The 52,389-nt window shown below is 67.7% G+C and carries 49 protein-coding genes, 1 tRNA gene and 1 pseudogene (1 of these 51 cut by a window edge); 23 read left to right on the plus strand and 28 right to left on the minus strand.

Features of this window, described 5'->3' with window-relative positions; genetic code table 11:
- The 5 genes from PWS46_RS01235 to PWS46_RS01255 all read right to left on the minus strand — a co-directional run.
- Positions 1 to 564, minus strand: the 5' portion of a protein-coding gene (locus PWS46_RS01235; protein WP_434617000.1) for a hypothetical protein. The gene continues 33 nt to the left of window position 1, outside the view; the window shows 564 of its 597 coding nt (coding positions 1-564); the start codon lies at positions 562 to 564; its stop codon lies off the left edge, out of view.
- A gap of 114 nt (positions 565 to 678) precedes the next feature.
- Positions 679 to 1,620, minus strand: coding sequence for an Hsp33 family molecular chaperone (locus PWS46_RS01240; protein ID WP_434617003.1), 942 nt, complete (start codon positions 1,618 to 1,620; stop codon positions 679 to 681).
- Positions 1,621 to 1,866: 246 nt separating this feature from the next.
- On the minus strand, positions 1,867 to 2,808 hold the full coding sequence (gene argF / locus PWS46_RS01245) for an ornithine carbamoyltransferase (RefSeq protein WP_434617006.1): 942 nt from the start codon (positions 2,806 to 2,808) through the stop codon (positions 1,867 to 1,869).
- The gene (locus tag PWS46_RS01250) at positions 2,805 to 3,977 is read right to left on the minus strand and encodes an aspartate aminotransferase family protein (RefSeq protein WP_434617008.1); all 1,173 of its coding nucleotides are present in this window, start codon (positions 3,975 to 3,977) and stop codon (positions 2,805 to 2,807) included. Before PWS46_RS01250 ends, argF begins: the two co-directional genes overlap by 4 nt.
- A 124-nt stretch (positions 3,978 to 4,101) precedes the next feature.
- The gene (locus tag PWS46_RS01255; RefSeq protein WP_085087799.1) at positions 4,102 to 4,905 is read right to left on the minus strand and encodes an ABC transporter permease; all 804 of its coding nucleotides are present in this window, start codon (positions 4,903 to 4,905) and stop codon (positions 4,102 to 4,104) included.
- Positions 4,906 to 5,022: 117 nt separating this feature from the next.
- On the opposite strand from PWS46_RS01255, the gene PWS46_RS01260 reads away from it, so the two are divergent.
- Positions 5,023 to 5,616, plus strand: coding sequence for a regulatory protein RecX (locus PWS46_RS01260; protein WP_434617011.1), 594 nt, complete (start codon positions 5,023 to 5,025; stop codon positions 5,614 to 5,616).
- A gap of 178 nt (positions 5,617 to 5,794) precedes the next feature.
- On the opposite strand, the gene rpmB is transcribed toward PWS46_RS01260, so the two are convergent.
- The 10 genes from rpmB to hisN form a co-directional block, all read right to left on the minus strand.
- The gene (gene rpmB / locus PWS46_RS01265; protein WP_434617014.1) at positions 5,795 to 6,094 is read right to left on the minus strand and encodes a 50S ribosomal protein L28; all 300 of its coding nucleotides are present in this window, start codon (positions 6,092 to 6,094) and stop codon (positions 5,795 to 5,797) included.
- 242 nt (positions 6,095 to 6,336) lie between these two features.
- A complete protein-coding gene (locus PWS46_RS01270; protein ID WP_434617017.1) occupies positions 6,337 to 7,023 on the minus strand; it encodes a hypothetical protein in 687 nt (228 codons plus the stop codon).
- Positions 7,024 to 7,236: 213 nt separating this feature from the next.
- Complete coding sequence (gene meaB / locus PWS46_RS01275) at positions 7,237 to 8,247, minus strand: methylmalonyl Co-A mutase-associated GTPase MeaB (RefSeq protein ID WP_434617020.1); 1,011 nt, start codon at positions 8,245 to 8,247, stop codon at positions 7,237 to 7,239.
- An 84-nt stretch (positions 8,248 to 8,331) separates the two neighbouring features.
- Positions 8,332 to 9,972, minus strand: coding sequence for an ABC transporter ATP-binding protein (locus PWS46_RS01280; RefSeq protein ID WP_434617023.1), 1,641 nt, complete (start codon positions 9,970 to 9,972; stop codon positions 8,332 to 8,334).
- A gap of 190 nt (positions 9,973 to 10,162) precedes the next feature.
- Positions 10,163 to 11,248, minus strand: coding sequence for an ABC transporter permease (locus tag PWS46_RS01285; protein WP_434617026.1), 1,086 nt, complete (start codon positions 11,246 to 11,248; stop codon positions 10,163 to 10,165).
- A complete protein-coding gene (locus tag PWS46_RS01290; RefSeq protein ID WP_295834698.1) occupies positions 11,248 to 12,357 on the minus strand; it encodes a microcin C ABC transporter permease YejB in 1,110 nt (369 codons plus the stop codon). The genes PWS46_RS01285 and PWS46_RS01290 overlap by 1 nt, the downstream gene beginning before the upstream one ends.
- Positions 12,358 to 12,431: 74 nt before the next feature.
- Entirely contained in the window at positions 12,432 to 14,282 is a 1,851-nt protein-coding gene (locus PWS46_RS01295; protein ID WP_434617031.1) for an extracellular solute-binding protein, read from the minus strand.
- A 74-nt stretch (positions 14,283 to 14,356) separates the two neighbouring features.
- The gene (locus PWS46_RS01300; RefSeq protein ID WP_434617034.1) at positions 14,357 to 16,207 is read right to left on the minus strand and encodes an extracellular solute-binding protein; all 1,851 of its coding nucleotides are present in this window, start codon (positions 16,205 to 16,207) and stop codon (positions 14,357 to 14,359) included.
- Between the two features lie 74 nt (positions 16,208 to 16,281).
- Positions 16,282 to 16,803, minus strand: coding sequence for a hypothetical protein (locus tag PWS46_RS01305; RefSeq protein WP_434617037.1), 522 nt, complete (start codon positions 16,801 to 16,803; stop codon positions 16,282 to 16,284).
- 10 nt (positions 16,804 to 16,813) lie between these two features.
- Positions 16,814 to 17,596, minus strand: coding sequence for a histidinol-phosphatase (hisN, locus tag PWS46_RS01310; protein WP_434617040.1), 783 nt, complete (start codon positions 17,594 to 17,596; stop codon positions 16,814 to 16,816).
- A gap of 188 nt (positions 17,597 to 17,784) precedes the next feature.
- Here hisN and nudC point away from each other — a divergent pair, with 188 nt between their 5' ends.
- Entirely contained in the window at positions 17,785 to 18,693 is a 909-nt protein-coding gene (gene nudC, locus PWS46_RS01315) for an NAD(+) diphosphatase (protein ID WP_434617043.1), read from the plus strand.
- A gap of 119 nt (positions 18,694 to 18,812) precedes the next feature.
- On the opposite strand, the gene PWS46_RS01320 is transcribed toward nudC, so the two are convergent.
- The 4 genes from PWS46_RS01320 to PWS46_RS01335 form a co-directional block, all read right to left on the minus strand.
- Positions 18,813 to 19,331 (minus strand): DUF29 domain-containing protein, encoded by a 519-nt coding sequence (locus PWS46_RS01320; RefSeq protein WP_434617045.1) that lies wholly within the window; start codon positions 19,329 to 19,331, stop codon positions 18,813 to 18,815.
- Positions 19,332 to 19,448: 117 nt separating this feature from the next.
- Positions 19,449 to 19,757 (minus strand): hypothetical protein, encoded by a 309-nt coding sequence (locus PWS46_RS01325; protein ID WP_085090585.1) that lies wholly within the window; start codon positions 19,755 to 19,757, stop codon positions 19,449 to 19,451.
- A 253-nt stretch (positions 19,758 to 20,010) separates the two neighbouring features.
- Complete coding sequence (locus PWS46_RS01330; RefSeq protein ID WP_434617048.1) at positions 20,011 to 20,877, minus strand: prephenate dehydratase; 867 nt, start codon at positions 20,875 to 20,877, stop codon at positions 20,011 to 20,013.
- A 79-nt stretch (positions 20,878 to 20,956) separates the two neighbouring features.
- Complete coding sequence (locus tag PWS46_RS01335) at positions 20,957 to 21,730, minus strand: 3-deoxy-manno-octulosonate cytidylyltransferase (protein ID WP_434617051.1); 774 nt, start codon at positions 21,728 to 21,730, stop codon at positions 20,957 to 20,959.
- A gap of 310 nt (positions 21,731 to 22,040) precedes the next feature.
- Here PWS46_RS01335 and PWS46_RS01340 point away from each other — a divergent pair, with 310 nt between their 5' ends.
- The gene (locus tag PWS46_RS01340; protein WP_434617054.1) at positions 22,041 to 22,580 is read left to right on the plus strand and encodes a c-type cytochrome; all 540 of its coding nucleotides are present in this window, start codon (positions 22,041 to 22,043) and stop codon (positions 22,578 to 22,580) included.
- A 91-nt stretch (positions 22,581 to 22,671) separates the two neighbouring features.
- Here PWS46_RS01340 and PWS46_RS01345 read toward each other — a convergent pair whose 3' ends face one another.
- Positions 22,672 to 23,538 carry a DUF4743 domain-containing protein gene (locus PWS46_RS01345; protein ID WP_434617057.1) on the minus strand — a complete coding sequence of 289 codons (867 nt, stop codon included), beginning with the start codon at positions 23,536 to 23,538 and terminating at the stop codon, positions 22,672 to 22,674.
- A gap of 174 nt (positions 23,539 to 23,712) precedes the next feature.
- Between PWS46_RS01345 and PWS46_RS01350 the strand changes: the two genes are divergently transcribed.
- The 5 genes from PWS46_RS01350 to PWS46_RS01370 all read left to right on the plus strand — a co-directional run bounded on the left by PWS46_RS01350 (position 23,713) and on the right by PWS46_RS01370 (position 31,037).
- On the plus strand, positions 23,713 to 24,168 hold the full coding sequence (locus PWS46_RS01350) for a response regulator (protein ID WP_434617060.1): 456 nt from the start codon (positions 23,713 to 23,715) through the stop codon (positions 24,166 to 24,168).
- 932 nt (positions 24,169 to 25,100) lie between these two features.
- Complete coding sequence (locus tag PWS46_RS01355; protein WP_434617063.1) at positions 25,101 to 27,047, plus strand: PrkA family serine protein kinase; 1,947 nt, start codon at positions 25,101 to 25,103, stop codon at positions 27,045 to 27,047.
- Between the two features lie 135 nt (positions 27,048 to 27,182).
- Entirely contained in the window at positions 27,183 to 28,475 is a 1,293-nt protein-coding gene (locus PWS46_RS01360) for a YeaH/YhbH family protein (RefSeq protein WP_434620039.1), read from the plus strand.
- Between the two features lie 68 nt (positions 28,476 to 28,543).
- Entirely contained in the window at positions 28,544 to 30,097 is a 1,554-nt protein-coding gene (locus PWS46_RS01365) for a SpoVR family protein (protein ID WP_434617066.1), read from the plus strand.
- Between the two features lie 52 nt (positions 30,098 to 30,149).
- Positions 30,150 to 31,037 (plus strand): FkbM family methyltransferase, encoded by an 888-nt coding sequence (locus tag PWS46_RS01370; RefSeq protein ID WP_434617069.1) that lies wholly within the window; start codon positions 30,150 to 30,152, stop codon positions 31,035 to 31,037.
- Between the two features lie 6 nt (positions 31,038 to 31,043).
- On the opposite strand, the gene PWS46_RS01375 is transcribed toward PWS46_RS01370, so the two are convergent.
- Positions 31,044 to 31,895 (minus strand): hypothetical protein, encoded by an 852-nt coding sequence (locus PWS46_RS01375; RefSeq protein WP_434617072.1) that lies wholly within the window; start codon positions 31,893 to 31,895, stop codon positions 31,044 to 31,046.
- 187 nt (positions 31,896 to 32,082) lie between these two features.
- On the opposite strand from PWS46_RS01375, the gene PWS46_RS01380 reads away from it, so the two are divergent.
- From PWS46_RS01380 to PWS46_RS01400, 5 genes are all read left to right on the plus strand, one after another.
- The gene (locus PWS46_RS01380; protein ID WP_434617075.1) at positions 32,083 to 33,177 is read left to right on the plus strand and encodes a serine hydrolase domain-containing protein; all 1,095 of its coding nucleotides are present in this window, start codon (positions 32,083 to 32,085) and stop codon (positions 33,175 to 33,177) included.
- 171 nt (positions 33,178 to 33,348) lie between these two features.
- Positions 33,349 to 35,097, plus strand: a complete 1,749-nt coding sequence (locus PWS46_RS01385; RefSeq protein ID WP_434617078.1) for a long-chain-fatty-acid--CoA ligase — start codon at positions 33,349 to 33,351, stop codon at positions 35,095 to 35,097.
- The gene (locus PWS46_RS01390; protein ID WP_434617081.1) at positions 35,094 to 35,396 is read left to right on the plus strand and encodes an acylphosphatase; all 303 of its coding nucleotides are present in this window, start codon (positions 35,094 to 35,096) and stop codon (positions 35,394 to 35,396) included. The genes PWS46_RS01385 and PWS46_RS01390 overlap by 4 nt, the downstream gene beginning before the upstream one ends.
- A gap of 105 nt (positions 35,397 to 35,501) precedes the next feature.
- Positions 35,502 to 36,347 (plus strand): hypothetical protein, encoded by an 846-nt coding sequence (locus PWS46_RS01395; RefSeq protein WP_434617084.1) that lies wholly within the window; start codon positions 35,502 to 35,504, stop codon positions 36,345 to 36,347.
- A complete protein-coding gene (locus PWS46_RS01400; RefSeq protein ID WP_434617087.1) occupies positions 36,334 to 36,846 on the plus strand; it encodes a hypothetical protein in 513 nt (170 codons plus the stop codon). Before PWS46_RS01395 ends, PWS46_RS01400 begins: the two co-directional genes overlap by 14 nt.
- Here PWS46_RS01400 and lipB read toward each other — a convergent pair.
- On the minus strand, positions 36,843 to 37,586 hold the full coding sequence (gene lipB / locus PWS46_RS01405) for a lipoyl(octanoyl) transferase LipB (protein WP_434617090.1): 744 nt from the start codon (positions 37,584 to 37,586) through the stop codon (positions 36,843 to 36,845). The two genes, PWS46_RS01400 and lipB, sit on opposite strands and share 4 nt — an antisense overlap.
- 187 nt (positions 37,587 to 37,773) lie before the next feature.
- Between lipB and PWS46_RS01410 the strand changes: the two genes are divergently transcribed.
- A tRNA-Leu gene (locus PWS46_RS01410) sits at positions 37,774 to 37,858 on the plus strand.
- Positions 37,859 to 38,551: 693 nt separating this feature from the next.
- On the plus strand, positions 38,552 to 38,983 hold the full coding sequence (locus PWS46_RS01415; RefSeq protein ID WP_434617093.1) for a hypothetical protein: 432 nt from the start codon (positions 38,552 to 38,554) through the stop codon (positions 38,981 to 38,983).
- A gap of 127 nt (positions 38,984 to 39,110) precedes the next feature.
- Here PWS46_RS01415 and PWS46_RS01420 read toward each other — a convergent pair whose 3' ends face one another.
- Both PWS46_RS01420 and PWS46_RS01425 read right to left on the minus strand, forming a co-directional pair.
- A complete protein-coding gene (locus PWS46_RS01420; RefSeq protein WP_434617096.1) occupies positions 39,111 to 39,824 on the minus strand; it encodes a phosphatase PAP2 family protein in 714 nt (237 codons plus the stop codon).
- Between the two features lie 139 nt (positions 39,825 to 39,963).
- Complete coding sequence (locus PWS46_RS01425; RefSeq protein ID WP_434617099.1) at positions 39,964 to 40,266, minus strand: STAS domain-containing protein; 303 nt, start codon at positions 40,264 to 40,266, stop codon at positions 39,964 to 39,966.
- Positions 40,267 to 40,641: 375 nt separating this feature from the next.
- On the opposite strand from PWS46_RS01425, the gene mgtE reads away from it, so the two are divergent.
- Positions 40,642 to 42,072, plus strand: coding sequence for a magnesium transporter (gene mgtE, locus PWS46_RS01430; protein ID WP_434617102.1), 1,431 nt, complete (start codon positions 40,642 to 40,644; stop codon positions 42,070 to 42,072).
- Between the two features lie 133 nt (positions 42,073 to 42,205).
- Here the strand turns inward: mgtE and PWS46_RS01435 are convergent.
- Positions 42,206 to 44,173 (minus strand): annotated as a pseudogene (locus tag PWS46_RS01435) (methyl-accepting chemotaxis protein); the annotation flags it as partial.
- Between the two features lie 340 nt (positions 44,174 to 44,513).
- Here PWS46_RS01435 and thiO point away from each other — a divergent pair.
- The 5 genes from thiO (at position 44,514) to PWS46_RS01460 (ending at position 47,920) form a co-directional block, all read left to right on the plus strand.
- A complete protein-coding gene (thiO, locus tag PWS46_RS01440; RefSeq protein ID WP_434617105.1) occupies positions 44,514 to 45,695 on the plus strand; it encodes a glycine oxidase ThiO in 1,182 nt (393 codons plus the stop codon).
- Positions 45,692 to 45,901 carry a sulfur carrier protein ThiS gene (gene thiS, locus PWS46_RS01445; protein WP_434617108.1) on the plus strand — a complete coding sequence of 70 codons (210 nt, stop codon included), beginning with the start codon at positions 45,692 to 45,694 and terminating at the stop codon, positions 45,899 to 45,901. Before thiO ends, thiS begins: the two co-directional genes overlap by 4 nt.
- A 187-nt stretch (positions 45,902 to 46,088) precedes the next feature.
- Entirely contained in the window at positions 46,089 to 46,889 is an 801-nt protein-coding gene (locus tag PWS46_RS01450) for a thiazole synthase (RefSeq protein ID WP_434617111.1), read from the plus strand.
- A gap of 93 nt (positions 46,890 to 46,982) precedes the next feature.
- Positions 46,983 to 47,426: a PaaI family thioesterase gene (locus PWS46_RS01455; protein WP_434617114.1), complete on the plus strand. Its 444-nt coding sequence runs from the start codon at positions 46,983 to 46,985 to the stop codon at positions 47,424 to 47,426.
- 53 nt (positions 47,427 to 47,479) lie between these two features.
- A complete protein-coding gene (locus PWS46_RS01460) occupies positions 47,480 to 47,920 on the plus strand; it encodes a hypothetical protein (protein ID WP_434617116.1) in 441 nt (146 codons plus the stop codon).
- Positions 47,921 to 47,976: 56 nt separating this feature from the next.
- Here the strand turns inward: PWS46_RS01460 and PWS46_RS01465 are convergent, their stop codons facing one another.
- From PWS46_RS01465 to PWS46_RS01475, 3 genes are all read right to left on the minus strand, one after another.
- On the minus strand, positions 47,977 to 50,115 hold the full coding sequence (locus PWS46_RS01465; RefSeq protein WP_434617119.1) for a hypothetical protein: 2,139 nt from the start codon (positions 50,113 to 50,115) through the stop codon (positions 47,977 to 47,979).
- 102 nt (positions 50,116 to 50,217) lie between these two features.
- A complete protein-coding gene (locus tag PWS46_RS01470; protein ID WP_434617122.1) occupies positions 50,218 to 50,439 on the minus strand; it encodes a hypothetical protein in 222 nt (73 codons plus the stop codon).
- 23 nt (positions 50,440 to 50,462) lie between these two features.
- Positions 50,463 to 50,648, minus strand: coding sequence for a hypothetical protein (locus tag PWS46_RS01475; protein WP_109151646.1), 186 nt, complete (start codon positions 50,646 to 50,648; stop codon positions 50,463 to 50,465).
- A 267-nt stretch (positions 50,649 to 50,915) separates the two neighbouring features.
- Here PWS46_RS01475 and PWS46_RS01480 point away from each other — a divergent pair, with 267 nt between their 5' ends.
- Both PWS46_RS01480 and PWS46_RS01485 read left to right on the plus strand, forming a co-directional pair.
- Positions 50,916 to 51,629, plus strand: a complete 714-nt coding sequence (locus PWS46_RS01480) for a response regulator (protein ID WP_434617125.1) — start codon at positions 50,916 to 50,918, stop codon at positions 51,627 to 51,629.
- Between the two features lie 117 nt (positions 51,630 to 51,746).
- Positions 51,747 to 52,361, plus strand: coding sequence for a 2-hydroxychromene-2-carboxylate isomerase (locus PWS46_RS01485; protein ID WP_434617128.1), 615 nt, complete (start codon positions 51,747 to 51,749; stop codon positions 52,359 to 52,361).
- Positions 52,362 to 52,389 lie beyond the last annotated feature (28 nt).

Raw genomic sequence — 52,389 nt, forward strand, 5'->3', positions numbered from 1 at the left:
GATGCCGGCGTCCAGGCGGGCGTTCAGGTCCTCCATCATCCGGCGGGTGATGTCGAGGAAGGTGGCTTCGCGGTCGGCCAGCGAGATGTTCTCCGGCACGGTGGTGGAGTGGGTGACGGTGGAGCGGGTCACGCCGCGGAAGCCGCCGTTGCCGGTGTCCGGCACCTCGCCGGTGATCTCCACCTCGATCCGGCCGTCATAGCGCTGGGCCTGGTCGTTGGTGAAATAGCCGGTGATGCCCTTCTTGGTCGGCAGCGGCACCTCGACGATGCTGGCATCCCGGATGGTGACGCGCACGCGGCCCGGCCCGCCGGCCGCCTGCAGCCGCTCCGCCGCCCAGCGCCGCACCGCCTCGGCCGGCGGAACGGCGGAGCGGTTCTCCACATGCTTGCCGCCCACCGGCCGATAGGCGTCGACCACGTCGATGGTGCCGGCATTCAGCACGATCGGCCCGAAATTGGAGAAATCGACCGGCCGCGGCGCCGGCCGCGGCGGTGCGCTCTGGCAGGCGGCGAGCAGGAGGGTGGCCATTCCGGCGGCAAGGGCAAAGCGGCGCGACAGCATGGGGGCTCCGGTTCTTGGGCTGCGTTCGGCAACCTGGGTTTCTGAACAAAGGAAAAGGGCGCGGCGCGGACGCCGCGCCCCTATGAACGCGCTGATGTCTGACCCTATTCCTCGTTAGGACGCGGGGCCATACACGCGGTCGAGATCAGCGTCGGTAAAGTGGTAGTCGGTCGAGCAGAACTGGCAGGTCACCTCGACCCGGCCGTCGTCGATCTTCAGTTCCTGCACCTCTGTGCGCGGCAGGCTGCGCAGCATGTTTTCCACCCGCTCGCGCGAGCAGCGGCAGCCGAAGCGGAGCGCATGGCCGTCATAGACCCGCACGCCGTCCTCGTGGAACAGGCGGTAGAGCAGGTCGGCGGCCGGCAACTCGGTCGACAGCAGCTCGTCGCCGGAGACGCTGGCCATCAGCGCCATGGCGCGGCGCCAGTCGTCCTCGCTGTCCGACGCGGTCAGACCCTGTTCCTGCGGCAGGCGCTGGACCATGATGCCGCCGGTGCGCCAGGGACCGAAGGAGCCGTCCGGCAGCACCGCGCGGTCGACCGAGACGGTCAGGCCGGTGTCGATCTGCTCCGACTGGCGGAAGTAATGCTGGACGCAGTCGGTCAGCGTCTTGCCATACAGCTCGACGATGCCCTGATAGCGGTCGGTGTCCTGACCCTGGTCCACAGTGAAGGCGATGTAGCCCTTGCCGAGCAGCGCCGCGGCCGGGGCGATGTCGACGTCCCGCTCGGCCTTGGCCAGGGCTTCCGGATCGAACTGGGCATAGGCGCGCACGTCGCCGACCGAGGTGACGTCGGCCACCATCAGGCGGATCGGCCCGTCGCCCTTGGTCTGCAGCGTGAAGATACCCTCGTACTTCAGCATGCTGGCGAGCAGCACGGCCAGCGTCGCCGTCTCCGCCAGGAAGCGGGCGACGGTGGGCGGATAGTCGTGGCGGGTCAGGATCTCGTCGATCGCCGGCCCCAGCTTGACGATGCGGCCGCGCAGGCGCGACGCCTCGATCTGGAACGGCAGGACGAAATCATCGGTGAGCGGGCGGACGGACGGATCGTCCATAGGGCGCATTCCTTAAGACAGAGACCGGTTATGCAGGCGTAGGGCCGAAGATCGGGGCGGCGAGCGGCCGAATCAAGATCGGCAGGGCACCCATGCATGGGGGTGGCCTGTGGGCGTGGGGAGGTTGGCCCCCTCCCCGACCCTCCCCCGCTGGGCGGGGGAGGGGACAAGTGCTAATGCGGGAGAGTGGCGGCAGTCCCTCCCCCGCCCAGCGGGGGAGGTTAGGTGGGGGGCTAACTCGCCCCCTTAGTCCAGCACGCCCATGCACCAGCCGAGGATGGCCTTCTGGGCGTGCAGGCGGTTTTCCGCCTCGTCCCAGACCACCGAATGGCGGCCGTCGATCACGCCGTCGGTCACTTCCTCGTTCCGGTGGGCCGGCAGGCAGTGCATGAACAGCGCATCCGGGTGGGCGTGCGCCATCAGCGCCTCGTTCACCTGATAGGGGGTGAGGATCGCCGCGCGCTCGTCCACGTCGGTGTTGTGCATCGAGGCCCAGGCGTCGGTGATGACGCACTCCACCCCGCGCACCGCCTCTTCCGGCGATTCGGTGACGACCAGGCGGCCGGTGCCCTCGCGCTCCGCCCAGGCCAGCAGCTCCGGCGACGGGCCGTAGACGGTCGGGCAGGCCAGACGCAGCTCGAAGCCGAAGCGGACGGCGGCGTGCGCCCAGCTGACCGCGACGTTGTTGCAGTCGCCGAGCCATGCGACCGTCCGGCCGTTGATCGGACCGCGATGCTCCTCGAAGGTCATCAGGTCGGCCATGATCTGGCAGGGGTGGGTCTGGTCGGTCAGGCCGTTGATGATCGGGATGCTGGCATGGGCCGCCAGCTCATGCACCCGCTCCTCGCCGGTGGTGCGGACCATCACCGCGTCGACGAAGCGCGACAGCACGCGGGCGGTGTCGCCGATGGTCTCGCCACGGCCCAGCTGCATGTCGTCGGGCTTCAGCACCACGACGCTGCCGCCGAACTGCTGCATGCCGACCTCGAACGACACGCGGGTGCGGGTCGAGGGCTTTTCGAAGATCAGCGCCAGCGAGCGGCCGGCCAGCAGGGTGGAGTGGGCCAACCGGTCCTTCTTCAGGTCGGCCTTGATGCGCACGGCATGGTCGAGCAGGCGGCGCAGGGTGGCGCCGTCCAGCCGGTCGATGTCGAGAAAGTGCCGAACGCTGTTATTGTCGCCGCTCATCCCACGCACTCCTGCGCCGTCCGGTCGAGAATCGCGACGGCTTCGTTCACTTCGGCTTCGCCGATGTTCAGGGGCGGCAGCAGCCGCACCACATTGTCGCCGGCCGGAACCGACAGCAGGCCGTTGGCGCGCAGCTTCGCCACCACCTCGCCGACCGGCTGGCCCAGCTTCAGGCCCAGCATCAGGCCCTGGCCGCGCAGTTCCAGGAACAGCGACGGGTACTTGGCGACCAGTTCCTCCAGGCGGGCGCGCATGGTGGCGGACGTCTGCTGGACGGTGTCCAGGAAGCCCGGCGCCAGAACGACGTCCAGCACGGCGTTGCCGACGGCGGTCGCCAGCGGGTTGCCGCCATAGGTCGAGCCGTGGGTGCCGGCGGTCATGCCCGACGCCGCACGCTCGGTGGCAAGGCAGGCGCCGAGCGGGAAGCCGCCGCCGATGCCCTTGGCGACGCACATGACGTCCGGCGTGATGCCGGCCCATTCATGGGCGAACAGCTTGCCGGTGCGACCCATGCCGCACTGGATCTCGTCCAGGAACAGCAGCAGGCCATGCTCGTCGCACAGCGCGCGCAGGCCGCGCAGGAACTCCACCGAGCCGGCGCGGATGCCGCCCTCGCCCTGGATCGGCTCGACGCAGATGCCGCCGGTCGCGGGCGTGATGGCGGCGCGCACGGCGTCGAGGTCGCCGAACGGGACCTGATCGAAGCCGTCCAGCAGCGGGTCGAAGCCGTGCACCAGCTTCTCCTGCTTGGCGGCCGAAATGGCGCCTAGCGTGCGGCCGTGGAAGGCCTGCTCGAAGGTGATGATGCGGTTCTTCTGCGGGTTGCCGCTGTCATAGTGGTACTTGCGGACGGCCTTGGCGCCGCATTCCCACGCTTCCGCACCGGAGTTCGTGAAGAACACGGTGTCGGCGAAGGTCGCCTCGGTCAGGCGCTTGCCAAGGCTCTCCTGCCCGGCGACCCGGAACAGGTTGGAGGTGTGCCACAGCTTCTTCGCCTGCTCGGTCAGCTTTTCGACCAGATAGGGATGCGCGTGACCCAGCGCGTTCACCGCGACGCCGGCGGCGAAGTCGAGGAATCGTCGCCCGTCGGTCGCGTAGAGATACGGACCTTCACCGCGCTCGAACACGATGTCGGCGCGGGCGTATGTGGGCATAACGACGGGGATCACGGCGTTGGACTCCAAAAATGGAAAATCCGGCGGCCATGCCTGACCGCCGGGAACGGCAAATATCCGGAGATTGATGGGTTCTGTCAACGGATAGGGGCGGAAAAGCGCGGCGAACGCGACGTCTTTACGCCTTGAGCTTGTAGCCGGTCTTGAACATGCGCCAGGCGAGCCACCACAGGCCGGCATTCACCCCCAGCATCACCGCGACGCCCAGCCAGCGCGCCCCGTCGGACACCCCGATGAAGCCGTAGCGGAAGCCGTCGATCATGTAGAAGAAGGGATCGAAATGGGCGACCCACCAGAAGACCGGCGGCAGGGTGTCGACCGAATAGAAGGTGCCGGACAGGAAGGACAGCGGCGTCACCACGAAGTTGGTGACCGCGGCGATGTTGTCGAACTTCTCCGACCAGACGCCGCCGACCAGACCCAGCAGCGACAGCAGCATCGACGCCATCACCGCGTGGAACAGCACGAAGCCGGGATGCGGCATGTGCATCGGGATCACCGCCCAGATGGCGAGCCCCGTCACCAAGCCGACCACGACGCCGCGGGTGATGCCGCCGAAGACGAAGCCGCTGACCAGTTCCATCGGCGACAGCGGCGGCATCAGGATGTCGACGATGTTGCCCTGGACCTTGGCGATGACGACGGAGGAGGAGGTGTTGGCGAAGGCGTTCTGCACCATCGCCATCATGATCAGGCCGGGCGCCAGGAACTGCAGATAGGGCGTTTCCCCCACCATCCGCACCGCCGACCCCAGCGACAGGGCGAACACCGCGTAATAGAGCAGGGTCGTCACCACCGGCGCCCAGACGGTCTGCTGGTGGACCTTGACGAAGCGCCGTACCTCGCGTGCGTAGAGCGTCCACAGGCCGATCCAGTTGACGGAACCGACATTGCGCGGCATGGGAGGAAGGGGAAGGGTCATCGCGTCACGATCTGCCTGTTGGGAACCGGCCGGTATAAGGCCACGGACTGCCGAGAAGGCCACGGACTGTACGTGCGGCCTGTTCATCCGGCAACCGCCGCCGCCGAAGGGACTGCCATGAACACCGACGACAAGCACCCTTCGAACAAGATGGCCGGTCCTGCGGCCAGAAAGCCGCCGAAGCGGGTCACGCCGCAGTATCTGGAGAATGCGGCGCTGCATTACCTGGAGCGCTTCGCCAGTTCGACGGCCAACCTGCGCCGGGTGCTGATGCGCAAGGTCGATCTGTCGGCCAAGGCCCACGGCACCGACCGCGAGGAGGGCGCGCGCTGGATCGACGAGCTGCTGGCCCGCTATGTCCGCAGCGGCCTGCTGAACGACGAGACCTATGCCCGCATGCGGACGGAGAGCCTGCACCGGCGCGGCGCCTCCACCCGGCTGATCGCCCAGAAGCTGGCCGGCAAGGGCATCGGCCGCGACGAGGCCGACAAGGCGCTGGACAGTCTGCGCGAGGATGTCGGGCCCGATCTGGACCTGACCGCGGCGCTGGCGCTGGCCAAGCGGCGGCGGCTGGGGCCGTACCGCCGGCCGGAACAGCGCGCGGCGCACCGCGACAAGGACATGGCGGCGCTGGGGCGGGCCGGATTCGGATACGAGATCGCCCGGCGGGTGGTGGATGCGGAGGACCCGGACGAGGTGTTGGGGGGCTAACGCCGCGAAGCCGAAGCACCCCCCGGAAACGACGAAACGCGCGGCACCCTTTCGGATGTCGCGCGCCGCTCTCTTACCGGGAGTCGGAATCGTCCTGTACGCGTCCTAATTCTTGTCGGCGGAGCGGCAAGCGCCCCGCCTCAGCACACCAAACGCGCCCCAGATGCCGGGGAAGCTATCAGGCCGCGGCCTGCAGCTTCTCCTGGGCCTTGGCGATCCGGCGCTTGATGCGACGGGCGTCGAGGCTCAGGACGGCATCCTTCGCATCGAGCAGGAAGGCGTCGAGGCCGCCCTTGTGCTCGATCGAGCGGATTGCGTTCACCGAGAGGCGCAGACGCACCAGCTGCCCCAGGCTGTCGCTCAGCAGCGACGTTTCCTGGAGGTTCGGCTGGAAGCGGCGGCGATTCTTGTTGTTGGCGTGGCTGACGTTGTTGCCAAACTGCGTGCCCTTGCCGGTCACGGAGCACCGACGTGCCATCGGACTGATCCTTTATTTTAGCAAATGAAACCCGGTAACGGACGGCCTGCCGCCCGAAGGAGGCCGCTATATAGTCGAACAAAAGCGCCGCCGTCAAGCCTGTCTTCAAGCCCGTCATCAAGCCGGGACCCGCGATGAAACCGTCAAAAGCCGAGTCGTCGCGGAAAGCTGGAGAGTCGAAGCGCGGCGGCCTCTTCGATCAGGCGAAGAGACGCGCCGCGCCAGTCTTGCCGTGATCGCTGTCAGTTCACGGTGGGGGAGGTCTTCGACGCCGGCTTGGCGGCAATCGGCTTGGCGGCGCGGCGCGGCGCCGGCTTGGCCGCAGCCTTCACCTCCTCGGCGACGGCGGCGGCCGGAGCGGCCTGCTCCGCCTTCACCGTCTCGACCAGTTCCTTCACCGGAACCTCGGCCGGCTCGGCGGCGGCGGTGGCGGCGACCGGGGCGATGTCGGCAGCCTGGGCCGGAACCGGGGCCGGAGTCGAAGCGGCTTCCGGAGCCTCGACGGCCGGGACCGGAGCGGGGGCCGGGGCTTCGACCTTTGCCTCGACCTTCGGCGCCTCGACCTTCGGGGCCGGCGCGGCCACGGGGGCGGCAACCGGAGCGGCATCTGCGGCCGGAGCCGGCAGGGTGGTGATCTCGGCGGCGATCTTGCTGGAGACGTCCAGGAAGCCCTGCACGCTCTCGCTCACGCGGGCCTGGGTGGTGGACAGCCAATCGCGCTGCAGCGCCGCCAGATCGGCGGGGGTGCGGGCCTTGCCCAGCCCGGCGGCCAGACGGCTGGCGTCGTTCACCGAGGCGGTCACGCCGTCGAACCAGCGGCGATAGCCGTCCTGCACCAGCGTGGCGACGCGGGCGGACTTGGCCGCGGTGGTTTGGGCGTTGGTCTTGAACAGGTTCAGGACGTTGGCGGGGGTCGGCTGAGCGGTCATGGCGTTGTCTCCCGTAGAAAAGGCGGATTGGCGGAAACGGAAAGGCCGCTCCGGCGTAACCCCAGGAGACCGCGGGCACCCCGGCCCAAGCGACATGAAGCAATCGACAAAGGCCGAATCGACACACGTCGCCCCTTTCCCGCCCGGCGCAGAATAGCCCTACGGTTGGTGCGGTGCAACGAATTTGTTGCGGTGCAGCATAAGCTGAACGGATTATGCAGCGTCCGGTTTGTCGAGGAAGCGCCCCAGCAGGATATGGGCGGCGGCGGCCGGGATGGTGGTTCCGGCGGTCACCTCCGCCTCGAGTCGCGCCAGATCGGCCCGCACGGCGGGGTGGGCGCGGAAGCGGTCGATCAGCGTCTCGCGGATCTCGCTCCACAGCCAGGCGCGGGCCTGCTCCGCCCGACGGCTGGCGCGGGCGCCGTTGGCCTCGGTCAGCGCCTTGTGCTCGCCGATGGTCTGCCACACCGTGTCGATGCCGGTCTTCCGGAAGGCGGAGCAACTGAGCACCGGCACCCGCCAGTCGCCATGGCGCAGCAGGGCCAGCGCGTGGCGGTAGTCGGCGACGGTGTGGCGGGCGGTGGCGGCAAGGTCGCCGTCGGCCTTGTTGACGACCACGAGGTCGGCCAGTTCGACGATGCCCTTCTTGATGCCCTGCAACTCGTCGCCGCCGGCCGGCAGCAGAAGCAGCATGAACAGGTCGACCATGTCGGCGACCGCGGTTTCCGACTGGCCGACGCCGACCGTCTCCACCACGATCACGTCGAAGCCGGCGGCCTCGCAGATCAACATCGCCTCGCGCGTGCGCCGTGCCACGCCGCCCAGCGTCGCACCCGCCGGGGAGGGGCGGATGAAAGCGTTGGGTTCCCGCGACAGATCGACCATGCGGGTCTTGTCGCCCAGGATCGAACCGCCGGTGCGCTGCGACGACGGATCGACCGCCAGCACCGCGACCTTGTGCCCCAACCCGATCACATGCAGCCCGAACGCCTCGATGAAGGTGGATTTCCCCACCCCCGGCACGCCGGAGATGCCGAGTCGCACCGAGTTGCCGGTGTGCGGCAGCAGTGCCGCCAGCAGTGCTTCGGCGGTTTCGCGATGGTCGGCGCGCGTCGATTCGATCAGCGTGATCGCCCGGGCCAGCGCCCGCCGGTCCCCCGACCGGACGGCCCCCGCGAGTTGGCTTGCGAGGCGGGCGGCGTCTTGCGGGGCGGTGTCGGTCATGGTGGCGGCGTCGGTCTGTGCGAGGGGAGGGCTACCCTACCCGCGGAGCGGCTCGGGATAAAGTCTCCGCCTCACGCCAATGGATCAGGTCCGCACCGCCGGCGACTCCACCGCCTCCAGGTTCAGCGCGGCGGCGAGCAGGGCGCGGGTGTACTCCTCGCGCGGGTCCTCGAAGATGCGTTGGGTCGGGCCCTGTTCGACCACCTTGCCGTCCTTCATCACCATGACGTGGCTGGACAGCGCCCGCACCACCCGCAGATCGTGGCTGATGAACAGGTAGGCGAGGTTGTGGCGGGCCTGGATGTCGCGCAGCAAATCGACGATCTGCGCCTGCACCGACATGTCCAATGCCGAGGTCGGCTCGTCCAGCACCACGAATTTCGGCTTCAGCACCAGGGCGCGGGCGATGGCGATGCGCTGGCGCTGGCCGCCGGAGAACTCGTGCGGGTAGCGGTTGCGCGCCTCAGGCGGCAGGCCGACCTCCTCCAGCGCACGGGCGACCATCGCTTCGCGCTCCTTGGCATCGCCGATGCCGTGGATGCCCAACCCCTCGCCGATGATCTGGCCGACCGACAGGCGGGGCGACAGGCTGCCATAGGGGTCCTGGAAGACGATCTGCATCTCGCGTCGCAGGCCGCGCAGGCGCTTCGGCTGCCAGCCCTGGATGTCGGTGCCGTCGAAGCGGATGGCGCCCTCGCTGGCGTGCAGCCGCAGCAGAGCGAGGCCCAGCGTGGTCTTGCCCGATCCCGATTCGCCGACGACGCCGACGGTGTGGCCGCGGCGGACTGCGACGTCGACGCCGTCCACCGCCTTGATATGGCCGACGGTGCGGCGCAGCAGCCCCTTCTTGATCGGGAAATGGACCTTCAGCCGGTCGGCGGCCATCACCTCCGCCGCGTCGTCGGGCGGGTTCAGCGGATTGCCGCGCGGCTCGGCCGACAGCAGCTTCTGCGTGTAGGGATGGCGCGGGCGAATGAACAGGTCGTCGACCTTGGCCTGCTCGACGATCTCGCCCTGGTTCATCACGCAGACGCGGTCGGCCATCTTGCGCACCACGCCGAGATCGTGGGTGATCAGCAGCAGCGCCATGCCGAAGCGGCTCTGCAGATCCTTCAGCAGCGCCAGGATCTGCGCCTGGATGGTGACGTCGAGCGCCGTGGTCGGCTCGTCGGCGATCAGCAGGTCGGGTTCGTTGGCCAGCGCCATGGCGATCATCACGCGCTGGCGTTGGCCGCCCGACAGTTCGTGCGGGTAGGCGGTCAGCCGCTTTTCCGGGTCGGGCAGGCCGACGAGGCGGAGCAGCTCCAGCGTGCGGGCACGGGCGGCGCCGGTCGACAGGCGCTTGTGCAGGACCAGGGTCTCGTTGATCTGCCGCTCGATGCTGTGCAGCGGGTTCAGCGAGGTCATCGGCTCCTGAAAGATCATGGCGATGCGGTTGCCGCGCACCTGCCGCAGGGTGCGCTCGTCGGCGCCCAGCAGCTCGGTGTCGCGGAAGCGGATCGAGCCGGCGGGATGGTGCGCCATCGGGTAGGGCAGCAGCTGCAGGATCGACAGAGCCGTGACCGACTTGCCGGAGCCCGATTCGCCGACGAGCGCCAGCGTCTCGCCCTTCTGGATGTCGAAGGACACGCCCTTGACGGCCTGAGTCGCGCCGCCGCCCGAGCGGAAATCGACGCGCAGGCCCCGCACGGACAGCAGGTCGGGGTTGGGGGGCATGATGGTCATGTCGGCGACCGTCCGCTAAATCCCCCTCTCCCCCCCGGGGAGAGGGTCGGGGTGAGGGGGGAGCACCGCGTGGATTCATGGGGCGACGAGAGACTTCGCGCTTCTTGCAAAGCGACGCAGTGCATCCCCCTCACCCTAACCCTCTCCCCGGGGGGGAGAGGGGACAGGCGGTCGTGGTCAGTGCATGCCATCACTCCGCCGCCTCCTTGCGCGCCGCCGCCGCGGCGGCCTCGTCGCTCGGCGTCGCGGTGGACATCTGGGCGATGGTCTTGCGCGGGTCGAAGGCGTCGCGCACCGCCTCGCCGATGAAGATCAGCAGGCTCAGCATGATCGCCAGCACGAAGAAGGCGGTCAGGCCCAGCCAGGGCGCCTGCAGGTTGGCCTTGCCCTGGGCCAGCAGCTCGCCCAGCGACGGCGAGCCGGGCGGCAGGCCGAATCCCAGGAAGTCCAGCGCGGTCAGGGTGGTGATCGAGCCGTTCAGGATGAAGGGCATGAAGGTCAGCGTCGCCACCATGGCGTTGGGCAGCACATGGCGCACCATGATGGTGACGTCGCCGGCGCCCAGCGCCTTGGCGGCGCGCACATAATCGAGGTTGCGCGCCCGCAGGAACTCCGCCCGCACCACATGGACCAGCGCCGTCCAGGAGAACAGCAGCAGCAGGCCCAGCAGCCACCAGAAGGTCGGCGTCACCACGCTGGCCAGGATGATGAGGAGGAACAGGGTGGGCAGCCCCTGCCAGATCTCGATGAAGCGCTGGAACAGCAGGTCGGTCAGGCCGCCGAAGTACCCCTGCACCGCACCGGCCGCCACGCCGATGACCGACGAGAAGACGGTCAGCACCAGACCGAACAGCACCGAGATGCGGAAGCCGTAGATCAGCCGCGCCACCACGTCGCGCCCCTGGTCGTCGGTGCCCAGCCAGTTGTCGGCAGACGGCGGCGCCGGGGCTGGGACCGGCAGATTGTAGTTGATGGTGCGGTAGCTGTAGGGAATCAGCGGCCAAACCATCCAGCCCTTGGCATTGATCAGGTCGCGGACAAAGGGGTCGCGGTAATCGGTCTCCGTCTCGAACTCCCCGCCGAAGGTGGTCTCGGGGTAGGCGTTGAAGACGGGCCAGTAATAGTGGTTCTCGTACTCGACCACCAAAGGCTTGTCGTTGGCGATGAACTCCGCCCCCAGCGAGACGAAGAACAGCACCAGGAAGATCCAGAAGGACCAGAAGCCGCGGCGGTTCGCCTTGAAATTGGCCAGCCGGCGCCGGGTCAGCGGAGTCATCACACCCTCCGCGATTCGAAGTCGATGCGGGGATCGACCATCACATAGGTGATGTCGCCGACCAGATTCATGATCAGCCCCAGCAGCGTGAAGAAGTACAGCGTGCCGAACATCACCGGATAGTCGCGGTTGATCGCCGCCTCGAAGCCCAGCAGTCCCAGCCCGTCGAGCGAGAAGATCACCTCGATCAGCAGCGCGCCGGTGAACAGGATGCCGATGAAGGCGCCGGGGAAGCCGGCGATGACGATCAGCATGGCGTTGCGGAAGACATGGCCGTACAGCACCCGGTTTTCCGTCAGGCCCTTGGCGCGGGCGGTGATGACGTACTGCTTGCCGATCTCCTCCATGAAGGAGTTCTTGGTCAGCATGGTCAGGCCGGCGAAGCCGCCGATCACCATCGACAGCACCGGCAGCGCCATGTGCCAGAAATAGTCGAGCACCTGTTTGTACCAGGGCAGGTCGCCCCAATTATCCGACACCAGCCCGCGCAAGGGGAACCAGTCGAGATAGCGCCCGCCGGCGAACAGCACGATCAGCAGCACGGCGAACAGGAAGCTGGGGATCGCATAGCCGACGATGACGACGCCGGAGGTCCAGACGTCGAAGGGCTGGCCGTCGCGCACCGCCTTGGCGATACCCAAGGGGATGGAGACCAGATAGACGATCAGCGTCGTCCAGATGCCGAGAGAGATCGACACCGGCATCTTTTCCAGCACCAGATCGACCACCCGGCGGTCGCGGAAGTAGCTGGTGCCGAAATCGAACACGATGTAGTTCGACATCATGTGGATGAAGCGTTCGTGCAGCGGCTTGTCGAAGCCGAATTCCTTCTCCAGCTGCTTGATGAAGGCGGGATCCAGGCCCTGGGCGCCGCGGTACTTGCTGCCGCTGTCGCCGCCGGCCTGGGTCTGGCGCTGGGCGGTGTTGGCGTCGCCGCCGGCCGAGCCGCCGATGCGCGAGGTCGCCTCCACCGCCGTGCCCTGGACACGGGCGATCATCTGCTCGATCGGGCCGCCGGGGGCGATCTGCACGATCAGGAAATTGATCACCATGATCCCGAACAGGGTGGGGATGATCAGCAACAGGCGGCGGATGATGTAAGCCAGCATCGCGGGTGTCCCGACCCTCCCCAATCCTCAAGGAAACGACAGCTTAGACCAGACCGTATTACATGTCAGACCGTTCAGGGTTCCGTGCGGCGTGGGCTGTTGGCCAGCTTCGCGTTCTTTTCCGGATCGACCCACCAGGTGTCCTGGAAGCCCAGGCCGTATTTGGGGGCAACCGCCGGATGGGAGAAACGGTTCCAGTAGGCGACGCGGTACACCGTGTCGTGCCAGTGCGGGATGACGTACCAGTTCCACAGCAGCACGCGGTCGAGCGCGCGGGTGGCGGCGATCAGCGACTCGCGGTCGGGGGCGGCGATCAGCGTCTCCACCAGCTTGTCGACCACCGGGTTCTTGATGCCGATGGCGTTGCGGCTGCCCGGCTGGTCGGCACGCGAGGATTCCCAGTAGTCGCGCTGTTCGTTGCCGGGCGACAACGACTGCGCGAACCGCTCGATGATCATATCGTAATCGAAATTATCGGTGCGGTTCTGGTACTGCGCGCTGTCGACCACGCGGATTTGCGCCTCGATGCCGGCGCGCTCCAGATTGCGGACGAAAGGCTGGACGATGCGTTCCATGTCGGCCTGCACCAGCAGGATCTCGAAGCGGAAGGGCTGGCCCTGGGCGTTGACCAGCTTGCCGTTCTTCAACTCCCAGCCGGCTTCCTTCAGCAGGCCCAGCGCCGTGCGCAGGTTGCCGCGGATGTTGCCGCTGGCGTCGGTCTTCGGCGGCTCGTACGGCTTGGTGAACACCTCGTCCGGGATCTGGCCGCGGAAGGGCTCCAGCAGCTTCAGCTCGGCGGGGGAGGGCAGGCCGGTGGCCGCCAGTTCGGTGTTGGCGAAATAGCTCTTGGTGCGCTGATAGAGGCCGTAGGACAGGTTGGCCCGCGTCCATTCATAGTCGAACAGGTAATTCAGCGCCTCGCGCACCCGGCGGTCCTCGAAGATCGGCCGGCGGATGTTGAACACGAAGGCCTGCATGCCCTGCGGGTCCTGGTGCTTGATCTCCTCCTTGATGATCTGGCCGTTCTGCACCGCCGGAACATTGTAGCCGGTGGTCCAGTTCTTCGACGAGTTCTCCAGCCGGAAATCATAGGCGCCGGCCTTGAACGCCTCGAACGCCACGTCGAGGTCGCGGTAATAGTCGTAGCGGATGCGGTCGAAATTGTAGCGGCCGCGGTTGATCGGCAGGTCCTTCGCCCACCAGTCCTTCACCCGCTCGTAGGTGATGGAGCGGCCGGGCTGCACGTCGACGACCTTGTAGGGGCCGCTGCCGACCAGCGGCTCCAGCGTCGTAGTGGCGAAATCGCGGTTGGCGAAGGCGTGCTTGGGCAGCACTGGCAGCTGACCCATGATGACCGGCAGCTCAGGATTGTTGCCATCCCGGAACGAGAATTTGACCGTGCGCTCGCCTGTCTTCTCCGCCTTCGTTACGTCAGCGTAATAGGTGCGGTAGAGCGGGTGGCCCTTTTCGCGGAGCGTGTCGAAGCTCCAGATCACGTCGTCCACCGTGACCGGCTTGCCGTCCTGGAAACGGGCCTCCGGCCGCAGGGTGAAGGCGACCCAGGTCCGGTCGGGCGCGACCTCGATGCTTTCGGCCAGCAGGCCGTATTCGGTGATCGCCTCGTCGCCGTTGCTGGTGGTCAGCGTCTGGAATGCCAGCCCGGAGCCGGCGGCGGGTTGTCCGCGCAGGATGAAGGGGTTGAGGTTGTCGAAGCCGCCGAAGGCCATCAGCTTGACCTCGCCACCCTTCGGCGCGTCGGGGTTGACGTAGTCGAGATGCTGGAAATCCGGCCCGTATTTCGGCTTGCCGTGCAGGGCCAGGGCGTGGCTGCCCTTATCCTGCGCCACAGCCGGAGTCGCCAGCAGCAGAATCCCCGTCATCGCCGCCGCCATACCGGTGCCCAGCCACCGCATCCGACCCGTCATACCCGATCCCCTCCCTCGCTTGTTTTCGCGAAAACCGTTCAGATGTACGGAGTTAGCCCCGCAATGGGGCGCCATCAAGGCTGCGCCGCCTTACCGGCCGCATCGACCCACCAGGTCGCCGGGAAATTGGTGCTGCGATAATCCTGGTCGTATTTCGGCCAGACCGTGGGATGGGCCAGCCACGCCTTGTGGGCGATCCAGCTTTCCGGGTTGTACCATTGCGGCACCATGTAGAAGCCCCACAGCAGAACGCGGTCGAGCGCGCGGGTGGCGGCCTGGACGCTGTCCAGATCCTTGGCGGCCAGCGCCTTTTCGATCAGCGCGTCGGCCACCGGGTCGTGGATGCCGGAATAATTGGCCGAGCCCTTGGTGCCGGCGGCGGCCGAGCCGAAATAGCCGCGCAGCTCGGTGCCCGGCGGGGTGAAGAAGGCGAGGTTGACGATGATGGCGTCGAAATCGAACTCGTCCAGCCGCGCCTGATACTGCGCGGTGTCGACAAGGCGCAAGGACGCGTCGATGCCGACGCGGCGCAGCGTCTCGACATAGGGCTGGATGACGCGGGTCAGCGCCCCGGTGCCGTCGAGGAACTCGATCGCCATCACCTCGCCGGTCTTCGCATTGGTCAGCTTGCCGTTGCGGACCTCCCAGCCGGCCGCCTTGAACAGGCGGGTCGCCTCGCGCACCTGGGCGCGGTTGTTGCCGCTGCCGTCGGTGGTGGGCAGGGTGAAGGGTTGGGTCAGCACCCGCTCGGACAGTTGCGCCTTGTAGGGGGCCAGCAGCGCCAGCTCCGCCGGGCCGGGCGGTCCCTTCGCCCCGAAGTCGGAGTTGGGGAAGTTGCTGAGCGTGCGCTTGTACTGGCCATACAGGATGTTCTTCTGGATCCAGTCGAAGTCGAACAGCAGGGTCAGCGCCTCGCGCACCTGCGGATCGGCGAACTTGGCGCGCCGGGTGTTCAGGCGGAAGCCTTGGGCGCCGAGGGGCAGTTCGCTCGGCACCTCCAGCGTCTTCACCCGGCCGTCCTTGACGGCGGGGAAGTCGTAGCCGGTGGTCCAGCGCTGCGCCCGGTATTCGCCACGGAAATCATAGGCGCCGGCCTTGAACGCCTCGAACATCACGTCGTCGTCGCGGTAGAAGTCGTCCTTCACCATGTCGAAATTGTAGAAGCCGCGGGCGGTCGGCAGGTCCTTCGCCCACCAATCGGCGACCCGTTCGTAGGTGATGGAGCGGCCGGGATCGACAACCTTGATCCGGTAAGGACCGCTGCCCAGAACCGGCTCCAGTGTCGTCTTGGAGATGTCGCGGCCATTGGCGGTCCACCAATGCTTGGGCTGCGGCGAGAAGGTCGTGGCGAAGTCGATGATCGGCTTGATCTCCCCCGTGCCGGTCAGGGTGATCTTGAAGCGGCGGTCGTCCAGCGCCTCCACCTTGGCGATGTGGTCGAGGAAGGACTTGATGAAGGGGGCGCCGTGGGCCTGGATCGCGTCCCAGGTGAAGACCGCGTCGGCGCTGGTGATCGGCGTGCCGTCATGCCAATGGGCGCCCTGGCGCAGCGTGAAGATCGCCCAGCCGTAATCGTCCGGCACCTCGACGCTTTCCGCCAGATGGGCATAGGCGGCGTCCAGTTCCCAGCCGGACCCGACCATCAGCGTGTCGGAGATCAGCCCCAGCGTGCGCGGCCGTACCCCGCGCAGGATCAGCGTGTTCAGGCTGTCGTAAGTGCCGGGCTGCGATTCGGCCAGCCCGATCGACCCGCCTTTGGGCGCGTCGGGATTGACGTGGGGGAAATGGGTGAAGCCGGGCTTGAATTGCGGCTCGCCGAACTGCTTCAGCGCGGTGACGGTCCGGGTCGCGGCCTGCGCCTGCGTAAGGGCGGCCGGCGCGGCAAGCGTCAGGATCGTGGCGGCAACGGCGAGAAGGCGGCGCATCGGCGGTCCTGTGTGGGGAGCGGACGTTCTGGTTAGATTGCCACGCCCGCTCTACGGTCAAGCGCTATTCCGTCTCAGGCGCTGCGGCCCTGCGCCGACCGCCAGTGGTCGGCCATGCGGTCCATCAACTGGCGATAGCGGCGGTCCTCCCGCATCAGCCGGCGCACCGACTTCCCGTTGCGCGGATCGGCCAGCATCCAGGCCTCCGCCGCCGCCTGATGCTCGGGATGGATCGACAACAGGTAGATGGCCGCCTGTTCCGGGGACGCAATGGCCGTTTCCCTCAGCCCTTCCAGGATGGCGCCGACATAGAGCGGCAGGACCTTGCGGAAATCCTCCGGCCCGCCTTCCGCATCGGTGGGGGTGTCGGAAGAGGCGTCATCGGCCATCAGCGCGCTGCGTTCGGCGGCCGGCAGGGCGAAGAAGGCATCCAGCCCCAGCAGCAGGTCGCAGACGGTCTTCTTGCGCACCATCCAGTTCGACCCGCCCGACACCCGCGCGGCCAGGCTTTCCAGAAAGGGCCGCAGCTTTTCAGGGGACGTTTCGAAGACGGAACGGGCGGGCGGCTCGATGGAGGTCATGATTGCGGCAGTCATCTCGGTGTCCTCAGCCGGCCAGTGCCTTCATGGCCTCCTGGTGGATCAGCGGATCGCCGGCGGCGATCACCCGGCCGCTGGAATTGGCGTCGAGCGGCTTGCCTTCCCAATCCGTCATCAGCCCGCCGGCCCCTGTCACCACCGGCACCAGCGCCGCGAAGTCGTACAGCTTCAGCCCCGACTCGACGACGAGGTCGTAATAGCCCGACGCCAGCAGGCCGTAGGTGTAGCAGTCGCCGCCATAGGCCGCCGTCTTCACCTTGGCGGCGACGCGGCGGTAGGCGTCGTAATCGCTGCCGGGGAACAGATCGGGCGAGGTGGTGCCGAACATGGCGGTGCCCAGCCCGCCGGGGCAGGGGCGGACGCGCACCGGCTGGCCGTTGTGGGTGGTCGGCCGGCCCTCCACGCCGATCCAGCGGTCGCCGACGATGGGCTGGTCGATGATGCCCAGAACCGGGCGGCCATGGTGCAGCAGGGCGATCAGCGTGCCGAAGATCGGCCGGCCGGTGATGAAGGACTTGGTGCCGTCGATGGGGTCGATCACCCACACCCACTCGGCGTCCAGGTTCTTGGTGCCGTGTTCCTCGCCATAGATGCCGTCGTCGGGGCGCTGGCTTTCGATGATGGTGCGGATGACATGCTCCGCCTCGCGGTCGGCGATGGTGACCGGCGAGGCGTCGGCCTTGTCGTCGATGGCGACGGGGGTGCGGAAATAGCGGCGGACGACGCTGCCGCTGGAGTCGGCCAACCGCTGGGCGAGCGCCACCATCGGGGCGGGGCAGGGTTCGGTCATGGTCGCTCCTTGAATGTCTTGTCAATAAGGCTGCCGCATCCTACCGGCCCCCGCCCGCCCCGGAAACCCGAAAGCGCCCTGTCCGGGCTTGAGGCTTCGTGCAGGGGGGCGGTTCCTGCCGCCGCAGGACAGCTACGCCACCGGCGGGGCTTTTCGCCCGGCACGGCTTGTGGCAGCTTCGACCGGCCATGATGAACCGACCCAACATCTACGCCGCCGCGCCGGTCGACCGCGCCTCCCTCCGCCGCAAGGACGAGGATTGGCTGACCGAGGCCTGGCTCGCCCCAGCATCCCGCGTCCTGCCGATCTGGCAGACCAAGAGCTTCGTCGCCGGTCCGCAGGATGCGCCGCGCGCCGTCCTGCTGCCGGCGGAAGGGATGGATGCGGTTCCGATCTTCCTCGGGTTGATGGAGGATGGCGCCCCGCTCTTCACCGTCGACCTGTCGATGGTGGAGGAGCCGGACGCGCTGCCGGCGCTGAAGGGCCATGGCCGCTTCGAGGATCTGCGCGCCACCGGGCCGCTGATGCCGGAGGGGGAAGCGGCGCTGTGCGCCTATGCCCGCGGCATGGTGTGGTGGAACGCCCGCCACCGCTTCTGCGGGGTCTGCGGTTCCCCGGCAGCGTCGGCGGAGGGCGGGCATGTGCGGCTCTGCACCAACCCCGACTGCGCCACCCACCATTTCCCGCGCACCGACCCGGCCGTCATCATGCTGGTGCATGACGGCAGCGACCGTATCGTGCTGGGCCGCCAGAGCCGTTTTCCGCCGGGCATGCATTCGGTGCTGGCCGGCTTCCTGGAGCCGGGCGAAAGCCTGGAGGACACCGTCGCCCGCGAGGTGTTCGAGGAGGTCGGGCTGACCGTGACCGACATCCGGTACCGCTCGTCGCAGCCCTGGCCCTTCCCGTCGTCGCTGATGCTGGGCTTCACCGCGCGGGCCACCAGCTTCGACATCGACACCGGCAACGACGAGCTGGAAAGCGCCCGCTGGTTCGACCGCGACTTCCTGCGCACCCACACCCCGGACGAGACCTTCCGCCTCGCCCGTCCCGACTCGATTGCCCACCGCCTGATCCGGGAATGGATGGCGGAGGGGTGAGGGATCAATGGATGAACAGCTTCACGAAGATGCCGATCTGAAAGGCAAGGACGAAGCCGAGCATCCACTTCATCAGGTTCATGTCGGATTTCAGCCCGCGCTCTTCGGACCTCGGCATATCAGTCGAGGTCCGGATGCGGGCCGGGACCGGGCCAGAAACCACAGTCCAGCGCCTGCCCGCCATAGGGATTGTCCGGCGGGAAGCTGCCGGCGGGGCGGCCCGTCTCCAGCGCCGCCTTTTGGACGGCCCGTTTGTAGATCTTGGCATCCTCCAGCAGGTCGGACAGCAGGGGGCGCAGACTCGGGCTTTCCTCCACCACGTCTTCGATCCGATGGCGCTGCTCGCCGATGGTTCCAAGCCAGCTGCCTGTGCGCATCGCCGGCTGGAATTCGTACTTGAGGAGATGGGTGAGCAGCACTTCAAGCCGGCTGCGCAATTCTTGCCGCTTAGCCTTTCCCATATCCTCCAGCTCTTCGGCCAGGTTGGCGCGATCCAGCGCAGTGAGAGTACCCGAACGAAGCAGCGCCGCTTGGCGCTCGATCCAAGCCACGAAATCCTCGTCGTAAAGCCCGGCGTCCGGTGTGTCTTCCGCGAGCTTGGCCGGCGGAGCCGGACGCTCCGGACGCGGTTTGGACATGCCTCGGATCATGCGCATGGTCGGCCTGACGTACAGCAAGAATTGCGGGGTCCGCAAAGCGTAGCACAGGGCGTCGGGCCGGTCATGCGGCGCATGGAGGGAATGCCGGGTCCCCCCTCAATGCCGCCGCTGCGGCCCAACCGCGCGGGCCGGGGAGCAGCGGCGGTCGAAGGGGTTCGGATGGCGGGTGCAGGTGTCGTTGTAGAGCGTCATCAGCGAGGCCGCTTCGGCCGGACGGCGGCGGTCGGCGCTGCACAGATTGTCCCACACCATCTGGCGGACGGCGGCGTCGCCCCAGGGTTCATGCAGAAGAGAGGCACCCTTTTCCAGGGCGGTCATGAAGGGGAGATGTTCGTGGGCGGCGATCTGCGCCACCTCCTCCGCCTCCAGATTCGCCAACCCGAGGCAATCGTCCATCGTGAGCATGGCAACCTCCATCCGTGGCGCCATGGCCGTCGGCGGGGTTTCACCCGTCAGCCGCCGTGGTGTCTTGTTGTATTCGTGGACTTATGAGTCCGGTCCTTGCCGGTCTTTATTGTATAACAACTTTCGCTAATCATGCCCAGCATCTGCCGGACACGGTCACGGCTAAGTCACGTCACTGCGGCGGAATGACGCGCGACTTGCGGCAGCTGCGAAAAGACTTGCGGCGTTGCGGGAGAGAGACGCCGGGAGGGTGTTAGTCCTCGCCGACGCGCTGGCTTTCCTGATAGCGGAAGGGGTTGGCCGGATAGACGCCGAGGATCTTCACCTCGCGGGCGAAAAAGTCCAGCTCCTCCAGGGCGAGGCGCAGCGGGCGCTCGTCCGGATGGCCCTCCACGTCGGCGTAGAACTGCGTCTGGGTGAAGTGGCCGCCGACCATATAGCTTTCCAGCTTGGTCATGTTGACGCCGTTGGTGGCGAAGCCGCCCATCGCCTTGTAGAGCGCGGCCGGCACGCTGCGGACGCGGAAGACGAAGGTGGTGATCGTCTTGCAGGAGCCCAGCGCCGGCAGCTTCGGCTCGCGCGCCAGGATCAGGAAGCGGGTGGTGTTGTGGGCGGCATCCTCGATCCCGCTCTTCAGGATGTCCAGCCCGTAGATCTCGGCGGCCAGCGACGACGCGATGGCGGCATGGCGCGGGTCGTTCATCGCCGCGATCTCTTTCGCCGCCCCGGCCGTGTCGGCGTGGTTGATCGCCTGCAGCCCCAACTCGCGGATGGCGGTCTGGCACTGCGACAGCGCCTGGATGTGGCTGCGCACGGTCTGGATGCTGTCCAGCGTGGCGCCCTTCGGCGCCAGCAGCTGGTGGTTCACCCGCTGGAAATGCTCGCCGATGATGTGCAGGCCGCCTTCGGGCAGCAGGTAATGGTTGTCGGCGACGCGGCCGGCGATGGAGTTCTCCACCGGAATCATCGCCAGCGAGGCGCGGCCGTCGCGCACCGCCGAAAAGGCATCCTCGAAGGTGGCGCAGGGCATCGTCGTCATGGTCGGCCGCGCATTGCGGCAGGCCAGATCGGAATAGGCGCCGGGGAAGCCCTGGAAGGCGATGATGTTGGTCGTGGGCATGGACAAGGTTCCCCCGGCGGGTCGTGAAGGCGGGTCGGTAAGGCTGTCAGCCGCGCTTGCGGGCGGACAGCATCAGATTTCAGCCGGCCTTGCGGCCGGACAGGAGGGCACAGGCGCGCTCCAGGTCGGCGGGAGTATCGACACCCAGCGGAACCGCGTCAACGACCGCCGCGTCGATGCGCATGCCGTTGGACAGGGCGCGCAGCTGCTCCAGCCGCTCGCGCTGCTCCAGCACCGAGGGCGGCAGCGACACGAAGCGTTCCAGCGCCGCCCGGCGGTAGGCGTAGAGGCCGATGTGGTGATAGAGCGGCCCGTCGCCGGTCGGCGCGGTGGCGCGGGTGAAATAGAGCGCGCGGCCCTGGCGGGCGCCGGGGGGCAGCTCCAGCACCGCCTTGACCACGTTGGGATCGGTGCGCTCCTCCTCCCGCGTGATCTCGACGACCAGCGTGGCGATGTCGACCTCCGGGTCGGCCAGCGGGGCGAAGGCGGCGCGCACGCTCTCCGGCTCGATGGTCGGCAGGTCGCCCTGCACATTGACCACCGCGTCGTGCCGCCCCTCCGGGTCGATCAGCCGCAGCGCCTCGAAGATGCGGTCGGAGCCCGAGGGATGGTCGGGGCGCGTCAGCACCGCGGTGCCGCCGGCGGCCTCGACGGCGCGGGCGATCTCCGGCTCGGCACAGGCGACCACCACCGGGCCGATGGCGGCCTCCATGGCGCGGCGCAGCACATGGACGATCATCGGTGCGCCCAGGACGTCGGCCAGCGGCTTGCCGGGCAGCCGGGTGGAGGCCATGCGCGCCGGGATCACCACGATCGGGTTGGCGGGACGGGTGGGGCTGGAGGCGGTCGACATGGCGCGGAAACTCCGGGTGGGGAGGGGCCGATGGATCACGGAGCCGGATGACGGATCTGCGACGGAACTGGCGCGGGTGAACCACGGCTGCCGGGACGGCGTCAAGGGGCGGCAAAGCCGTTTTGCAGTGCAGCGTAATGCGCAAGCAAATTAAGTGGTTGGTGACTGCGACAAATTTGTATGCGACCTTTTTTCGCGGTCCGCCGGGCTATGACAAGCTTCGGACCGCGGGCTATGGTAGCCGCGGCGCGTTCAGCCGCGGGCGGGAGAAACGCCGAGTGTACTGAAATAGGGAAAAAAGGGGCTCTCAATGAGCATGGAGTGGAACAAGATTTTCGGCGCCGTGCTGCTGGCCGGGCTGATCGCGATGCTGGCCGGATTCGCGTCCAAGGTGCTGGTTCATTCGAAGCCGCTCGAACAGAGCGTCTATGTCATCGCGACGCCCGAGGGGGCCAGCGCGCCCGCCGACAAGGGTGCCGCTCCCGCCGGTCCGGCGCCGATCGCGCCGCTGCTCGCCGCCGCCAGCCCGGAAGCCGGCCAGAAGGTCGCCAAGGCCTGCGCCGCCTGCCACAGCTTCGACAAGGGCGGTGCGGCCAAGGTCGGCCCGAACCTGTACGGCGTCGTCGGCGGTCCGAAGGGCCACATGCAGGGCTTCAGCTATTCCGATGCCCTGGTCAAGACCGGCGGCACCTGGACCTATGACGACCTGAACAAGTTCCTCTACAACCCGAAGGAATATGCTCCGGGCACCAAGATGACCTTCGCCGGCCTGAAGAAGGATGACGACCGCGCCGCCGTCATCGCCTACCTGCGCTCGCTGGCCGACAGCCCGCAGCCGCTGCCGCAATAAGGCAAAAGACACCCGGGCGTCGCCGCGGCCGGAAGAGAACGGCCCCGCTCTCGCAAGGGGGCGGGGCCTTTTTTGTGTGCCGGAGTCGGGCCTACCGCCGCAGGCCGCAGGCGATCTCCAGATAGTCGGGCTCGTTCTCCGGGGTCAGCCGGCCGTGGCGGACCAGGAAGTCGATCACCACGAGGTTGACGTTGAACTTCCAGTCGCCGGTGTTGCGCACCGAGTCGGCCACCCTGTCCAGCGGCCAGAGTTCGAAGCACTCCACCTCGCCGTCGGTGTTGACCGGAGTGACGCCGGGCGGAAGCTCCAGGTCGTAGACGAACAGGCGGTCGCGCTTCAGCCCGGCCGGCGTCTCCATGGTGTAGCTGATGGCGCCGACCGGCACCGCGCGCCGCGCGGTCTCGGCGTCGAGTCCGGCCTCCTCCGCCGCCTCCTTCTCCAGATTCTCAGGCAGGCTCAGGCCGATGGGCTGGCCGCCGGCGACCAGGTTGTCGAACTGGCCCGGCGCCACCTCGCGGTCGCGGGCGCGGCGGCCGACCCACAAGAGCAGGTCTCCGGTTCCATTACCGGCGGCGGCGTCGCGGACGAAGCCGTTGACGTGCAGGCCAAAGGCCTCGATGCCGAAGGCGCCGACGGCGGCGCGGTCCAGCCGGGCCAGCGGCTCCGCCCCCCAGCGCGGCAGGATGGGGTAATATTCCCCGCGCAGCGCGGTGAGCGTGCCCTGCTCCACCAGATAGGCGGCGGCGTGGTCGAGCAGGGTGGAGCGCGCCTCGAAATCCCGGATCTCGGGCGCGATGGTCAGCCGGTCGGCGGTGACGACGAAGCCGGGATCGACGCCGGGCAGCGCCTCGGCCAGGGCATGGCGCACCCAGCCCACGGTGTGGCCGTCCAGCTCGAAGGGGCGGAAGCCGGACAGGTCGTGCGCGTTGCACGCGCGGATGTGATCGAGGAAGCTCATGCGTCCCATCTAAGCGGGGCCGGAGGACCGGCGCAACCGCTCATCCAGGGCACTCCACGCCTCTTGTTTTTGGACATCTTGCGCGGCTCTGGTTGCCATCGTACACAAGTCCGGTCACGAAATGACCCCCGGCGCCAGTCCGCCGGGGCTGGCTCAAGTGAAAGGGCGGGCGTGGTGGCTGACCGGTCGGCGGAGGATGCTGCTGAAGGCACTGGGGCAGGCGGGACGGAGACGCCGTTCGGCGCCCTGTCGGTCCTGGTGATCGAGGACGAGTCCTTCACCCGCATGGTGTTGGCGAAGATGCTGGGCACGCTGGGCGTCAAGGCGGTGCATCAGGCCGCCGACGGCGAGTCGGGTCTCGCCGCCGTCGCCGCCCATTCTCCCGATCTGGTGCTGTGCGACGTGGAAATGCAGCCGATGGACGGTTTCGGCTTCGTCCGCGCGCTCCGCGCCGGCGGCGAGCCGCACCCGCATGCCCTGCCGGTGGTGTTGATGAGCGGGCGCGTCGACGGCGACCGCGAGGCCCAGGCGCGCGACTGCGGCGCCGACGCGGTGCTGGCCAAGCCGGTCACCCCCGCCGGCCTGCGCGACGTCCTGGCCATGGGGCTGGGGACCAGGCTTCCGGCCTGAGCGGGCCTTGCCCGAAAGTCGCGTCTGCCGCCTGTGATTGTCGCTCCCGATGGCGGCGGCCGGCGGGGCGCGGACCCCTCCTTAAAATTTCCCACCCCGTGGCAAGCGTGCCAAGTTATTGAAACAATTCGGCAATCCAGCGGTAATCCCCCACCGCGCCGCGTCATTGCCGCATCCTCACCCAATTTCCGCCTTGTTGATGGGGACGATTGGGACGCAACATGATCTCAAAGAGGGATTGGGCGAGGTATTGAGGCGAGGTGTTACGGAACACCGGCCATACGATACGGCCAGCCGCAATGTCGCTTGCGAGATTTTGTTAAGGTTTGGAGTCCAGCATCGACGGTAAATCCCTGCGCCGTGCTTGGTCGAGGCGGCGCGCTTGCTTGAGGAGGCCGATGGCGTGATCAAGAGGGCCCGATCGAACCGCAATGGATCGACCAGCACTGGGCAACTCTCCCCGACCGGACGGGCAACGACGACTGCCGCCGGATACACGCCGTCTCTCTGCAGAACCGTCACAATCCAATCGCCGAACCTTCCGTACGCGCGGCAAGCACGCGCGCTGGTTGAGCGGGTGCGCTCGCCGCATCGACGCTGGCCGTGGGACCTAGGTCCTATGGCTGAGGCCGGCTCCATGGCGGGCTTTCCGGCTATGGAGCCTGAGTGCCTGGAAAGCTCCAGGTGGAGCATTACATTCAAAAATGACTCGTTCGGGGGTTGCCGCGTCGCAGGACGGACGGCTCCCGGCCTTCACAGGACCGTTCCTTACACCAGACCGCTGGCTTCTACCGCTGAGCGGGGAGGCTGCGGACCCCTTGAGGTCCGCGTCTTCCCTGGAGTGCCCCATGGATCGCGGCATGCGCCGCGGCCTGCCGCCGCAGCCACCGGCGGCGCCCCGGCGCATCGGACCAGATAAGACGGAGCGACGAATGTTCCCGGCCGACGAACTGTTCACGCGCTATACGCAGAATTACGAGACCCGCCGCGAGACCGAGATGTCCTTGATGGACTATCTCCAGATGTGCCGCGACGACCCCATGTCCTACGCCTCGGCCGCCGAACGCATCCTGGCCGCCATCGGCGAACCGGAGGTGGTCGATACGGCCCGCGACCCGCGGCTGGGCCGCATCTTCATGAACCGGACCATCAAGGTCTATCCCGCCTTCTCCGAGTTCTACGGCATGGAGGAGACGATCGAACGGATCGTCGGTTTCTTCCGCCACGCCGCCCAAGGACTGGAGGAGCGCAAGCAGATCCTCTACCTGCTGGGCCCGGTCGGCGGCGGCAAGTCGTCGCTGGCGGAGCGGCTGAAGTCGCTGGTGGAGAAATGCCCGATCTACGTCCTGAAGGCCGGCAAGGAGATCAGCCCGACCTTCGAAAGCCCGCTCGGCCTGTTCAACCCGGACGAGATCGGCGACGAGCTTGAGGAACGCTTCGGGATTCCCAAGCGCCGCCTGACCGGGCTCATGAGCCCGTGGGCGGTCAAGCGCCTCGACGAATTCGGCGGCGACATCAACCGCTTCAAGGTGGTGAAGCTGCATCCCAGCAAGCTGCGCCAGATCGGCGTGACCAAGACCGAGCCGGGCGACGAGAACAACCAGGACATCTCGTCGCTGGTCGGCAAGGTCGACATCCGCAAGCTGGAGATCTACAGCCAGAACGATCCCGACGCCTACAGCTTCTCCGGCGGCCTGAACCGGGCGACCCAGGGCATGCTGGAATTCGTCGAGATGTTCAAGGCCCCGATCAAGATGCTGCACCCCCTGCTGACCGCGACGCAGGAGGGCAACTATGTCGGGTCGGAGAACATCGGCGCCATCCCCTTCCAGGGCGTGATCCTGGCCCACTCCAACGAGGCGGAGTGGCAGACCTTCAAGAACAACAAGAACAACGAAGCCTTCATCGACCGCATCTGCGTAATCAAGGTCCCCTACTGCCTGCGGGTGGCGGAGGAGCAGAAGATCTACGAGAAGCTGGTCCGCAGTTCCGATCTGGCGACCGCGCCCTGCGCCCCGGCGACGCTGGAGATGCTGGCCCGCTTCTCGGTTCTGTCGCGCCTGCGCGAGCATCCGAACAGCAGCTTCTACAGCAAGATGCGGGTCTATGACGGCGAGAGCGTCAAGGAGACCGATCCCAAGGCCAAGTCGATGCAGGAGTACAAGGACCAGGCCGGCGTCGACGAGGGCATGGGCGGCATCTCCACCCGCTTCGCCTTCAAGGTCCTGGCTTCGACCTTCAACTACGACTCGACGGAGATCTCCGCCGATCCGGTGCATCTGATGTATGTGCTGGAACAGGCGATCAAGCGCGAACAGTTCCCGGAGGAGACGGAGAAGAAGTACGTCGAGTTCATCAAGGCCGAACTCGCCCCGCGCTATGCCGAGTTCATCGGCAACGAGATCCAGAAGGCCTATCTGGAATCCTACTCCGACTACGGCCAGAACCTGTTCGACCGCTATGTGGACTATGCCGACGCCTGGATCGAGGATCAGGACTTCAAGGATCCCGACACCGGCCAGCTGATGAACCGCGAGCTGCTGAACCAGGAGCTGACCAAGATCGAGAAGCCGGCGGGCATCGCCAACCCGAAGGACTTCCGCAACGAGGTGGTGAAGTTCGCCCTTCGGGCGAGGGCCGCCAATGCCGGACGCAACCCGTCCTGGACCTCCTACGAGAAGATCCGCGAGGTGATCGAGAAGCGGATGTTCAGTCAGGTCGAGGACCTGCTGCCGGTCATCAGCTTCGGCTCGAAGAAGGACGGCGAGACCGAGAAGAAGCACACCGAGTTCGTCTCGCGCATGATGTCGCGCGGCTACACCGAGCGGCAGGTCCGCCGGCTGGTCGAGTGGTACATGCGGGTCAAGCAGGCGGGCTGAGGGGAAGCGGTCCGACAGGGCGCTTAATTGCCGCGGGGCGGGGTGTTGCAACGCCCCGCGGCGACCCCACTGTCATAGAATGCTGTCAGAGTTCGAAGGCCGCGTGACGAAACGGGTGGGAGGGCCAGCCTCTTGATGAACATCATCGACCGTCGCCTGAACCCGCAGGGCAAGAGCCTGGCCAACCGCCAGCGCTTCCTGCGCCGTGCCAAGGAACAGGTGGTCAAGGCGGTCCGCGACGCCTCCGGCAAACGGGGCATCCAGGATATCGAGAACGGCGAGAAGGTGACGATCGCCGCCGGCGGGGTGCGCGAGCCGTCCTTCCACCGCGCCTCGCAAGGCGGGGTGCGCGACTATGTCGTGCCCGGCAACAAGGAATATGTGGAAGGCGACACCATCCAGCGCCCGGACGGCGGCGGTGGCGGCCGCGGCAGCGAGGGCAGCGCCGACGGCGAGGGCGAGGACGAGTTCCGCTTCGTCCTTTCGCGCGACGAGTTCCTGGACATCTTCCTGGAGGATCTGGAGCTTCCCGATCTGGTGAAGCAGAAGGTCAAGCAGTCGGAATCGCACACGCTGACGCGGGCCGGCTATTCGGTGTCGGGCTCGCCTGCCAACCTGAACCTCGTCCGCACGATGCGGAACAGCCTGTCGCGGCGCATCGCGCTGAAGCGCCCCAAGCGCGACGAGATCCGCGAACTGGAAGAGATGCTGCGCGAGGCGGAGGAGGCCGGCGAGGATGCCGACCAGATCCAGGCGCTGCGCGAACAGCTGGAACACATCGTCCTGCGCTCCAAGCGCATTCCCTTCATCGACCCGATCGACGTGCGGTTCAACCGGTTCGAGACGGTGCCGAAGCCGATCGCCCAGGCGGTGATGTTCTGCCTGATGGACGTGTCGGGGTCGATGACCGAGCACATGAAGGATCTGGCCAAGCGCTTCTTCATGCTGCTGTACCTGTTCCTGAAGCGGCGCTACCGGTCGGTCGACATCGTCTTCATCCGCCACACCCACGAGGCCAAGGAGGTGGACGAGGAAACCTTCTTCTACTCCACCGAGACCGGCGGCACCGTGGTGTCGACGGCGCTGGAGGAGATGCAGAAGGTCGTGCAGGACCGTTACCCGCACAATGAATGGAACATCTACGCCGCCCAGGCGTCGGACGGCGACAACATGTCGTCGGACAACGCCAAGTCGGCGACCCTGCTGCGCGACGCCATCCTGCCGATGTGCCAGTATTTCGCCTACATCGAGGTGGCGGCGGAACACAACATGGGCCTGTCGGCGCTGGGCCGGGAGACCGAGCTGTGGCGCACCTACAAGCAGGTGCAGAGCCCGGAACGCCCGCTGGCGATGCGCCGCGTCCGCTCCCGCCGGGAGATCTTCCCGGTCTTCCGCGAGCTGTTCGCCCGCGAGAAGGCGGGGGCTTAAGGGGACATGAGGACAACGCCGCCCCCATCCCCTATTGGGAGGCCGGGGGCGGCAGGGGGAGATCGAGAATGACGGCTGTGATCACCAGACCCGACGCGCTGCTGTATGACGGCGTCGAGTGGGATTACGACAAGATCAAGCGCGTCTATGACGCCGTCGAGCATATCGCGCTGAAGGAGATGGGCCTCGACGTCTATCCCAACCAGATCGAGGTCATCACCGCCGAGCAGATGCTCGACGCCTACTCGTCCATCGGCATGCCGCTGATGTACAAGCATTGGTCCTTCGGCAAGCATTTCGCCCGCGACGAGATGATGTACCGCAAGGGCTATCGCGGCCTCGCCTACGAGATCGTCATCAATTCCAGCCCCTGCATCAGCTACATCATGGAAGAGAACACCATGACGATGCAGACGCTGGTGATCGCGCATGCCGCCTTCGGCCACAATCATTTCTTCAAGAACAACCAGCTGTTCCAGCAATGGACCGATGCCGAGGGCATCCTGGACTATCTGGAATTCGCCAAGACCTACATCACCCATTGCGAGGAACGCTACGGCCACGCCGCGGTGGAGCGGGTGCTGGACGCCGCCCATGCGCTGATGAGCCAGGGCGTGCACAAATATCCGAAGAAGCGCTCCGACCTGCGGACGGAGCAGCGGCGCGAGCGCGAGCGGCAGGAATATCAGGACCAGACCTTCAACGACCTGTGGCGCACCGTGCCCAAGACCGCCGCCGGCCCGCGACCCAGCAAGTCCGTGTCGGAGCGCAAGAAGCTGCTAGGGCTGCCGGAAGAGAACATCCTTTATTTCCTGGAGAAGAAGGCGCCACGGCTGGAGCATTGGCAGCGCGAGATACTGCGCATCGTCCGCCACATCTCGCAGTATTTCTATCCGCAGAAGCAGACCAAGGTGATGAACGAGGGCTGCGCCACCTACGTCCATTACCAGATCATGAGCCGCCTGCACGAGACCGGCCAGATCAGCGAAGGCGCCTTCCTGGAGTTCCTGCACTCCCACACCTCGGTGGTGTTCCAGCCGGAATTCGACGACAAGCGCTTCTCCGGCCTGAACCCCTATGCGATCGGCTTCGCGATGATGCAGGACATCGCCCGCATCGCCGAGAAGCCGACGGACGAGGACCGCCAATGGTTCCCCGACCTCGCCGGACAGGGCGACGGCATGGCGGCGGTGCGCGAGGCCTGGGCCAATTTCCGTGACGAGAGCTTCATCCTGCAATATCTCAGCCCGCACCTGATGCGGAAGCTGAAGCTGTTCAGCGTGCGCGACGATGCGGAAGACCCCTATCTGCTGGTCGATCACATCCACAACGAGCGCGGCTATCGCGACATCCGCAAGAAGCTGGCCCGCCAGTACGACCTGGGCTATCTGGAGCCGGACATCCAGATCGTCGACGTCGATCTTGCCGGCGACCGCAAGCTGATCCTGCAGCACCGCGTCACCAACGGCGTGCTGCTGGACGAGAGCGACGCCAAGGCGGTGCTGCGCCACATCGCCAATTTGTGGGGCTATGAAGTGCAGCTGATCGAGGTTTCGGCGATCTCCGAAGCGATCCTGAAGGAACATGCCGTGACGGCGCCCAGCGGGATCGGCGTGATGTGACGTAAAGGACCGGCTCCGCTACACTGCCGCCCATGCCAATATGGGGGGAACGATGTCGGCGGATCTGTTGGGCGGAGCGGGGCCGGTCGGACTGGTCAGGGCGAGGCACGGCCTGATGATGTACCGGCGCACCGACAGCGTCGTCGGCCGGTCGCTGGACTATTACGGCGAGTATTTCGAGCAGGAGGTCGCGCTGTTCCGCCAGTGCGTCCGGGCGGGGGACCGGGTGATCGACGTCGGCGCCAACATCGGCGCCCACACGGTGGCGCTGGCCCGGCTGGTCGGCCCCACCGGCCGGGTTCTGGCGCTGGAGCCCATCGACGCCAACCATCGGCTGCTGTGCGGCAATCTGGCGCTGAACGGGCTGGACTGGGCGGACGGCATGCTGGCCGCCGCCGGGTCCGCCGATGGGGTGCTGCATCTTGCCGGCGTGGCGATGGACGCCGAGGGCAATTACGGCGCGCTGTCGCTGGACGCCTTGGCCGGCGACCGGCCGGTGCCGGTTCATCGATTGGATGGCCTGGCTCCTGACGGGGCCGGCCGCATCCGTCTGATCAAGATCGATGTCGAGGGGATGGAGGCCGAGGTCCTGGAGGGCGCGCGCGGCCTGATCGCCCGCGACCGTCCGGTCCTTTATGTGGAGAACGACCGGCCGGACAAGTCGGCGGACCTGATCCGCCTGCTGGGGGAGCTGGGCTATGCCTGTTACTGGTATCTGCCCGCCTTCCACAATCCCGCCAATTTCGCCGGCCGGTCTGAGCCGATCTTCGGCCATGGGCTGGTCGACAACGGCACGGAGATCCGCGGGCTCGGCATGGGGATCAACCTGTTCTGCCTGCCGGCCGAGGCGGGCGCGCGCATCAACGGCCTGCTGCCCGTCGCCGATCCGGACGAACATCCGCTGCGTCGCGGCCATAACGGGCGCTTTATCGGCGGTTGAGGGCGGTCAGCGCTCCGGTTCCGGCTTGATGCCGGCTTCCTTCATGGCGTGTATCAGATCCAGCATCACGGTGCTGATGTCCGGGAAGGACAGCGCCACGGCGCGGCGGTCGGGGTCGAGGCGCACCACATGCGCGATCTGCCGGCCGCCGACGCGATGGCTGGTCTTATCGGGACCGACGGTCTCCGGTATTTCCGGGCAATGCAGGTCCAGCCGCAGCTTGCCGCCGACGGCGTGGGCGAACTCCTCCGGCGGCAGGTCGACCAGCAGGCCGCGGGTCGACCAGTTGATCGTCGTGCAGCGCCGCCCCTCCGCCTCCACCGCCAGGACCGGGTCCATATAGCGGATGGCGCGGCGGCGCTCGATGCCGTTGGGCGGTTTGGCGCCGACGTCGTGCTGGTCCAGCTTGTGTTTGGCCGCCTGCTTGGTGCGGTCGTCCACCCCGTCCTTGCTGGTCATCAGCGTCGCCTGCACGCGCCGCTCGACGCCGTGGCGGAACTCGTCGTCGGCGCCGAAGCGCAGGGCCTTGGCGAAATGGTCCTTGGCCTGGGTCAGCAGCGCGTTGCGCCCCTTCTCGTCACCGCGATGGCCGCAGCGCTCGGCCTGGATCAGCAGCGAATCGACACTGCGCTGATAGGCGCCGCGCTGGATGGCGCGGGTCATTTCGCGGAACTCGGCGGCGCGCAGGCTGGGGAATTCCCGCGTCTTCAGCAGCCCGGCCATGGCTTCCGCCAGCGAATCGACGCGGGCGGGGTCGCCGGTCTCCGCCTCCCGGCGCAGGGTCCGTATCGCTTCCTCCGCCTTGCGAAGCAGCTGATCTTCCAGTTTCCGGCGCTGGTCGGCGTCCATCACGGGCATGGCGCGGCCCTCCACGGGGGCGGTTTCATAAGAATACAGCAGGTCGCCGGCGGGTGACAGCCGACAGTTGTGGTTAACGGCCCACCTGCGGGGCGCCCCAGTAGGAGCGGACCCGATTTTCCTTTGCCTTGTGAGTGCCTTCTTATCTGTGGTGACACACGGGACGGGTAGCGGGAGTGGGCGGGTGATGGGCAGGAACAAGAATGAGATGGCGGAAACCGAACTGGATTTGCTGAGCGCCGCCCTGACCGGCCTGCTGGGGGAGCAGAGCGCGAGCCCCGCCCCGGCCGGGACCGCCATTGTCGCCTTCCTCCGTGGCCGGGGCGCCGACGCGGAGCCGGTGCGCACGCTGGTGCTGCGGCCGAAGCCCGTGCGCGGTGCGGCGGCGGCCGACTTGGCCGGCCGGCGCGCCCTGGTCTACAGCCTGACCAAGACGATCCTCGCCGCCGCCGTGCTGCGGCTGGCCGCGCGCGGCGTGATCGACCTCGACGGGCCGGCGGAGCGCTGGCTGCCGGAACTGGCCGGGCGGCCGGACCCGGTCAGCGTCGCACAGATCCTGACCCACCGCGCCGGGCTGCCCGATTACGGCGGCCGGGCAGACTACCACGCCGCCGTCGCCGCCGGCGCGGAACCCTGGAGCGGCGACGAGTTCCTCGCCCGCTGCGGCGTTGCCCAGGGCGAAGGACCGCCGGCCGGGCGCTTCGCCTATTCCAACATCGGCTATCTGCTGATCGCCCGGCTGCTGGAGCGCGCCGGCGGCGCCCCGCTGGCGGAACTGCTGGCGCGCGAGGTCTTCGGCCCGCTCGGCCTGTCCAGTGCCTCGCTTCTGCACGACCGGGCCGACCTCGCCGGGCTGTTCTTCGGTCCAAGCCCGACCTTCGGCGGGGCGCCGGTGGAGAAGGCCTATCATCCCGGCTGGGTGTCGCACGGGGTGGTGGCGATGACGGCGGCGGATGCCTGCCGCCTCGTTCACGGCCTGACCGAGGACTATCTGCCGGAGGCGTTGCTGCGGCGGATGCTGGACGGGCTGCCGGTCGGCGGGCCGATGGGCGGGCGGCCCTGGGTCGAGCCTTCCTATGGGCTCGGCATGATGGTGGAGTTGGATCCGGTGGCCGGACCCTATTGGGGCCACACCGGCGGTGGGCCGGGGGTAACGCCCGCCGCTTTCCATGCGCCGGGGCCGGTTCCGGTCTCCGTCGCCGTCTTCCTGGACGGCGAGGACGGCAACCTCGCCGAATGGATGGCGGTGGAGGTTCTGCACCGGTTGCGCGGCGTGCGATAGGGCGGCACGCGACACGGCTCCTGCTTGTTCGGCCCCTGCTTGTTCAGGAGGATGGCGATCCCATCTCCTCTCCAGGGGACAATCCCCCGCTACCCGGCGTAGACTCAGGGCAGCGGCGGTGCCGGGCGAAACCGGCCACCGGGACCAAGAAGCAAGGGGAGGAACCGCGCGATGGGAGACGCCGCCCGCAAGCTGCCCGATTATCCATGGCTGGCCTCCTACCCGCCGACGGTGGATTGGGCGATGCCGATTCCGGCCCGGCCGCTGACCGACCTGCTGGAGGGTGCCGTCGCCCGCCATGGCGACAAGCCCTGCCTGAACTTCCTGGGCAAGCGCACCAGCTATCGCGAGCTGGGCCGGCTGGTCGACCGCGCCGCCCGCGGCTTTCAGGCCATCGGGGTGGGGAAGGGAACGCGGGTCGGGCTGTTCCTGCCCAACACGCCTTATTACGTCATCGCCTTCTTCGCCATCCTGAAGGCCGGCGGCACGGTGGTGAACTTCAACCCGCTCTATGCCGAACGCGAGTTGATCCACCAGATCGGCGACAGCGACATCGACCTGATGGTCACGCTGGACCTGAAGCTGCTCTACGGCAAGATGGCGCGGATGCTGGCCGAGACCGGGCTGAAGCGGCTGGTCATCTGCCGCATGGCCGACATCCTGCCCTTCCCGAAGAACTGGCTGTTCCCCATCGCCAAGCGGGCGGAAATCGCGGCGATCCCGCGCGACGACCGCCACATCCCCTTCGCCCAACTGATTGCCAACGACGGGCGGCCGACCCCGGTCGCCATCGACGCGCAGGAGGATGTCGCCGTCCTGCAGTACACCGGCGGCACCACCGGCGTGCCCAAGGGCGCGATGCTGACCCACGCCAACCTCTACGCCAACACCATCCAGTGCGCGACATGGTACGCGGCGAAGGAACGCAAACCCGGTGAGGGCGGCGAAGACGGGCAGGAGCGCATGCTGGGCGTGCTGCCCCTGTTCCATGTCTTCGCCATGACCGCGGTGATGAATTTCGGCCTGCATCTGGGGGCGGAGATCGTCCTGCTGCCGCGCTTCGAACTGGAACAGGTGATGCGCACCCTGCAGGCGGAGCGGATCACCCTGTTCCCCGCCGTGCCGACCATCTACACCGCGATCAACCATCATAAACATCTGGAGAAGTTCGATCTTTCGTCGATCCGCTTCTGCATGTCGGGCGGGGCGCCGCTGCCGCTGGAGGTGAAGGAGGCGTTCGAGCGCACGACCGGCTGCACGCTGGTGGAGGGTTACGGCCTGTCGGAATGCTCCCCCGTCGCCACCGTCAATCCGGCGGTGCTGCATTCGGACAAGAAGGGCTCCATCGGCCTGCCGCTGCCCGGCACCATCGTCGAGATCGTCAGCCTGGAGGACCCGCGCCGCGTCCTGCCGCCGGGCGAGAAGGGCGAGGTCTGCATCCGCGGGCCGCAGGTGATGAAGGGCTATTGGCGCCGCCCGGCCGAGACGGCTGAGACGCTGGTCGACGGCCGGCTGCACACCGGCGACGTCGGGGTGATGGACGAGGACGGCTACACCACCATCGTCGACCGCATCAAGGACATGATCCTGTGCAGCGGCTTCAACGTCTATCCCCGCAATGTGGAGGAGGCGATCTACCTGCACCCGGCGGTCGCCGAATGCGTTGTCGCCGGCTTGCCCGATGAGTATCGCGGCCAGACGGTGAAAGCCTATGTCCGGCTGGACGACGGCAAGAGCCTGACCGCGGAGGAGCTGATCGCCTTCCTGAAGGACAAGCTGTCGCCCATCGAGATGCCGAAAGTCGTGGAATTCCGCCGGGAGCTGCCCAAGACCATGATCGGAAAACTGTCCCGCAAGGCCCTGCTGGACGAGGAACAGGGCAAACGGAGCGCCGCAGCCGCGAAGGGTGGCGCCGCATGACCGCCGATGACCGGAAGGATGGCCGCAAGGCGGTGCGCGTCCGCATCCAGGGCAAGGTGCAGGGGGTGTGGTATCGCGGCTGGACCGTCGATCAGGCGGGGGCGCTCGGCCTCACCGGCTGGGTGCGCAACCGCAGCGACGGCACGGTGGAGGCCCTGTTCGCCGGCCCTGTCGAGGCCGTCGACCGCATGTTGGACGCCTGCCGCCGCGGCCCGCCGTCGGCCATCGTCCGCGACGTGGTGTCCGAACCGGAGCAGGACCCCGGCATGGCCGGCTTCGAGCAGCGGCCGACGGTGTGAGACCCGCATTAGCGTTCCGCTAACCATGACGGCGGCATGCTGGCTGCCATAGTGGTTTTGGAGACGGTAGCCGGGATGACCGCCAGGAAACCGGATGTGGCCGATATGAAGGCCATGCTCACCGGCGTCTTCGCCAAGGCGGCGGAGGCGAAAGGCAGGGCTGTCCGCGCGACCGTGGCTGCGCCGCCACCGAAGGCTCCCGCCGCGCCGGGACATGGCGACCCCGCCGTCCGCCTCAGCCTGGGGCCGGAGGCGGCGGAGGATGCGCCGGCACGGCCCTCCGACCCTGCGTCGGCCGACCTTGCCGACCGGCTGGGACCGGCGATCCAGGCGCTGGCGCGCGATCTGGGCCGGCTGCTGGCCGCCTTCGGCATGGACGGCAGCGAAGCCGCCGTGGCCGAAGTCGCGCTCGCCGCCCGCTTCGGCGCCGCGGAGCGCCGTGCCGCCGTCATGGCGCTGGATGGACCGGCCGGCGCGTTGCAGCCTCTGGCGCCGGATGCTCGGCAGGATGTGGCGGTCGAGTTGCGGGGGATCGGCCTTTCCCTGGCCGAGAGGCATGTGGATGTGAGGCTGGACGACGCTGCCCTTGTGCTGGCGCGGGTGCCGGCCGAGGAGAAGGGCGAGGGGCTGGCCGCCATGATCGGCGTCCTCCGCTCCGCTATCCGTCCCGGCAAGGGGCTGACGGTCGAGACCGACCGGGTCGCCATCGACGATCTCGGCCGGGTCATGGAGATGCTGTCCGGAGCGATGGCCGGGCCGCCGCAGGGGCTGGAAGGCACGGTGACGCTGTCGCCGCTGGGTGCGCCGGCCGAAGGCGAGGCGATGAACCTGTCGCTGGCTCTGTCCGGACGGCTGGGCGAGGTGGCGATCGCGTCGCCATCAAAACACATGCCGGCAACGGAGAAGCCGGTCGGCGAGGTCAAGGAGCGTGGGTTCGATGTCCGGATATGATGCGCCGATCAAGGCGGCCCTCTGGCTGTGCGGGCTGACGCTGCTGGGGGCGGTCCCGGCGCTGGCCGGGGCGCTGGAGCGGACGGAGCCCGGCCACATGGCGCCGCCGCAGCCGGGGGCCAGCCTGCCCATCGCCCCGCCGATCGTGCAATACGCGCTGCCGTCGCAATGGATGACGATCCGCTCCAAGGAGGACTGGCGCAAGGCCGGCAAGTTCGAGAAGGAACTGAGCAAGGAGTGCGCCGCCCTGCGCTTCAACGAGATCGAGCCGATGCGCTTCCGCGCCTTTTACAAGGGCGAGGTGCTGGGCGTCGCCTTCGGCCATGGGCTGAACCTGCACGACCCCGGCAGGAAGGCCGACCGCAAGAAAATCTACCTGTTCCGCAACGGCGATTCGACCGGCTGCACCGTCCAGTCGATGGACAACCAGGACCCGCGCGTGAACCCCGCCGGCAGTCAGGCCGCCACCCCGGCCGCCGGCGGGTTCAAGAAGTATTAGGCGTCCCCGTCGCCGTCCCCCTCGCCCCGCATCGGGCCGCCGAACACCTCCGGCCATGCCGCGATCAGGGCGGAATCGACGTCCTCCATCGTCACCAGCTGGCCAAGCGCGACGATGGAGGTGACACCATGCTCGGCGATGCCGCAGGGGACGATGCCGCCGAAATGGGACAGGTCCGGCTCCACGTTCAGGGCGATGCCGTGGAAGCTGACCCAGCGGCGCACCCGCACGCCGATGGCGGCGATCTTGTCCTCCTGGCCCTTCAGCCCGCCATAGGGCTGCTTGTCGACCCAGATGCCGACGCGGCCCTCGCGCCGCTCGCCCTTGATGTTGAAGGCGGCGAGGGTGCGGATGATCCATTCCTCCAGATCGCGGACGAAGCCGCGGATGTCGGCACCGCGCGTCTTCAGGTCCAGCATGACGTAGGCCACGCGCTGTCCCGGCCCATGATAGGTGTACTGGCCGCCGCGCCCGCTGCGGTAGACGGGGAAGCGGTCGGCCTCCAGCAGATCCTCGTCGCGCGCGCTGGTGCCGGCGGTGTAGAGCGGCGGATGCTCCAGCAGCCAGACCAGCTCCGGCGCGGTGCCGGCGCGGATCGCCTCGACGCGCGCCTCCATCTCGGCGATGGCGTCGGGGTAGGGCACCGGCTCGTCGGAGATGCGCCACTCGATCTGCTGGGGGGCCGGCTGAGGGGCGGGCGTGTCGGGCTGACTGGCGGTGAGGCTGGTCGGGGAGGTCATTCGATCTGGTCTCTAACGATGTCGGCGGGCGGTGTGGCAGGCGGTGTCGGCGGAGCCGCCGGAGGACCGTACCGCATTTTTCTTCGCAGACGATGATTGTAACGCTTGATCGGCCATCGGGAAGCTGATATCTACCCGCTCCACCCGATGAGGCGCGCGAGCGAGCGTCGGGGACTACCAGCCTGATGCGGTCGTGGCGGAATTGGTAGACGCGCAGCGTTGAGGTCGCTGTGGGGCAACCCGTGGAAGTTCGAGTCTTCTCGACCGCACCACTCTCCCATGCAGATGGGACCATCCCGGGGATACGGGAACACCGAAAGGCCCGCTGGTCGCAAGACCGAGCGGGCTTTTTCGTGTCAATGTTCATTGCCCAAAACGTCATGTAGCGTGGAGGGGATTAGCAGTAAGAAGCGCTGCTGGCATCCCCCACATGATTTAAAAGGACGTAGGTCGCGCTAGAAGTGACCGCTGTTTCAATAGTATCCGTAGGGCTTGCCCGACGCATCGCGAGTTCATAAAAGGTACGCTGAATGCGCCTGACTTCTGCGACGCACTCCAAGGCGCTGGAGTGGAGTTTGCACTTTTAGTCAGAGTGCAATCATATCTGTTTATCCCACTATTCGACCTGATAGGACACAACGCTACCGATTCTGAAGCTGGACGTCGATATGTAGGTGATGCGTTTGAAGAACGAGAGCGTGGAAATTTGCATGCACCTATGCTACTCCTATGACATCCCGATCGTTGTTCGTCCCCGAAAGAGGAAAAATCTATGACAAAGAAAGTAATTATTGAGCACCTAACGACTAACCATCTCATTGGGATGTTTTCTGGAAAAGTAGTTCCATCTCAAGAACACCTAGCGACAAGTCATCTTCAGCATGCGCTGCAAAAGCCATCTAGCAGCCAGCAAGGGCAGGCCGCATCGCAGCAGTTGCAAAGTAAGAGCCAAAAGAAGTCTGATAATGGAAAATAGCAGCCTTTTGAGTGACGCTGCATCTTTTGCAACGATATTTGGCCTTCCGGCCGGCATAATTGCTGTAATTATCGCAATAATAACGCTAAATAGGACGAACAACCTAGGGTCTGCTAGTGCGGTTCTGGCATTTTACCAGTCTGCGTCTCAAGGCTGGGATAAGGTGATTCAGCAGCATCAAGCAGAAAAGGATGTGAAGTTTAGTGTCGGTGAACTTCTAAATACTCTGGAATTAGGAGCCTGCCTGTACCATGACCGGGTCTTTAAGGGAGAGGTGCGTGATCTTCTCAGTAAGTATATAAAAGAATGCATGAATACTATTGATGGCGTGCCTGAAATTAGGAAGATTAAGTCTGAATTAATGACCGGGGACGCCGAGACATTCAAGTTCTTGGTGAAAATGAGGTTTGGTTCCAATTAGGCTTGCTCATTGCAAAGCAGTCGCAACTAGAAGAAGGTTCCTAAGTAGTTGGACCCATACTGGGGATATGGGAACAACGAAAGGCCCGCTGGTCGCAAGACCGAGCGGGCTTTTTCGTATTTGGGCCTTACCCCGCCAGCGCGTGCAGCAGCTTGGCCGCTCCCCCGCAGGCGCGGCGGACATCCTCGAACAGCACCATCATCTCGTAGATCACCAGGAAGGCGGCGCTGTAGAACCAGGGCCGCCAGCGGTCCTCGATCCAGGCGACCAGCCGGTGGATGCTGCCCATCGGCAGCAGCCGGGCGACGGTGAAGGCGCTGAGCATGCCGATCAGGGCGCCGCCGGTGACGTCGCCCGGATAATGCAGGCCCAGATAGACCCGCGGCAGCGCGATCACCAGCGCCGCCCACAGGCAGGCCAGCAGCCCCCACAGGCGCGAGGCGCGGAGATTGGTCGCGGCCAACGCGAAGCCCAGGGCGGCATTGTCGCTGGGGAAGGAACTCCAGTTCTTCAGGGCGTCGCGGCTCTGGCCGATCGGCGGGACGAAGGGCAGGCCGGCGTCGTGCAGGGGGCGCGGCCGGGCCGGCATCACCGCTTGGATCAGGATGGACGCCGCCACCGCCAGCACCACCGCGGCGATGGCGTCCACCACCAGCCGGCGCCCGGCCTCCGTCTCCTCCCGCCGGAACCACAGCCACCACAGGGCGGCGCTGAACAGTCCCAGCTTGATCAGATAGATGTTGGCGATCCCGCGCACCGCCATGTCCAACGCCGCGCTGTGCCCCGCGAACTGGTTCAGCCACAGCAGCAGCGACTGGTCGAGACGGTTCAGGAACTCCACGCACGCTCCAAAGGTAGGGGGAAGGGAGCGGCCAGTGTTGCGTTTTTATGACAGGGTGGGTCAACGGCGCATCGGGAAGCACCTTACGGGACCGGGGGGAGCGGTTCGGGGTGCCACCCTCCCCGATTTCGGGGCGGGATCATTTGAACTCGATGTAACGGTCCAGCGTGGCCCGGCGAAGGGCGCGGACGATGTGCGGGGCGGCGCCGCTGGCGACGATGTGGCCGCCGGCCTCGCGGCAGCGGTTCGCCAGGATGAACATCATGCCGATGGCGGCGGAATCGATGAAGGTGACGAAGCGCAGGTCGATCGGGACCACCGGGCTGGCGGCGAAATCCCAGTCGCGCAGCATGTCGTGGAAGCGGGTGCCGTCTTCGTAGGTGCAGCGGCCGGACAGCAGGATGCCGTCGCGACCGCCGACGGTGGTGAAGGCATACTCCATCGGCGCGTCCGGTCCCTTTCCCCATCAGGCGCCGCCGCGGACGCGGCGCGAGATGCATGGGAGCATGAAGGGTCGCGGCGGTGCAAGGATATGGTGGCAAATGCGGCGGACACAGCCGCTTGACGCCCATCCGGGCTGGACAAACCGGGACGGCGCCTCTATGTCGGGGGCGCTTCCGCCGTCACCGGTCCCGTCCCCTGGCAGGCGGTTCCCGGCACCGGCCGGAAGGCTTCCACAACCCGCAAACCCCGAACGCCGGCCCCAAGCGCCATTGGCCACCGTCCGATGTCGCTGAGCCGACACGCCGTTTCCGTGCCGTCGGCCACCCGGCTCAGGCATGTGGGGGGATTGCATCGTCGAAGGGAGGGTGCCGGCATGCACACCGATCCCCACACGCCGGATCTGCGCCCCGACGGCGCCGCCCACGCCCGTTCTCATCCGGGTCAGGAGGCGGAGGACGAACGGCCCTACGGCGTCGAGCCGGAGTTCGTGGAAGAGATCGTCGGCCTGCTGCGCGCCCGCGAACGCGAGGCCGTGCTGGCGCGGCTCGACGGGCTGCATGCCGCCGACATCGCCGACCTGATCGAACAGGCGGAGCCGGCCGAGCGCGCCGACCTGATCGACCTGCTTCCCGCCGAACTGGACGGCGAGGTGCTGTCCTACCTGAACCCCGATCTCCGCGAAGCGCTGATCGAACGGTTCGAGCCGCAGGAACTGGCCGCCGCCGTCGCCGACCTCGACACCGACGACGCGGTGGAGCTGATCGAGGATCTGGACGCCGAGACCCGCGCGCAGATCCTGGCGAACCTGCCCGACGCCGAACGGGCGCTGGTGCAGGAGAACCTGACCTACGACGAGGACAGTGCCGGCCGCATGATGCAGCGCGAGCTGGTCGCGGTGCCGGAGTTCTGGACGGTCGGCAAGACCATCGACTTCGTGCGCGCGGCGACCGACACGCTGCCGGAGGATTTCTACGACATCTTCATCGTCGACCCGATGCACCGGGTGGTGGGTGCGGTGCCGCTGTCGCGCCTGCTGCGCCAGCGCCGGGCCGTGCGTATCGCCGATCTGGTGACCGGCGAGGTCGACGCCATCCCCGCCACCATGGAGCGGGCGGAGGTGGCGAACCTGTTCCGGCAATACGCCCTGGTCTCCGCACCCGTCATCGACCCCGCCGGCCGGCTGATCGGCGTCATCACCGTCGACGACGTCGTCCGCATCATCGACGAGGAGGCCGAGGACGACCTGCGCAAGCTGAGCGGGTCGGGCGACACCGGCGTGTTCAGCGGCATCGCCGACATCGCCCGCAGCCGCGTCGGCTGGCTGACCATCAACCTCGCCACCGCCTTCCTGGCGTCGGGCGTCATCTCGCTGTTCGAGGCCACCATCGAGCAGATCGTGGCGCTGGCGGTGCTGATGCCGATCGTCGCCTCGATGGGCGGCAATGCCGGCACCCAGACGCTGACCGTCGTCGTCCGCGCGCTGGCGACGCACGAGCTGTCGTCGGCCAACGCGCTGCGCGTGGTAGGGAAGGAGCTGCTGGTCGGCCTCATCAACGGCGGCATCTTCGCCGTGATGGTCGGTGCCATCGCGCTGGTCTGGTTCGGCCCGCTGATCGGCGTCGTCATCGCGCTCGCCATGATCATCAATCTGGTGGTGGCGGGGCTGAGCGGTGCCCTGATCCCGCTGGGGCTGGAAAAGCTGGGGGTCGATCCGGCGGTGTCGAGCGCGGTGTTCCTGACGACGGTGACGGACGTCGTCGGGTTCCTCGCCTTCCTGGGGCTGGCGTCGGTGTTCTTGTTGTAGGAGATGCGGCGGGTGGGGGCACCCGCCGCGCGCCGCCTCACCCCGCCCGGTCGAGCTGCTTCAGGAAGCCGATGTAGTGGTTGATGTCCTCCATGCGGCGGGCATGGTCGTTCATGTCGGACAGGCGGCCTTCGATGGCCTTCTGCGCCCCCTCGACCTCGTCGATCACCGCGTGGATGTCGGTCTGCAACTCGTGAGAGGCGGAGGCGGCCTCGTCCATGCGGGCGCTGGTGTCGTCGAGCTGGCTGCCGACGGAGCGGACGGAGGTCACCACCTGGTCGATGGCGCGGCGGGTGTCGCCCAGCGTCTGCTTGGTGTCGTTGGCCAGCTTGCGCACCTCCGCCGCCACCACGGCGAAGCCCTTGCCGGCCTCGCCGGCGCGGGCCGCCTCGATGGTGGCGTTCAGCGCCAGCAGGTTGGTCTGGCTGGCGATGCCGTCGATCACCGACAGCACCTTCTCGATGCTCTTCACCACGGTGTTCAGCTGGGTGAACTCGCGCACCAGCGCGTCCTTGCGCTCGGCATGGCCGTCGAACAGGGTGGCGTGGCGGTTCAGCGTCGCCTCGATCGCCGACATCGAGCCGCCGATGCGCGCGGCATAGCTGGCGGTCTCCTGCACGCCGCCGGTCAGCGTCACCAGCGCGTCGAGATAGCTGTGCATCCGCTCGATCACCGCGTTACGGATGCGGCTGAGCAGTTCCAGCCGGTTGTAGCGGGTGGCGATGAAATAGCTCTGGAACCGGGCGTAATGCACCGGGAAACGGTCGACCATGTCGTCGGAGAACCCAGTGCCCGGCGGCACTTCGAAGAACATCAGCGCCGACAGGGTCTGGTTGATGTTGATGCCCAGCAGCTCGCCGAAGGTGGAGAAGCCGGCGGCGGCGAGACCGTCGAAGGCATGGACCCGCGACAGCTGGTCCGGGTTGTTCAGCCGGCGCAGGATGCAGTCGTTCAGGATGGCGCCCACCGGTCGCGGCTTGCCGCGCAGATAAGCCGCGAGGTCGTCCTCCGTCTGGCGGACGAAGTCGGTCGCCTCCACCAGACACAGCGAATCGCCGGGATTGACGTCGCAGTAGAAGCCGACCTCGTCCTTCTCGAAATCGAAGCCGGAGATGGAGCGGACGAACAGCTCCCCCTCCATCTCGATGGCGAAGGTGTTGTTGGCCAGTTTGCCCGGCAGCTCCTGCGGCTTGCAGCGCAGGGAACTGGCGAGCGCGTCGATGAAGCTGACCACCTCGAAGCTGTCGCGGTCGATCACGCTGCGCACGATGCGGCGCATCGGGTCGGCATCGACCACGGCGAAACGGGTCTGGGTCGGGCGGAAATTCTGCGACTTGAAGATGCCGTAGCGGATGCCGGGCGCCATCTTCAGGAAGATGGTCACCGCCGAATTCTCCAGCACGCGCTGGCCGTCGAACAGATGGGTGTTGCGGAAGTCGAGCTTGCCGCCGGCCGAGCCGCCGATGAACAGGCAGGGGAAATGGCCGGAGCGGTAGACCGCCTCCATGAACCAGCTTTCGCTGGCCGACAGGCCGTCGATGAAGGTCAGCGCCACCGTGTCGTGGCTGTCGATGGCGAAGGGGACGCGGATGCGGTCGAGTTCGCCGCGGATCGCCTCCACCCTTGCGGCCACGTCGCGGGTCGGGCGGCCGGCGCGCAAATCGTCGCAATGCAGCGGCACCGTGTGGACGCTGACCCCGGCGAACAGGCGCGGGCTGAAGGATTGCAGCACCACGCTGTCCCAGCGGTCGCCGGCCTTGCGGTAGAGCGGCTGGCCTTCGGCCGCGCACAGTTCGCCCGAGGTGGAGACCAGCACCAGTTGCGTCGACGGCGGCAGGGCGGAGCGCAGCGCGCGGGAGGTGGCGGCGAAATCGACATGCGGCGACACGAAGCCGACGACCAGCGCCGGCGCACCGGCGGCGAATTTCAATCCCTCCAGCGCCGCGGCGCCGATCTGGGCGGCCGGCAGGCACAGGCTGCGGATCGGCGCTTCCGCCGGATCGGCGACCGGTGCCGCCGGCTCGGGCTTGCCAGCGGGAATGCCGACCGGAGTGCCGGAGGTGGGGGCGGTCGGGGCGTCCGAGCGGAAGAATGACAGCATGCTGGCGAATCCTCGGTCATCGATGGTGTTCGTTCCGCACACCGGCCGCGCCCGTTTGTTGCCGCGAGTGCCCCGGTATGGCTTATTTTGCGGATAGTTTAGCTGCCGATTGGTAGCGTTTCTTATCCGGGGAACTCCCTATCGGGCTGTGGCATGTCGCCGCATCGGTGGGAGGAGGCGTGGTTGGGCGGCGGAATTGGTGAGTGTCGATTCCGCTTGTGGGGCCAGCGAAACATTGGCATAAGGCAAGCCATAGGCCTGGGGTGCCGTGCGGTGGTCGCGCGGCTGAGAACACACCCATCGAACCTGTCTGGGTAATTCCAGCGAAGGGAGCCGCCGCATGATCCATGCGCCAGAACCATATTCTCTTTCCGAGTGCGTCTTCGGAACCCGCCCGTCCGTCGCCGTCATCGGCGCCGGCTGCATCGGCCTTGCCATCGCCTGGAGGCTGGCATCGGCCGGCTGCCGCGTCGATCTGTTCGAGCGGGGAGAAGCCGGGCGCGGCGCCACCCATGCCGCCGGCGGCATGCTGGCCGCCTGCGTCGAAACCGAACCGGGCGAGGAAGGGCTGCTGCCGCTGACCCGCGCCTCGCAGGCGCTGTGGCCGGACTTCGCCCGCGACCTGGAAACCGCGAGCGGCATGGCCGTCGACCTGCGCAGCGAAGGCACGATGGTCATCGCGCTCAATGCCGACGATGCCGCCAAGGTCCGGTTCCTGCACGGCTTCCAGCGCGACCTCGGCCTGCCGGTGGAGTGGCTGAGCGGGGCCGAGGTGCGGCGGCGCGAACCCTTCCTGCAGCCGGGTGTCGCCGGTGCGCTGTTCTGTGCCGGCGACCATCAGGTCGACAACCGCAAGGTCGCAGCCGCCCTGCGCCGCGCCGCCGAGGCCGCCGGCGCCCTCTTGCACGAGCACTGCGGCGAGGTGGCGCTGGCGATGGAGGGCGGTCGCGCCGCTGGGGTGCGGGTTGCCGAAACCCTGCACCGGGCCGACCGGGTGGTGCTGGCCGCCGGGGCGTGGTCGGCCGGGGTGCCGGGACTGCCGCCCGCCGCCAAGCCGCCGGTGCGGCCGGTGAAGGGGCAGATGGTCTGCCTGCGGATGGACGTGCGGTTGCCGCTGCTGCGTCATGTGGTGTGGACACCGGGCACCTACCTGATCCCGCGGCTGGACGGCCGGCTGCTGATCGGCGCGACGACGGAGGAGCGCGGCTTCGACGACCGCCTGACCGCCGGCGGGCAGTTCGCCCTGCTGGAAGGAGCGTGGCGGGCGCTGCCCGGCATCGCCGAACTGCCGATCGAGGAGGCCTGGGTCGGCTTCCGCCCCGGCAGCCGCGACGACGCGCCGATCCTGGGCGAGAGCAGCATTCCCGGCCTGATCCACGCCACCGGCCACCACCGCAACGGCATCCTGCTGACCCCGGTGACCGCCGACGGCATCGCCCGGCTGGTGCTGACCGGCGAGACCGACCCGCTGCTGCGCCCCTTCGCCGCCGACCGCTTCGTTGCGGCGGGAGCCGCCGCATGAGCGCTGTCATCCGCATCAACGGCCGTGACGAGCCACTATCCGCCGCCTCCCTGGCCGAGTTTCTGGCCGGCCGCGGGATCGCCGAGGGTGCGCGTGGCGTTGCCGTCGCCCTGAACGGCGCCGTCGTTCCCCGCCGCCGCTGGCCCGAAACTCCGCTCCAGCCCGGCGACAGCCTGGAAATCGTCCGCCCGATCCAAGGCGGCTGACCCCTACATTTCCCTCTCCCGTCCCGGGAGAGGGAAGGGGCCCAAGCGAAGCTTGGGAAGGGTGAGGGGTGGCGCAAGGAACCATGCGGTTCGAAATTCTTGGATCACCCCTCACCCTCCCCACGCCTGCGGCGCGGGTCCCCTCCCTCTCCCGGGGCGGGAGAGGGCATTCCAAAAGGCACCTCCCATGTCCCAATCCGACACCCTCACCATTGCCGGGCGCAGCCTCGGTTCCCGTCTCTTCCTCGGCACCGCCGGCTATCCCAACCAGCAGGTGATGCTCGACGCGCTGGCGGCCAGCGGCAGCGAGCTGGTCACGCTGGCGATCCGGCGCATCAGCCTGGACGGCTATTCGGAAAGCCTCGTCGACGTGCTGGCCCGCGCCACCGCCGGGCGGCCGACCGGCCCGGTCGGGCTGCTGCCCAACACCGCCGGCTGCATGACCGCCAAGGAAGCCGTGCTGACCGCCCAACTGTCGCGCGAGGCGCTCGATACGCCCTGGATCAAGCTGGAGGTCATCGGCGACCGCGAGCTGCTCTATCCCGATGTCGAGGAACTGCTGCGCGCGACCGAGGAACTGGTCAATGACGGCTTCGTCGTGCTGCCCTACTGCAACGACGACCCCGTGACCTGCCGCAAGCTGGCCGACCTGGGCGCGGCGGCGGTGATGCCGCTGGGCGCCTTCATCGGTTCCGGCATGGGCATCCGCAACCCGCACGCCATCGAGACGATCTGCGCCCGCAGCCCCGTGCCGGTGGTGCTGGACGCCGGCATCGGCACCGCGTCCGACGCCGCGCTGGCGCTGGAGCTGGGCTGCGCCGCCGTGCTGCTGAACACCGCGGTGTCGAAGGCGCGCGATCCGGTGCGGATGGCGGCGGCGATGCGCGACGCGGTCAGCGCCGGCCGTGCCGCCCATCTGGCCGGCCGCATGCCGATGCGCGCCCATGCCGAACCGTCCAGCCCGCAGATGGGCCTGATCGGCAGCTGAGATCGGCGGCTGACCCATAGGGAAACGGGCTTGATCCGGCGGGGCGGCTGACGCAGGCTGTCCCGCAACGTCCCCTTGCCGGAGTGCTTCGCCTTGGCCGACAGCTTCGTTCCCCGCGACCCCGACTGGAAGGCGCGCTGCCTCGCCTCCTTCGAACAGCAGCCGATCTGCCGGACTCTCGGCATCGAACTGACGGCGGTGGAGCCGGGATTCTGCGAGATGCGGCTGCCGTTCCGCGCCGAACTGACGCAGCAGCACGGCTTCTTCCATGCCGGCATGGTCAGCACGCTGGCCGACAATGCCGGCGGTTATGCCGCCTACAGCCTGATGCCGGCGGGGGCGGAGGTGCTGGCGGTGGAGTTCAAGATCAATCTGATGGCGCCGGCCAAGGGCGACGTGATGATCGCCCGCGCCCGCGTCGTCAAGCCCGGCCGCACCCTGACCATCACCCAGGTCGAGGTGTCGATGCTGGACGGCGGTGCGGAAAAGGACTGCGCCCTGATGCAGCAGACCGCCATCTGCCTGTTGCCGAAGTGACGGTTCAACCGGTTCGAAAGGTCTCTTCCATGCTGTCTGCACGTTTGTGGTCCGTGCCCGCCGCCCTCCTGCTGGCCGGCGGCCTCTCCGCGCTGCTCGCTGTCCCGGCGGAAGCGAAGGACCCGCCGTCCTGCGCCGCCATCTCCTTCCGCGCGCTGCCCAGCGGCGCGCCGGACGGCGAACAGGATGCCGGCCTCTACAAGTCGCGCTTCGGCAAGATCGAGGTGAAGGCCGATGTCAAGGGCGGGCAGGCCACCAACTATTACATGGTGCTGAACGGCAAGAAGGTGGACGGCCCGGCCACCCCGCCGAAGATGTCGGACGCCTGCCTGAAGTCCAAGCACGTCAAGCTGCCCTTCGCCAAGCAGCCGCAGGGCACCTGCACCGGCAGCCGCTTCCGCGTCGTCGTCGACCGCTCCAGCGGCAAGCCGGTCGCGGCCTTCTTCGGCCTGCAGGGCGACGATTGGGCCTATTGCAGCGCGACGACGCTGTAGAAGACGTGTCGCGGCGGGTGCCCCCTCCCGCCGTGACACCTGGCTATTCACTCCCCTCAGATCGCCAAAGCCTTCACCCGCTCGCGCAGGGTCTGCCGCGCCGCTTCCGCCTCGTTGCGGGCGGTGGTCAGGTCGCGCGCCAGCCCGTCCAGGCGGTTCTCCGCCTCCGACATCTTGGCCAGCGTCCGCTTGTGCAGGTCGCTGCCGGCCGGCAGGGCCTTCAGGTTCTCGCGCAGGCGGTCCTGGTCGGCGATCCGCTCCGCCCGCTCGCGCTCCAGCTCGGCGATGCGGCGCTCCTTCTCGGCGACGGCGGCACGCAGGCCGGCCAGCGTGGTCAGCGCCTGACGAACCTCCGCCGGCAGTTCGGGGGCGGAGGCGCGGGCGGCGATCTGGTCGGCGGTCAGGTCGGTCAGGACGATCCGCTCCTGCCGCGGCCGTTCCAGCGTGGCGGTCAGCGTCACCGTCTTGCCGGCCGGCACCGCCAGCGGCAGGCGGTAGGCGGTGGCGGTCGCCTCCGGCTTGCCGTTCGCCGGTTCGGCCAGCTCCCAGCCGGGACGGCGCGGATGCTCGATCACGACATCACGGTCGGCGTCCGGGGCGCCGGCAACATTATAGGTCGTGCTCTGACGGTCGACCACCGACAGGGTCAGCACGCCGTCGGCGATGGTGGCGCGGGACAGCCGGCGGCTCGGCTTCTCCTCGCGGTCGACGGTGACCGCCTGATCGACGGCGAAGGACAGCAGCCGGCTCTCGCCCGCCGGCAGGGTCGCCATCCTGGCGTCGCCGACATAAGCGCTGTTCGCCGAATCGCGGTCATAGAAGGTCAGCAGCCCCGGCGGCAGGGCGGTGTCGCCGTCGTTGCGCAGCCGCAGGGACGCCAGCGGGTGGCGGGCGTCGGCGGCCGGCTGGTAGAGCGCCACCCGCTCCACCGGCAGGCTGGCCGCGGCGATCGGCATCATCAGCGTCCCGCCGTTCGGCACGCTGACCGGCTGCGGGTAGTGGAACAGCACCTGGGCGCCCTCCGCCGCGCCGGCCTCGGCACCGCGCACCGCGGCCATCGCCGGCGTTCCCGCCGCGCTGCCGTAGGGGGCGACCTTCGCCAGCGGCTCGCCCATCGGCACCGGGGCCGGCGCGGCCATGGCGGCTGCGGGCGGCGCTCCGGCACGCGAGGCTTCCGACTGCGACCGCATCGCCGGCCGGGCGTCGTTCAGCGTCACCGCGCCCTCGTCGGCGCTGGGCAGCACCCGGCCGAGCACCTCCACCGGCACCTCCGGCCGCTCGACGAAATAGGGGGTATAGAGCGCCTGCCGAAGCGTGACCGGGTTGCCCGACACCACCGTCAGGTCGACGTTGCTCCAATCCTCGCCGCTCAGATTCTCCAGCACCGCCCAGCCCTGCAGCGCGCCGCTGCCCTTGCCCGCCTGTCCGTTCTGCCCCTGTCCGTTTTGACCTTGCCCGGTGCCGAGGCTGAGCCGGTAGGTCGCCTTCCACAGCGGCATCTCCGCGACATAGCCGACCCGGACCCGCCGCTCGCCGGCCGCCGCCTGCCCGTCCTGCGGCGCCCGGCTGTGGACGGAAAGCCGCCGCCGCTCGCGCCGGGCGTTGTCCGCCACCGCCGACAGCGCGCGGTCGATCTGCGCCTGCACCGCCGGATCGGTGAAGCGCAGCGCGTCGGCATCCTCCAGCACCAGCTGGCGCAGGCCCTCGGCCGTCATCAGCGTCACGCGGTGGCGCGTGGTGGTGGCGCCGTCGTTCCCCGGCAGCCGGACCGTTTCCTCCGTCACCGACATCAGCCGGCCGGTCAGCTGGCGGGATCCGCCGGTCGTCACCTCCGCCCCGCGCATCGCGTTCAGCAATGCGGCGGGGGAGGTGAGGTCGCCGGCCGAGAAGGGCAGCTCGCGGAAGGCGGTGTCCAGCGGTTCGGCGCCCGGCAGGGCGATGGTGCCGACTCCGCCCTTGTCGTCATAGACGACGATGCTCTTCAGCACGTCGTCGACCTGATCGCGCCGCACCTCCAGCGACAGGTCGGCATCGCCGCTCACCGTCGCCTCATATTCGAAATAGCCGACGCCGCCGGTCGACAGTAGGACCCGCGTCAGCGCCAGCTGCCCGCCGGCCGGTCCGCCTGTCGCGGCAAGCGCCGCCGGGGCCGCCATCAGCAGGGCAGTGGAGGCGAGAAGGATGGCGCGGGTCATGATGGGTCTCTCCGTGTTGTGACTCCCGACTGCCGACATAGGCGCGAAATCGGGCGGGAATAGGGAGAGCGCAACAGGAGGCTGTCCGAAAGTCCGGACAGGTCAGGGGGCCGCGGCCAGCCAGCGTTCCATCATCGTGCGCCACAGCGGCGCGCCATTATGGGCCGCGACCTGTGCGGCACCCGGCACGCACCCGGAATGATGGGCGCAACGCTCCGTCGCCGGACGGCGGTGGCCGTCGGCGGGCGGGCGCCTCGCCGCCCTGTTGTGGGGCGCGGTGCGGTGGGGCGGCATCGGTGCCGCCTGGGCGTTGCAGCCGGACATGAAGATGGTTTCGCCGACGGTCCTCAGCCCAGTCGCCCGACCGAGCGCGCCGAGTCGAGGTGGCGCCTCGCCTCGCCCAGCAGCAGCCGGTGCTGCGCCAGCGTTTCGCGGATCGAGCCATGCTGCCCATAGACCCGCACCTCGTTCAGCAGACGGTCGGCGCGGTCGAGCAGGGCCAGGCGCTCCAGGCAATGATCGATGTTCGACATGGCGGTGCTTCCCCATCACGGCTGCGGTCCGGTGCGGACAGGCGGGTCACCGTCCCCTGTTCGCCACCGTCCCCTGTTCAATGGTCTGGATTTAAACCGCAGCTTGTTTCTGGTTAATGTCCGCGCAACGGTATTTTTATGTCGCCGGTGCAGGACGCGGTTTCAACCAACTCATGCGGTGGGCGAATCGGCCGCGGCTGTTACGGGGTTGTAACGCATTGCGTGCCGCTCGCGCGTGAGATAAGAAGATTTGGGGAGGTAACAGGCATGCACATTCTCGCTGTCGACGACGACGAGCCGATTCGGGAGCTTTTGGCCTCATATCTGGCGGGAGAGGGCTACCGGGTCACGACGGCGCAGGACACCGCATCGGCCCGGCAGGCTTTGGACGGCGATCCTGTCGATCTCGTGGTCTGCGATCTGCGCCTGCCTGACGGCGACGGGCTGGGCCTCGTCCGCCAGATCCGCACCGAATCGCAGATTCCCGTCATCATCCTGTCTTCCAAGGACCAGGACGTCGACCGCATCGTCGGGCTGGAACTGGGGGCCGACGATTACCTGACCAAGCCCTTCAACCCGCGCGAACTGCTGGCCCGCATCAAGGCGGTCCTGCGCCGCGTCTCCAACGACGCCCGGCCGCCCCGCAATGCGGACGAACTGCGCGCCGTCGTGCAGTTCGCCAATTGGGAACTCGATCTCACCGCCCAGCGCCTGCGCGGGCAGGAGGGGCGCGAGGTGGAACTGACCAAGGCGGAGTTCGGCCTGCTGGCGGCCTTCGTCAAGCGGCCGCAGCGGGTGCTGACCCGCGACCAGCTGCTCGACCTCACCCGCGTCGACGGGGCGGAGGTGTTCGACCGGTCCATCGACGTGCTGATCCTGCGCCTGCGCCGCAAGATCGAGGCGAACCCGAAGGAACCCCGCATCATCAAGACCGAACGCGGCGCCGGCTACGTCTTCGACGCCAAGGTGCGCACGGTCTGACGGGGGACAGGGTCGTTCGGGGATCGCGCCTTTCCCGGACGCCCCCCGATGCACTGCTGGACGCTGTCCCGTACCCGCGTTAGCCTTTCCGGAAAACCTGTCGGAGAGGAAACGCGCGTGCCGGACCCGATCGATTTCTATTTCGACTTCGCCTCGCCCTACGGCTATTTCGCCAGCCTGCGCATCGACGAGCTGGCGGCGAAGCATGGCCGCACCGTCACTTGGCGCCCGGTCCTGCTCGGCGCCATCTTCAAGGTGACGGGCATGAAGCCCAACCTGCAGCAGCCCCTGCGCGGCGAATATCTGACCCATGACGTCGGCCGCATCGCCCGGCTGACCGGTGCCCCCTTCACCTTCCCCGATTCGGCCCCGGCCAACGGCGTCGCCGCCTCGCGCGCCTTCTATTGGCTGGCCGACGAGCATCCGGAACAGGCGAAGCTGCTGGCCCATGCGCTCTTCCACGCCCATTTCGGCGAGGGGCGGGACATCGGCCCGGCCGACACGGTGGCGGAGATCGCGGCGCAGACCCTGGGCAGCCTTGGCATCGACCGTGCCGCGGTGGCCGCCGCCATTCAGGATCCGGCGGTCAAGGACCGACTGCGCACCGAAACCGACGATGCGGTGGAGCGCGGCGTCTTCGGCTCTCCCTTCGTCTTCGTCGACGGAGAACCCTTCTGGGGCTGGGACCGCCTCGACATGGTCGACCGCTGGCTCGCTACCGGCGGCTGGTAGGGCAGGGGGCGGATTCCTCAGGCAGAGC

Origin of the sequence: Azospirillum sp. B2RO_4, assembly GCF_051124815.1 — a bacterium.
GTDB lineage: Bacteria > Pseudomonadota > Alphaproteobacteria > Azospirillales > Azospirillaceae > Azospirillum.

Bases quoted from the DNA above. Each gene is read 5' to 3' on its own strand.
- PWS46_RS01320 (WP_434617045.1), bottom strand. From the start codon at position 19,331: ATGTCCAAACCGCGTCCGGAGCGTCCGGCTCCGCCGGCCAAGCTCGCG.
- nudC (WP_434617043.1), top strand. From the start codon at position 17,785: ATGATGAACCGACCCAACATCTACGCCGCCGCGCCGGTCGACCGCGCC.
- PWS46_RS01380 (WP_434617075.1), top strand. From the start codon at position 32,083: ATGGGCAGGAACAAGAATGAGATGGCGGAAACCGAACTGGATTTGCTG.
- PWS46_RS01280 (WP_434617023.1), bottom strand. From the start codon at position 9,972: ATGACCATCATGCCCCCCAACCCCGACCTGCTGTCCGTGCGGGGCCTG.
- PWS46_RS01415 (WP_434617093.1), top strand. From the start codon at position 38,552: ATGGAAAATAGCAGCCTTTTGAGTGACGCTGCATCTTTTGCAACGATA.
- PWS46_RS01295 (WP_434617031.1), bottom strand. From the start codon at position 14,282: ATGACGGGTCGGATGCGGTGGCTGGGCACCGGTATGGCGGCGGCGATG.
- PWS46_RS01475 (WP_109151646.1), bottom strand. From the start codon at position 50,648: ATGTCGAACATCGATCATTGCCTGGAGCGCCTGGCCCTGCTCGACCGC.
- PWS46_RS01340 (WP_434617054.1), top strand. From the start codon at position 22,041: ATGAGCATGGAGTGGAACAAGATTTTCGGCGCCGTGCTGCTGGCCGGG.
- PWS46_RS01370 (WP_434617069.1), top strand. From the start codon at position 30,150: ATGTCGGCGGATCTGTTGGGCGGAGCGGGGCCGGTCGGACTGGTCAGG.
- rpmB (WP_434617014.1), bottom strand. From the start codon at position 6,094: ATGGCACGTCGGTGCTCCGTGACCGGCAAGGGCACGCAGTTTGGCAAC.
- PWS46_RS01465 (WP_434617119.1), bottom strand. From the start codon at position 50,115: ATGACCCGCGCCATCCTTCTCGCCTCCACTGCCCTGCTGATGGCGGCC.
- hisN (WP_434617040.1), bottom strand. From the start codon at position 17,596: ATGACCGAACCCTGCCCCGCCCCGATGGTGGCGCTCGCCCAGCGGTTG.
- PWS46_RS01425 (WP_434617099.1), bottom strand. From the start codon at position 40,266: ATGGAGTATGCCTTCACCACCGTCGGCGGTCGCGACGGCATCCTGCTG.
- PWS46_RS01285 (WP_434617026.1), bottom strand. From the start codon at position 11,248: ATGACTCCGCTGACCCGGCGCCGGCTGGCCAATTTCAAGGCGAACCGC.
- PWS46_RS01300 (WP_434617034.1), bottom strand. From the start codon at position 16,207: ATGCGCCGCCTTCTCGCCGTTGCCGCCACGATCCTGACGCTTGCCGCG.
- PWS46_RS01450 (WP_434617111.1), top strand. From the start codon at position 46,089: ATGTCCCAATCCGACACCCTCACCATTGCCGGGCGCAGCCTCGGTTCC.
- PWS46_RS01395 (WP_434617084.1), top strand. From the start codon at position 35,502: ATGAAGGCCATGCTCACCGGCGTCTTCGCCAAGGCGGCGGAGGCGAAA.
- PWS46_RS01365 (WP_434617066.1), top strand. From the start codon at position 28,544: ATGACGGCTGTGATCACCAGACCCGACGCGCTGCTGTATGACGGCGTC.
- argF (WP_434617006.1), bottom strand. From the start codon at position 2,808: ATGAGCGGCGACAATAACAGCGTTCGGCACTTTCTCGACATCGACCGG.
- PWS46_RS01290 (WP_295834698.1), bottom strand. From the start codon at position 12,357: ATGCTGGCTTACATCATCCGCCGCCTGTTGCTGATCATCCCCACCCTG.
- PWS46_RS01355 (WP_434617063.1), top strand. From the start codon at position 25,101: ATGTTCCCGGCCGACGAACTGTTCACGCGCTATACGCAGAATTACGAG.
- PWS46_RS01470 (WP_434617122.1), bottom strand. From the start codon at position 50,439: ATGTCCGGCTGCAACGCCCAGGCGGCACCGATGCCGCCCCACCGCACC.
- lipB (WP_434617090.1), bottom strand. From the start codon at position 37,586: ATGACCTCCCCGACCAGCCTCACCGCCAGTCAGCCCGACACGCCCGCC.
- PWS46_RS01305 (WP_434617037.1), bottom strand. From the start codon at position 16,803: ATGACTGCCGCAATCATGACCTCCATCGAGCCGCCCGCCCGTTCCGTC.
- mgtE (WP_434617102.1), top strand. From the start codon at position 40,642: ATGCACACCGATCCCCACACGCCGGATCTGCGCCCCGACGGCGCCGCC.
- PWS46_RS01270 (WP_434617017.1), bottom strand. From the start codon at position 7,023: ATGACCGCTCAGCCGACCCCCGCCAACGTCCTGAACCTGTTCAAGACC.
- thiS (WP_434617108.1), top strand. From the start codon at position 45,692: ATGAGCGCTGTCATCCGCATCAACGGCCGTGACGAGCCACTATCCGCC.
- PWS46_RS01400 (WP_434617087.1), top strand. From the start codon at position 36,334: ATGTCCGGATATGATGCGCCGATCAAGGCGGCCCTCTGGCTGTGCGGG.
- PWS46_RS01330 (WP_434617048.1), bottom strand. From the start codon at position 20,877: ATGCCCACGACCAACATCATCGCCTTCCAGGGCTTCCCCGGCGCCTAT.
- PWS46_RS01360 (WP_434620039.1), top strand. From the start codon at position 27,183: ATGAACATCATCGACCGTCGCCTGAACCCGCAGGGCAAGAGCCTGGCC.
- thiO (WP_434617105.1), top strand. From the start codon at position 44,514: ATGATCCATGCGCCAGAACCATATTCTCTTTCCGAGTGCGTCTTCGGA.
- PWS46_RS01390 (WP_434617081.1), top strand. From the start codon at position 35,094: ATGACCGCCGATGACCGGAAGGATGGCCGCAAGGCGGTGCGCGTCCGC.
- PWS46_RS01325 (WP_085090585.1), bottom strand. From the start codon at position 19,757: ATGCTCACGATGGACGATTGCCTCGGGTTGGCGAATCTGGAGGCGGAG.
- PWS46_RS01375 (WP_434617072.1), bottom strand. From the start codon at position 31,895: ATGCCCGTGATGGACGCCGACCAGCGCCGGAAACTGGAAGATCAGCTG.
- PWS46_RS01335 (WP_434617051.1), bottom strand. From the start codon at position 21,730: ATGTCGACCGCCTCCAGCCCCACCCGTCCCGCCAACCCGATCGTGGTG.
- PWS46_RS01260 (WP_434617011.1), top strand. From the start codon at position 5,023: ATGAACACCGACGACAAGCACCCTTCGAACAAGATGGCCGGTCCTGCG.
- PWS46_RS01255 (WP_085087799.1), bottom strand. From the start codon at position 4,905: ATGACCCTTCCCCTTCCTCCCATGCCGCGCAATGTCGGTTCCGTCAAC.
- PWS46_RS01240 (WP_434617003.1), bottom strand. From the start codon at position 1,620: ATGGACGATCCGTCCGTCCGCCCGCTCACCGATGATTTCGTCCTGCCG.
- meaB (WP_434617020.1), bottom strand. From the start codon at position 8,247: ATGACCGACACCGCCCCGCAAGACGCCGCCCGCCTCGCAAGCCAACTC.
- PWS46_RS01345 (WP_434617057.1), bottom strand. From the start codon at position 23,538: ATGAGCTTCCTCGATCACATCCGCGCGTGCAACGCGCACGACCTGTCC.
- PWS46_RS01385 (WP_434617078.1), top strand. From the start codon at position 33,349: ATGGGAGACGCCGCCCGCAAGCTGCCCGATTATCCATGGCTGGCCTCC.
- PWS46_RS01480 (WP_434617125.1), top strand. From the start codon at position 50,916: ATGCACATTCTCGCTGTCGACGACGACGAGCCGATTCGGGAGCTTTTG.